52 protein-coding genes (2 of these 52 cut by a window edge) are annotated in these 57,148 nt (G+C 73.8%); 27 read left to right on the forward strand and 25 right to left on the reverse strand.

The window, feature by feature from the left end; all coding sequences use genetic code 11:
- Positions 1-670 carry the 5' portion of an aldo/keto reductase family protein gene (locus tag O7607_RS20575; protein WP_269704809.1) on the reverse strand. It extends 329 nt beyond the left edge of the window, so only the first 670 of its 999 coding nucleotides appear in the window; the start codon lies at positions 668-670; the stop codon falls past the left edge of the window.
- A gap of 70 nt (positions 671-740) precedes the next feature.
- Positions 741-6,371 carry a WG repeat-containing protein gene (locus O7607_RS20580; protein WP_269704810.1) on the reverse strand — a complete coding sequence of 1,877 codons (5,631 nt, stop codon included), beginning with the start codon at positions 6,369-6,371 and terminating at the stop codon, positions 741-743.
- A gap of 162 nt (positions 6,372-6,533) precedes the next feature.
- On the opposite strand from O7607_RS20580, the gene O7607_RS20585 reads away from it, so the two are divergent.
- Genes O7607_RS20585 through O7607_RS20595 form a run of 3 tightly spaced genes read left to right on the forward strand, consistent with a single transcriptional unit; the run spans position 6,534 to position 9,224 of the window.
- On the forward strand, positions 6,534-7,385 hold the full coding sequence (locus O7607_RS20585) for an ABC transporter permease (protein ID WP_269704811.1): 852 nt from the start codon (positions 6,534-6,536) through the stop codon (positions 7,383-7,385).
- Positions 7,386-7,440: 55 nt separating this feature from the next.
- Positions 7,441-8,241 (forward strand): ABC transporter permease, encoded by an 801-nt coding sequence (locus O7607_RS20590; protein WP_269707041.1) that lies wholly within the window; start codon positions 7,441-7,443, stop codon positions 8,239-8,241.
- A complete protein-coding gene (locus O7607_RS20595) occupies positions 8,238-9,224 on the forward strand; it encodes an ABC transporter ATP-binding protein (protein ID WP_269704812.1) in 987 nt (328 codons plus the stop codon). The genes O7607_RS20590 and O7607_RS20595 overlap by 4 nt, the downstream gene beginning before the upstream one ends.
- Here O7607_RS20595 and O7607_RS20600 read toward each other — a convergent pair.
- On the reverse strand, positions 9,208-9,768 hold the full coding sequence (locus tag O7607_RS20600) for a helix-turn-helix domain-containing protein (protein ID WP_269704813.1): 561 nt from the start codon (positions 9,766-9,768) through the stop codon (positions 9,208-9,210). The two genes, O7607_RS20595 and O7607_RS20600, sit on opposite strands and share 17 nt — an antisense overlap.
- Positions 9,769-9,835: 67 nt before the next feature.
- On the opposite strand from O7607_RS20600, the gene O7607_RS20605 reads away from it, so the two are divergent.
- A complete protein-coding gene (locus tag O7607_RS20605) occupies positions 9,836-10,681 on the forward strand; it encodes an AzlC family ABC transporter permease (protein WP_269704814.1) in 846 nt (281 codons plus the stop codon).
- Positions 10,675-10,983 carry an AzlD domain-containing protein gene (locus tag O7607_RS20610; protein WP_269704815.1) on the forward strand — a complete coding sequence of 103 codons (309 nt, stop codon included), beginning with the start codon at positions 10,675-10,677 and terminating at the stop codon, positions 10,981-10,983. The genes O7607_RS20605 and O7607_RS20610 overlap by 7 nt, the downstream gene beginning before the upstream one ends.
- Before the next feature lie 68 nt (positions 10,984-11,051).
- On the opposite strand, the gene O7607_RS20615 is transcribed toward O7607_RS20610, so the two are convergent.
- From O7607_RS20615 to nadA, 3 genes are all read right to left on the reverse strand, one after another.
- Complete coding sequence (locus O7607_RS20615) at positions 11,052-11,660, reverse strand: DUF3043 domain-containing protein (RefSeq protein WP_269704816.1); 609 nt, start codon at positions 11,658-11,660, stop codon at positions 11,052-11,054.
- A gap of 79 nt (positions 11,661-11,739) precedes the next feature.
- Positions 11,740-13,095 (reverse strand): UDP-N-acetylglucosamine 1-carboxyvinyltransferase, encoded by a 1,356-nt coding sequence (gene murA / locus O7607_RS20620; RefSeq protein ID WP_332367314.1) that lies wholly within the window; start codon positions 13,093-13,095, stop codon positions 11,740-11,742.
- Positions 13,096-13,309: 214 nt separating this feature from the next.
- Complete coding sequence (nadA, locus tag O7607_RS20625) at positions 13,310-14,485, reverse strand: quinolinate synthase NadA (protein ID WP_269704818.1); 1,176 nt, start codon at positions 14,483-14,485, stop codon at positions 13,310-13,312.
- A 43-nt stretch (positions 14,486-14,528) separates the two neighbouring features.
- On the opposite strand from nadA, the gene O7607_RS20630 reads away from it, so the two are divergent.
- The 4 genes from O7607_RS20630 (at position 14,529) to O7607_RS20645 (ending at position 17,889) form a co-directional block, all read left to right on the forward strand.
- Positions 14,529-15,689, forward strand: coding sequence for a glycerate kinase family protein (locus O7607_RS20630; RefSeq protein WP_269704819.1), 1,161 nt, complete (start codon positions 14,529-14,531; stop codon positions 15,687-15,689).
- Between the two features lie 140 nt (positions 15,690-15,829).
- Positions 15,830-16,198: an iron-sulfur cluster insertion protein ErpA gene (gene erpA / locus O7607_RS20635; RefSeq protein ID WP_269704820.1), complete on the forward strand. Its 369-nt coding sequence runs from the start codon at positions 15,830-15,832 to the stop codon at positions 16,196-16,198.
- Positions 16,199-16,375: 177 nt separating this feature from the next.
- Positions 16,376-17,350 carry a carbohydrate kinase family protein gene (locus O7607_RS20640; protein ID WP_269704821.1) on the forward strand — a complete coding sequence of 325 codons (975 nt, stop codon included), beginning with the start codon at positions 16,376-16,378 and terminating at the stop codon, positions 17,348-17,350.
- Positions 17,347-17,889: an AAA family ATPase gene (locus O7607_RS20645; protein WP_269704822.1), complete on the forward strand. Its 543-nt coding sequence runs from the start codon at positions 17,347-17,349 to the stop codon at positions 17,887-17,889. Before O7607_RS20640 ends, O7607_RS20645 begins: the two co-directional genes overlap by 4 nt.
- A 59-nt stretch (positions 17,890-17,948) precedes the next feature.
- Here O7607_RS20645 and O7607_RS20650 read toward each other — a convergent pair whose 3' ends face one another.
- Together O7607_RS20650 and O7607_RS20655 are read right to left on the reverse strand one after the other, a co-directional pair.
- Positions 17,949-18,176: a sulfurtransferase TusA family protein gene (locus O7607_RS20650; protein ID WP_269704823.1), complete on the reverse strand. Its 228-nt coding sequence runs from the start codon at positions 18,174-18,176 to the stop codon at positions 17,949-17,951.
- Entirely contained in the window at positions 18,173-19,324 is a 1,152-nt protein-coding gene (locus O7607_RS20655; protein WP_269704824.1) for a cysteine desulfurase family protein, read from the reverse strand. The genes O7607_RS20650 and O7607_RS20655 overlap by 4 nt, the downstream gene beginning before the upstream one ends.
- 171 nt (positions 19,325-19,495) lie before the next feature.
- On the opposite strand from O7607_RS20655, the gene ctaC reads away from it, so the two are divergent.
- Positions 19,496-20,467 (forward strand): aa3-type cytochrome oxidase subunit II, encoded by a 972-nt coding sequence (gene ctaC / locus O7607_RS20660; protein WP_269704825.1) that lies wholly within the window; start codon positions 19,496-19,498, stop codon positions 20,465-20,467.
- Positions 20,468-20,477: 10 nt separating this feature from the next.
- On the forward strand, positions 20,478-20,906 hold the full coding sequence (locus tag O7607_RS20665; RefSeq protein WP_091421051.1) for a cytochrome c oxidase subunit 4: 429 nt from the start codon (positions 20,478-20,480) through the stop codon (positions 20,904-20,906).
- A 654-nt stretch (positions 20,907-21,560) separates the two neighbouring features.
- Here O7607_RS20665 and O7607_RS20670 read toward each other — a convergent pair.
- From O7607_RS20670 to O7607_RS20685, 4 genes are all read right to left on the reverse strand, one after another.
- Entirely contained in the window at positions 21,561-21,770 is a 210-nt protein-coding gene (locus O7607_RS20670; protein ID WP_269704826.1) for a hypothetical protein, read from the reverse strand.
- Positions 21,771-21,909: 139 nt separating this feature from the next.
- On the reverse strand, positions 21,910-22,956 hold the full coding sequence (trpD, locus tag O7607_RS20675; RefSeq protein WP_269704827.1) for an anthranilate phosphoribosyltransferase: 1,047 nt from the start codon (positions 22,954-22,956) through the stop codon (positions 21,910-21,912).
- An 80-nt stretch (positions 22,957-23,036) separates the two neighbouring features.
- Positions 23,037-23,435 (reverse strand): hypothetical protein, encoded by a 399-nt coding sequence (locus O7607_RS20680; protein WP_091421042.1) that lies wholly within the window; start codon positions 23,433-23,435, stop codon positions 23,037-23,039.
- 104 nt (positions 23,436-23,539) lie between these two features.
- Entirely contained in the window at positions 23,540-24,493 is a 954-nt protein-coding gene (locus tag O7607_RS20685; RefSeq protein ID WP_433493883.1) for a cytochrome c oxidase assembly protein, read from the reverse strand.
- A gap of 108 nt (positions 24,494-24,601) precedes the next feature.
- Here O7607_RS20685 and ctaE point away from each other — a divergent pair, with 108 nt between their 5' ends.
- The 5 genes from ctaE (at position 24,602) to O7607_RS20710 (ending at position 29,770) form a co-directional block, all read left to right on the forward strand.
- Entirely contained in the window at positions 24,602-25,201 is a 600-nt protein-coding gene (ctaE, locus tag O7607_RS20690; RefSeq protein ID WP_269704828.1) for an aa3-type cytochrome oxidase subunit III, read from the forward strand.
- 72 nt (positions 25,202-25,273) lie between these two features.
- On the forward strand, positions 25,274-26,107 hold the full coding sequence (qcrC, locus tag O7607_RS20695; protein ID WP_269704829.1) for a cytochrome bc1 complex diheme cytochrome c subunit: 834 nt from the start codon (positions 25,274-25,276) through the stop codon (positions 26,105-26,107).
- 67 nt (positions 26,108-26,174) lie between these two features.
- Positions 26,175-27,263 (forward strand): cytochrome bc1 complex Rieske iron-sulfur subunit, encoded by a 1,089-nt coding sequence (gene qcrA / locus O7607_RS20700; protein ID WP_269704830.1) that lies wholly within the window; start codon positions 26,175-26,177, stop codon positions 27,261-27,263.
- Entirely contained in the window at positions 27,260-28,891 is a 1,632-nt protein-coding gene (gene qcrB, locus O7607_RS20705) for a cytochrome bc1 complex cytochrome b subunit (protein WP_269704831.1), read from the forward strand. The genes qcrA and qcrB overlap by 4 nt, the downstream gene beginning before the upstream one ends.
- Positions 28,892-29,101: 210 nt before the next feature.
- Positions 29,102-29,770, forward strand: a complete 669-nt coding sequence (locus O7607_RS20710; protein ID WP_013287690.1) for a DUF4142 domain-containing protein — start codon at positions 29,102-29,104, stop codon at positions 29,768-29,770.
- Between the two features lie 61 nt (positions 29,771-29,831).
- Here the strand turns inward: O7607_RS20710 and O7607_RS20715 are convergent, their stop codons facing one another.
- The 5 genes from O7607_RS20715 to O7607_RS20735 form a co-directional block, all read right to left on the reverse strand.
- Positions 29,832-30,119, reverse strand: coding sequence for an Lrp/AsnC family transcriptional regulator (locus O7607_RS20715; protein ID WP_269704832.1), 288 nt, complete (start codon positions 30,117-30,119; stop codon positions 29,832-29,834).
- 52 nt (positions 30,120-30,171) lie between these two features.
- Positions 30,172-31,047: a nucleotidyltransferase family protein gene (locus O7607_RS20720; protein ID WP_269704833.1), complete on the reverse strand. Its 876-nt coding sequence runs from the start codon at positions 31,045-31,047 to the stop codon at positions 30,172-30,174.
- Positions 31,044-31,571 (reverse strand): NUDIX hydrolase, encoded by a 528-nt coding sequence (locus tag O7607_RS20725; RefSeq protein WP_269704834.1) that lies wholly within the window; start codon positions 31,569-31,571, stop codon positions 31,044-31,046. The genes O7607_RS20720 and O7607_RS20725 overlap by 4 nt, the downstream gene beginning before the upstream one ends.
- 39 nt (positions 31,572-31,610) lie before the next feature.
- A complete protein-coding gene (locus O7607_RS20730) occupies positions 31,611-33,398 on the reverse strand; it encodes a RelA/SpoT family protein (protein WP_269707043.1) in 1,788 nt (595 codons plus the stop codon).
- A gap of 128 nt (positions 33,399-33,526) precedes the next feature.
- Positions 33,527-35,281 carry a DEDD exonuclease domain-containing protein gene (locus tag O7607_RS20735; protein WP_269704835.1) on the reverse strand — a complete coding sequence of 585 codons (1,755 nt, stop codon included), beginning with the start codon at positions 35,279-35,281 and terminating at the stop codon, positions 33,527-33,529.
- 127 nt (positions 35,282-35,408) lie between these two features.
- Between O7607_RS20735 and O7607_RS20740 the strand changes: the two genes are divergently transcribed.
- From O7607_RS20740 to O7607_RS20755, 4 genes are all read left to right on the forward strand, one after another.
- Entirely contained in the window at positions 35,409-36,806 is a 1,398-nt protein-coding gene (locus O7607_RS20740) for an NYN domain-containing protein (protein WP_269704836.1), read from the forward strand.
- A gap of 205 nt (positions 36,807-37,011) precedes the next feature.
- On the forward strand, positions 37,012-37,242 hold the full coding sequence (locus O7607_RS20745; protein WP_269704837.1) for a hypothetical protein: 231 nt from the start codon (positions 37,012-37,014) through the stop codon (positions 37,240-37,242).
- Positions 37,243-37,506: 264 nt separating this feature from the next.
- Positions 37,507-38,766, forward strand: a complete 1,260-nt coding sequence (locus tag O7607_RS20750; RefSeq protein ID WP_269704838.1) for a M48 family metallopeptidase — start codon at positions 37,507-37,509, stop codon at positions 38,764-38,766.
- Positions 38,763-39,887, forward strand: a complete 1,125-nt coding sequence (locus O7607_RS20755) for a glycosyltransferase family 4 protein (protein WP_269704839.1) — start codon at positions 38,763-38,765, stop codon at positions 39,885-39,887. Before O7607_RS20750 ends, O7607_RS20755 begins: the two co-directional genes overlap by 4 nt.
- A gap of 65 nt (positions 39,888-39,952) precedes the next feature.
- On the opposite strand, the gene O7607_RS20760 is transcribed toward O7607_RS20755, so the two are convergent.
- The 5 genes from O7607_RS20760 to O7607_RS20780 all read right to left on the reverse strand — a co-directional run bounded on the left by O7607_RS20760 (position 39,953) and on the right by O7607_RS20780 (position 46,903).
- Positions 39,953-41,629 carry a putative bifunctional diguanylate cyclase/phosphodiesterase gene (locus O7607_RS20760; RefSeq protein WP_269707044.1) on the reverse strand — a complete coding sequence of 559 codons (1,677 nt, stop codon included), beginning with the start codon at positions 41,627-41,629 and terminating at the stop codon, positions 39,953-39,955.
- A 76-nt stretch (positions 41,630-41,705) separates the two neighbouring features.
- Positions 41,706-42,518, reverse strand: a complete 813-nt coding sequence (locus O7607_RS20765) for an SAM-dependent methyltransferase (protein WP_269707045.1) — start codon at positions 42,516-42,518, stop codon at positions 41,706-41,708.
- Between the two features lie 197 nt (positions 42,519-42,715).
- Positions 42,716-43,384, reverse strand: a complete 669-nt coding sequence (locus O7607_RS20770; protein ID WP_013287678.1) for a response regulator transcription factor — start codon at positions 43,382-43,384, stop codon at positions 42,716-42,718.
- A gap of 7 nt (positions 43,385-43,391) precedes the next feature.
- Positions 43,392-45,086: a sensor histidine kinase gene (locus O7607_RS20775; protein WP_269704840.1), complete on the reverse strand. Its 1,695-nt coding sequence runs from the start codon at positions 45,084-45,086 to the stop codon at positions 43,392-43,394.
- Positions 45,087-45,100: 14 nt separating this feature from the next.
- Positions 45,101-46,903 (reverse strand): AMP-dependent synthetase/ligase, encoded by a 1,803-nt coding sequence (locus tag O7607_RS20780; RefSeq protein ID WP_269704841.1) that lies wholly within the window; start codon positions 46,901-46,903, stop codon positions 45,101-45,103.
- A gap of 166 nt (positions 46,904-47,069) precedes the next feature.
- Here O7607_RS20780 and O7607_RS20785 point away from each other — a divergent pair, with 166 nt between their 5' ends.
- From O7607_RS20785 to O7607_RS20810, 6 genes are all read left to right on the forward strand, one after another.
- Entirely contained in the window at positions 47,070-47,546 is a 477-nt protein-coding gene (locus O7607_RS20785; protein ID WP_269704842.1) for an SRPBCC family protein, read from the forward strand.
- A gap of 21 nt (positions 47,547-47,567) precedes the next feature.
- Positions 47,568-48,203, forward strand: coding sequence for a hypothetical protein (locus O7607_RS20790; protein WP_269704843.1), 636 nt, complete (start codon positions 47,568-47,570; stop codon positions 48,201-48,203).
- 73 nt (positions 48,204-48,276) lie between these two features.
- Positions 48,277-49,224, forward strand: a complete 948-nt coding sequence (locus O7607_RS20795) for an ROK family glucokinase (RefSeq protein ID WP_026267860.1) — start codon at positions 48,277-48,279, stop codon at positions 49,222-49,224.
- Position 49,225: 1 nt separating this feature from the next.
- Positions 49,226-49,924, forward strand: coding sequence for an endonuclease/exonuclease/phosphatase family protein (locus tag O7607_RS20800; RefSeq protein WP_269704844.1), 699 nt, complete (start codon positions 49,226-49,228; stop codon positions 49,922-49,924).
- Between the two features lie 379 nt (positions 49,925-50,303).
- A complete protein-coding gene (locus O7607_RS20805) occupies positions 50,304-51,710 on the forward strand; it encodes a flavin-containing monooxygenase (protein WP_269704845.1) in 1,407 nt (468 codons plus the stop codon).
- Positions 51,707-52,534, forward strand: coding sequence for an alpha/beta hydrolase (locus O7607_RS20810; protein ID WP_269704846.1), 828 nt, complete (start codon positions 51,707-51,709; stop codon positions 52,532-52,534). Before O7607_RS20805 ends, O7607_RS20810 begins: the two co-directional genes overlap by 4 nt.
- A gap of 15 nt (positions 52,535-52,549) precedes the next feature.
- Here O7607_RS20810 and O7607_RS20815 read toward each other — a convergent pair whose 3' ends face one another.
- Both O7607_RS20815 and O7607_RS20820 read right to left on the reverse strand, forming a co-directional pair.
- Complete coding sequence (locus tag O7607_RS20815; RefSeq protein WP_269704847.1) at positions 52,550-53,968, reverse strand: alpha,alpha-trehalose-phosphate synthase (UDP-forming); 1,419 nt, start codon at positions 53,966-53,968, stop codon at positions 52,550-52,552.
- 174 nt (positions 53,969-54,142) lie between these two features.
- On the reverse strand, positions 54,143-54,982 hold the full coding sequence (locus tag O7607_RS20820; protein WP_269704848.1) for a DUF308 domain-containing protein: 840 nt from the start codon (positions 54,980-54,982) through the stop codon (positions 54,143-54,145).
- A gap of 185 nt (positions 54,983-55,167) precedes the next feature.
- Between O7607_RS20820 and O7607_RS20825 the strand changes: the two genes are divergently transcribed.
- Entirely contained in the window at positions 55,168-55,863 is a 696-nt protein-coding gene (locus tag O7607_RS20825; RefSeq protein ID WP_269704849.1) for a lysophospholipid acyltransferase family protein, read from the forward strand.
- 3 nt (positions 55,864-55,866) lie between these two features.
- On the opposite strand, the gene O7607_RS20830 is transcribed toward O7607_RS20825, so the two are convergent.
- Positions 55,867-57,148, reverse strand: the 3' end of a protein-coding gene (locus tag O7607_RS20830) for an ATP-binding protein (protein WP_269707046.1). Its footprint extends 2,186 nt past the window's final position; only the last 1,282 of its 3,468 coding nucleotides appear in the window; its start codon lies beyond the right edge, outside the window; its stop codon occupies positions 55,867-55,869.

Consider the following 57,148-nt stretch of genomic DNA (forward strand, 5'->3'; position numbering starts at 1 on the left):
CGGGCGGCGGCTGGCCCGGCAGGTACTTGCCGGACAGCACGCCCTGGGCCATCGGCGACCAGACGATCTGGCCGATGCCCAGCTCCTCGCTGGTGGGGACCACCTCGGTCTCGATGACGCGCCACAGCATCGAGTACTGCGGCTGGTTCGAGATCAGCGGGATGCGCAGCTCGCGGGCCAGCGCGTGCGCCTCACGCAGCTGGGACGCCTTCCACTCGGAGACGCCGATGTAGTGCGCCTTGCCGGAGCGTACGACGTCGGCGAAGGCCTCCATCGTCTCCTCCAGCGGGGTGCTGTAGTCGTAGCGGTGAGCCTGGTAGAGGTCCACGTGGTCGGTCTGCAGGCGGCGCAGCGAGCCGTCGATCGACTCCATGATGTGCTTGCGGGACAGACCCCTGTCGTTGCGGCCGGGACCGGTCGGCCAGTAGACCTTGGTGAAGATCTCCAGCCCTTCGCGACGCTCGCCCTTGAGCGCGCGGCCGAGCACCGACTCGGCGCGGGTGCCCGCGTACACGTCGGCGGTGTCGAAGGTGGTGATGCCGTTGTCGAGGGCGGCGCGGACGCACGCGACCGCCGCGTCCTCCTCGACCTGCGAGCCGTGGGTGATCCAGTTGCCGTACGAGATCTCGCTGACCATCAGGCCGGAGCGGCCCAGGTGACGGAATTCCATGCTCCCGACCCTAGACCTGCCCGCTCCCGGACGCCGTCCGGCGCTCCCCGGCGCCGGCGTGAGCCGCAGGTCAGAGCACCGGGCTGGCGTCGGCGAGCAGCCTGTCGATCTCGGCGACCACGGCCGCGCGGCCCGGGTGCACCGGGTCGATCAGCGGCTCGCCGCGCCGGTCCAGCGCGCCCCAGCGGCCCGACTCGGTGGCGACCAGGAACGCCACCGGGTGCACCACCACCGTCGGGTACGCCGGCGCCACCACCACCCGGCCGCCCCGGTCCACGACACCCCGGCGGCCGGCCAGCTCGACCACGGCGAGCCCGTCGGCGGTGAACCCGTCGACCTCGCGCCCGTCCGCGAGCGGTGTGCCGAGACGGTGGTAGCGGGTCGGCACCACCACCTCGCCGGTGAGGTCCACCGCACCCCAGCCGCCGTTCTGCCGTACCGCCGCCAGGCCGTTGCGGAACGGCCGCGCCTCCTCGTACCCGGGCGGGATCTTCACGATGTTCATCCGGTCGACGGCCATCCACCGGCCCTTGCCGTCCATCGACACCCAGGACAGCCCGTCCGAGAAGGGCACCACCGAGCGGTAGCCGTTGTTCGCCTCGATCAGCGCCGCGCCGGACGTGTCGATCAGCGCCCACCGGGACGCCTCCGGCCGCCGTACCCAGGCCAGGCCCTCGCGGAACGGCTGCGCCTCGGCGTACCGGTGCGCGATGACCATGTCGCCGTCGGCGTCCGCGTACCCCCAGAGCTGTTGCTCCTCGTCGAACGTCGCCACCGGCGGACGAGGCGTGCCGAGCACCTCCTCCGGTCGGCGCGGCGGGGGACCGAAACCGTCGGCGGCGGCCCGCTGCGCGACCGCGTCCAGCGCGACCTCGACCCGGGCGTTCAGCTGCGCGTCCTCGCCGTGACGCAGGTCCAGCGCGCGCTCGAAGTGCAGGCACGCCTCGGTCAGCCGGCCCTGGTCGTAGCAGCACCGTCCGGCGTGCTCGTGCAGCAGCGCGCGCAGCCGGTCCGGCAGTTCCGGCGAGTTCGCCTCGGCGAACATCCGGTCGGCCTCCGCGTGGTCGCCCCGCCACCGCAGCGCCTCCGCGAGGCGCGCGCGGGCCAGCGCGGTCCGCCGGAACTCGCCGGTGGCCTCGGCGTACGTGACCGCCAGCCGCGCGTCCCCGAGCGCGTCGTCCAGGTCACCGAGGATCCGGGACGCCACCGCGCGCAGGCTCAGCAGCCGGGCCCGGCTGCGGTTGTCGAGTGTGGTGTCCAGTTTGCCGGTCAGCCCGTCCCGGATCACCCGCAGCTGCGCCGGGTCGGGCGCCTGCTCGCGCAGCGTACGCGGATCCAGTTCCCAGCCGACCGCGGCGAGCGCCTGCTCGGGGTCGACCGGAGGCGGCGGCTCGGCGTCCGCCGCCGGATCCGCGTCGTCGTCGGTTGCGGCTTCGGGGGTACGCCGATCCTGCGCCTCGTCAGCTTGCTCGGTGCCGGCCGGGGCGCCGTCGCCGGTGTGGGCCTGCGCCTCTTGGGCGGGCGTGGCGTCGGCCACGGTGCCGGTCTGCTCCTCGGTGGATGGGGAGAGCCCGGCGTGGTCGGCGCCGTCGATCGTCGTCGGTTCCCCGGCCGTGTCCTCGGCGCCGGTTTCCGGTGCCGTCTCGTCTGCGGTGTCCGGTGTGGTGTGCGGTGCCGTCGCGTCGACGGTGGTTCCTGGTGTCGCGCCGGTGGTGGTTCCTGGTGTCGCGCCGCTGTGCTGCCGGGCTTCGGTGGTGGTTTCCGGCGTCGCGCCGCTGTCCTGGCGGGCTTCGAGGCAGGCTTCCGATGCCGCGCTGCTGTCCTGGCGGGCTTCGACGGCGACTTCCGGTGTCGTGTCGTCGTCCTGGCGGGCTGCGGCGGCGGTGACATCGTTCGGAGCGCGCTCCGGGCCGGGACCGGGCCGGTCGGGTGCCGTCGCCACCGCGACCTGCGGCTCGGGATCGGCGGCCGGACTGTCGGGTGCGGTCACGGGGGCGCCGGCCTCCGCCGTGGTCCGCTCGACCGTCGGGGTGATCTGCGCGTCCACGGATGCGGCCGACGAGCCGGTGGCCGCTGCGGCAACGGCGGATGCGTCCACGGTCGATGCGTCCACGGTGGACGGGGAGGCGATCGGCGCCGGCACGATCGGCGCCGGCACGATCGGTGCCGGCGCGGGCGGGGACGGCGCCGGTGCGGGCGATACGTCGACGGGGCTCGCGGGCCTGCCGAAGCTGCCGGGCGAGGCCGTGTTCGGGTCGGTGGCCGGGGCGGTACCGGCCTTCGGCGCGGTCGGCGTGCCGTTCGTGATGCCGTCGTCGTCGGCTTGCCGGACGGCGCCGGTTGACGGGGTGGAGTCGATTGACGGTGTGGAGCCGGTTGGCGGGACCGTGCTGGTTGACGGGGTGGAGTCGACTGGCAGGGCGGCGTCGGGGGACGGAGCTGCGGGGAGCGACGAGCTGGCGTCACGCGGCGCGATGGCGGGAGGTGTCGTGCTCTCCGCGGACGGTGCGGTGGCGGAGGCGCTCCCGTCCGCCGGACGTGATGCGGCGGCGGGGAAGGGCGTGGCGGGGTCGGCAGTGGACGCCGGCGCCGGACCGGGCACGGCCAGCACGGAGGCGCCGTCCCCCGGCACCGTGGCATCGATTCCCGGCGCCGTCGTCACGGCGTCCGGCGTCTGCGTTGCCGCTTCCGGCTCGCCGTCGTGGCCCGGCTGAGATCTTGGTACGAAATGGCCCTCAGGGGGGCCGAAATCGTCCAAGATCTCCGGCGGTTCCGGGTCTCCTGCGGGCCGGGAGGGCTGGAACCATGCCTCGGCGCCGGGGGAGGGCGGAGGTGTCGTCCTCGACGGGCCGCCGTTCTCCGACGGCTCGTCGGCCGGGCCGGGGGATGTGTCGGCTCCGAGGCGGTCCGCGCCCGGTGTGGGCTGCGGGTTGCGGTCGACGCCGGGACGGGCGATGGCCGTGTCGGACGTGGTTCGGGAGCCCTCGGTATCGGGCCGGCTGCCGTCCGAGCGGGACTCGGGCCGGATGCCCGCGTCAACTCTGAGGCTGCCGATTCCCGTGGCGGGAACGTCGACACCGGCCTCGGGCCGACCGGTGTCCGCGTGCGGCGTGACCGGAGCACCCGTGCGGGGCGTCGTCTCGATGCGCGCGTCAGCACCGTGGACGTCCGTGTCCGGCGCAGGCGGGGTGCTCGTCCGGGACGCCGCCTCAGCATCGGCCCGGGGACGGTCGGCGTCCGCGCCGGGGACGGGCCGGGTGTCCGTGCCCGCCGTGGGCCGGGCGTCCGCGTCGGCTGCTGGGCGGCCGGGCGTACCCGGCTGCGGCGCGACGACGGGCCGCTGCGCGGGCTGTGCTTCCGACGTGGCGGCGTGGCTCGACGGGCCGACCGGTGGTGGCGCGGCCGGCCGGACCGGGGCGGGACCGGGATAGGTGGGCGGTGCCGGACGTGCCGGCGCGGCCCGTGGCGGCTGGAACGGCGGCGGACCCTGGCGTTCCTCGACCCGGCCCTGCGCCGGAGCCGGGCGAGCGGGCTCCTCGCTGCGCTGCACCGGTCCGCCGGCGACCGGAGCCTGCACACCGCCGCTGGATGTGCCGACCACCGGCGCGTCCGACGACGTCCAGGGCTCGCTGGGCCGCGTCGCCCTGGACTCGTTCGGCGGCGTCGTCCTGGGTTCCGCCGGCGGCACCACCCTGGGCTCGGCCGGTCGCGTCGCCCTGGGCTCGGCCGGCGGCGTCACCCTGGGTTCGGCCGGCCGCGCTGTCCGGTGCTCGTCCGGGTGGGCAACCGCCTGATCCGGGGCCGCCGGCCGGCGCTCGTCGGGCCGTACCGGCCAGTGCTGCGGCCGGGACTCGGAACGCGCGGCGGCACCGTCGGGCCGGCGACGGTCCTGCTCCGGTTGCTCCTGGCCGGCCTCCGGGCGGGACGGGGCGGTGGGCGGCCTGATGGCGTGGGCACGTGGGCCGGCGGCATCGGGCTGGGCGCCCGGACCGGCCGGCCTGACGTCGCGGGCGTCCGGGCGTGCGGAGCCGTCCTGCTCGGGGCGGCGTGCCTCGGGGCGCGGGCCGTCGGCGGGCGCGGCCGGGTGCCGGGGCGGCATCGGCCGGTCCGCCGGAGGGCGGTACCGCTCGTCGGGCCGGTGCGCGTCGGGCTCGGGCCGGGGGCGGGGCTCGATGATCGGCCATTCGCCCTGGTGCGGACGGGCCCGGTCGGCAGGCGGACGCTGCCGGCGCGGGTCGGCGCCGGGACGCGGCGGGGCGACGGTGTGTGGGTCGGACGGGCGGGGTCCCTGCGCGCCGTACCGGTCGGGTTCGCTCTGCTGCGCGGGTCGCGCGTTCTCGGGCGCCCGGCGCTGGGTCTCGGAGTACGCGGCGGCCTCGCGGCCCGGCGCACGGTCGTCCCACCGCCCACCGGCCGGCTCGCGCCGGTCCGCCGGGGGACGTGGGCCGGGCTCGCGGCGGCTGTCCCGCCCGGGCTCACGCTGCCCGTCGCGGCCCGGCTCGCCCCAGCCGGGTTCACGCCGGCCGTCGCGGCCCGGCCCGCCCCAGCCGGTTTCACGTCGGCCGTCGTGGCTCGGCTCGTCCCAGCGGGGTTCACGCCGATCCGGCTCGCCCCACCCCGCTGCGGTCCGCTCCGCCGGTGGCACGGCGTCGTCGCGCCGGCCGGTGCCGGGACCGCGCCGGTCCCGGCCGGGATCAATCGGTGACGGCTCCGGGAACGCACCGCGGCGGCCGTCGGGCAGGGGCTCGCGACGCCCGGCGGGGGAGTGCTGGTCCCGCCGGGCGTCGGGTGGCGTGCCCCATCGCTCGCCTGCGGCCGTCGGACGGCCGTCGACCGGGGCGCGCCTGCCGTCCTGGCGGTCGGTCCGGTGCGGGGCGGGGTGCGGGGACTCGTTCGGCTCCGGCATCCAGCCCGGCTGCGCGGTCCGGCGCGGTGCGCCGTCGGGGCGTACCCAGCGCTGGTCGAGCCGCTCCGGCGGCGGGCCCGGCCGGCGGCCGTCCGCGCCGGGGCCGTCGGAATGCCCACGCCGGTCGTCCGGCACGGCGGGGCGCTGTCCGCCGGGCCCGGCGGGACCCATCGGGTACGCCCCGCGTGGGATTGCCGGGCTGGTCGGGTACGTGCCGTGCGGCCCGGCCGGGCTGACCGGGTACGCGTCCGGGCGACCGGGAGGCGCGGCCCGGTGCGCCTCGTGCGGACCCGCCGGGCTGACCGGGTCCGACCAGCGTGAACCGGCCGGGCTCGTCGGATGCGCGCTCCGTGGACCGGCCGGGCTGACCGGGTATGTGCCGTGCGGCCCGGCGGGGCTGACGGGCTCGCCGCCACGCGGCCCGGCGGGGCTGACCGGGTACGTGCCGTGGGGACCGGCCGGGCTGACCGGTTCGCCGCCACGTGGGGCGGCGGGGCTGACCGGGTACGCGTCGCGTGGGGACGCCGGGCTGACCGGGTAGGCGTCACGCGGGCCCGCCGGACTCACCGGGGGCCGGGAACCCGCGGGGCTCACCGGGTACGTGTCCACGTCGGGCGCGGGGCTGACCGGGCGCACCTCGGCGCGGCCGACCACGGCACGCGGGCGCGGCGTCAGGTTCTCGATGCCGATGTCACCCGGGTAGCGCTGCCCGGGGAACTGCGGCTGCCACTCGTGGGTGGGCTCGGCGGCCCAGGCCGGTTCGGCCGGCTCACGCCAGCTGCCCCAGCCGCTCATCGGCAACCCCTCCCGCCGCTCGCGCGGGACGGCCCCGGGGCCGGCTCGCGTCGCTCGCTCACGGCGGTGTCACCTCATTGGAAATTCTCGCGCTGGGGCGCCGGACGTGCCGGTAGAGTCGCCCGGTCCAGCACGTCGTGGCTGCGGAAGGAGGGTAACGGCGTGGGCTCGGTCACCGCCACTGTGGCACCACCCACCGGCGCACACGTTACCCCATGGTTTCGGACATTCGGCGCGATCGCGGCGGCCGGGTTCCGGCGGCACGCGACCTACCGGCAGGCCGCCGTGGCGGGGTTGTGCACCAACACCGTGTTCGGCTTCCTACGCTGCTACATCTTCCTCGCGGCGGCGGGCGCGACGGGCGTCGTGGCCGGCTACGACCGGGCACAGCTCGCCACCTTCGTCTGGGCCGGCCAGGGGCTGCTGGCGGTGATCGCCGTCTGGGGCTGGACCGATCTGGCGGACCGGATCCGTACCGGCGAGGTGGCCGCCGACCTGCTGCGGCCGGTGCATCCGGTGACCAGCTACCTCGCCACCGACCTGGGCCGGGCCGGGTTCGCGTCGCTGGTCCGGCTGGTGCCGCCGCTGGTGATCGGCCCGTTCTTCTTCGCGGTGTACGTGCCCCGGCACTGGGCCACGGTGCCGCTGTTCCTGCTCTCCGCGCTGCTCGCGGTGGTGGTCTGCTTCGGCTGCCGCTACCTGGTCAACGCGACCGCGTACTGGCTGCAGGACGTCCGGGGCCCGATGATCCTGTGGACGCTTGGCTCCGGCGTGCTGGCCGGCCTCTACTTCCCGCTGGGCTTCCTGCCCGGCCCGCTGGAGGCGGTCCTGCGGTACGCCACCCCGTTCCCCAGCATCCTCCAGGTGCCGCTGGACGTGCTCGTCGAGCGGGAGCCGATGGCCACCGGCCTCACCCTGGTCGGCGTGCAGGCCGTCTGGGCGGTGCTGCTGCTGGCGCTGTGCCGGCTGGTGCAGAGTCGCGCCGAGCGCCGTCTGGTGGTCCAGGGTGGCTGAGCGCGGCAGCGCCCCCAGGGTGGCTGAGCGCGGCAGCGCGCCCAGGGTGGCTGATCTGGCTGAACTGCGCGCGTACCGGGCGTTGCTCGGTGCGCAGGCGCGCTCGCAGGCCGCGTACCGCACCTCGTTCGTGGTGGACCTGGTCGGCAACGTGGGCGCCACCGTGTTCGACGTGGTCACCGTCCTGGTGATCTTCGGCGTGACGCGGGAGCTGGGCGGGTTCACGCTGCGCGAGACGCTCGTCGTGGTCGGCCTGTCGTCGTGCGGCTTCGCCACCGCCGACCTGCTGGTCGGCAACATCGAACGGCTTCCCCGGTACGTGCGCACCGGCCTCTTCGACGCCGTGCTGGTACGCCCGCTCGGGGCGCTGCCGCAGCTGCTGCTGATGGACCTGCCGCTGCGCAAGCTGTCCCGGGCCGTGTTCGGGCTGGCGGTGCTGCTGTTCGCGCTGGCCTCGGCGGGGATCGACTGGACACCGGCCCGGGTGGCGCTGGCAGTCGTCGCGCCGCCGGCGGCAGTGGTCTTCTTCGGCTCGGTCTTCGTGCTGACCGCCACCGTGTCGTTCTACTGGGTCGACTCGGGCGAGCTGGCGAACGCGGTCACCTACGGCGGGCGGGACTTCACCTCGTACCCCGTCACCGTGTACGGCGGGTGGTTCCGCGCGCTGTTCGCGTACGGGATGGGGTTCGCCTTTGTCAGCTACCACCCGGCGCTGGCGTTGCTGGGCCGCGCCGACCCGCTCGGCCTGCCGCAGTGGGCGGGCTGGGCCGCGCCGGGCGTCGCGGTGGTCGCCGCCGCGCTGGCCGCCCTGGCCTGGCGCGTCGGGGTCCGTCACTACCGGAGTACGGGGTCATGAGCGTCATCGAGATGGACGGTCTGCGCAAGGAGTTCACGGTCCGGGTGAAGGCCGGGCCGCTGCGGCGGGAGAAGCGGACGGTGACCGCCGTCGACGGGGTGGACCTGCGGGTGGAGCGCGGCGAGATGCTCGGCTACATCGGCCCGAACGGCGCCGGGAAGTCGACCACGCTGAAGATGCTGACCGGCGTGCTGACGCCGTCGGCGGGGCGGGCCCGGGTGTGCGGGCTGCGCCCGGTGGCCGACCGGACCCGGCTGGCGCTGCGCATCGGGGTGGTGTTCGGGCAGCGCTCGCAGCTCTGGTGGGACCTGCCGCTGCGGGACTCGTTCGACCTGCTGCGCCACGTCTACCGGGTGCCGGCCGGCGAGCACGCGGCCCGGCTGGCCCGCTGCCGGGACCTGCTCGACCTGGACGGGTTCCTGGACACCCCGGTCCGGCAGCTCTCGCTGGGTCAGCGGATGCGCGGCGAGCTGACCGCGGCGCTGCTGCACGGCCCGGAGGTGCTGTTCCTGGACGAGCCGACGATCGGCCTGGACGTGGTCAGCAAGCAGGCGGTACGCGGCTTCCTGGCCGAGCTGGGCCGGGCCGGGGACACCACGCTCGTGCTCACCACGCACGACCTGGCCGACATCGAGCGGTTGTGCCGGCGGCTCGCGGTGATCGACCACGGGCGGGTGGTGCACGACGGGTCGATCGCGGAGCTGCACCGCCGGTACGGCTCGCGCCGGATGGTGGTCGCCGAGCTGGACGCGGCGCTGCCCGAGCCGCCGGTGCTGCCCGGCGCGCCGGTGCAGCGGGTGGAGGCGGACGGGCGGCGGCTGGTCTTCGCGCTGGAACGGGCGAGCGTCGCCGAGGTGGTGGCCGGGCTGGCCGGCCTGACCACGCTGCGGGACATCTCGATCGTGGAGCCGGACATCGAGGAGGTGGTGACGCGGCTCTACCGCGCCCCGGCCGGGCCGTCCGCCGTCACGGGTGCTCCATGACGAGTACGGCGAACGTGCCCGGGGCCAGCGCCTCGTAGCGGTGCGGGGTGTCGCCCGGGAAGGTGGCGTAGTCGCCCGGTTCCAGCTCGACCAGGTCGGTCTCGGGGCCGACGCGCATCCGGCCGGCGGCGACGACGACGTGCTCGACGCTGCGCGGGGTGTGCGCCTCGGCGGTCCGTACCGCGCCGGGTTCCAGCTCCATCACGTAGACGTCCCGCCGGGCGTGCGGCGCTCCGGCGGCGAGCAGGGTGGCGGAGAAGTCGGCGTGCTCGGACCGGATCCTCGGCCCCTGCCCGGCCCGTACCACCCGGACGGCGGCGGTGGGCGGTTCGACCAGGCGGCTGAACGGTACGTCGAGCGCCACGCCGAGCGCCCAGAGCGTCTCGACGCTGGGGTTGCCGGACCCGGACTCCAGCTGGGACAGGGTGGACTTGGCGATCCCGGCGCGGCGGGCCAGCTCGGTGAGCGACAGGCCCGCCCGTTCGCGCTCGCGGCGCAGCGCGGCTGCGATGGTGGCGAGTGGGGGAGCGGGGTCGATCGCCATGTGTTCGCTCCATCGGTCGTTTTGTTCGGTTTGACGAACCAGCGGGCTCCCGTTCAGGATAATGGACATGCGTACGGCATACCGAACGGGCGACGCCCGGGTGCTCCGCGACGTCGCCGCCATCGGCGCGGCGATGCTCGCCGTGGGCGCGTCGTTCGGTGCCGTGGCGGTGGCCGCCGGCCTGCCCGTCTGGGCCACGCTCGCCATGTCCGCCGTCGTCTACGCCGGTGGCGCCCAGTTCATGGCCGTGGGCCTCGTCGCGGTCGGCAGCCCGCTCGCGGCGGTCTTCGCCGGCCTGCTCCTCAACGCCCGGCACCTGCCGTTCGGCTTGGCCCTCGGTGGCGCGCTCGGCACCCGCCGCTGGCAGCGGCTGCTCGGCAGCCACCTGATGACCGACGAGGCGACCGCGTTCGCGCTGGCCCGCCCGGCCGGCCCGCAGCGGCGGCGGGCGTTCTGGCTGGCCGGGGTGCTGCTGTTCCTGGCCTGGAACGCCGGTACCGCGCTCGGCGTGCTGGCCGGCGGCGCGGCCGGCGACCCGGCGGCGTTAGGACTCGACGCCGCCTTCCCGGCCGGGCTGGCCGCCCTGCTGCTGCCCAGCCTGCGCGACCGGGAGACGCGCCGGGTGGCGCTCCTCGGCGCCGGCCTCGCCGTGCTGGCGACACCGCTGCTGCCGGCCGGGCTGCCGGTGCTGCTCGCGCTCGCCGCGCTGGCCCTGCCGCTGCTGGCCCGCCGCCGCTCACCCATCCCGCCGGGCGACCCGGACGCCGCGCCGGATGGTGACCCCGGCCGCGTGCGCGACGGCGGCCCGGTCGCCGTGCCGGCCGGTTCCGGCGCTGCGCCGGACGGCATCGGCGGACCGATGGACGCCGGTGGGGCGAGGCGCCAGGTGAGCGCCGGGGAGGGCTCGTGCTGATCGCCGTGATCCTCGCCCTGGCCGCCGGCACCTACGGCTTCCGGGTCGCCGGGGTGCTGCTGCGGGACCGGCTGGACCTGCCCGAGTGGGCCCGGCACCTGTTGCCGGTCGGCGCCGCCACGCTGCTGGCCGCGCTCGCCGCCACCGCAGCGCTCACCGAGGCCGGTGGCTTCGCCGGTTACGCCCGGCCCGCCGGGGTGCTGGTCGGCCTGGTGCTCGCCTGGCGGCGGGCGCCGTTCGTGCTGGTCGTGGTCGCGGCGGCGGCCACCACCGCGGTGCTGCGCCTGCTCGGCGTGGCCTGACGCCGGCCCGGCACGAGAACGGCCCCGCACCGCCGGGGCGGGGAGGGGCCGATTCGGAGCCGGTCCGGTCAGACCTTGTCGCCGATGTTCACGCGGGGCGCGGGCGCGCGCATCCGGCGGAACGTGATCGACCGCATGATCGCGTAGAAGTAGAGCGAGCCGAGCTTCTCGGTGCTCTTCGGGAAGCGCTCGCGGACCAGCCGCTTGATCTTCCGGGAGATCAGGATCGAGTCGATCAGCACGCCGAGGGCCAGCGCGCCCCAGAGCACGTTCGACAGCAGCCGCACGATCGGCGGCATGGCCTGGTTGGAGCCGAACAGCACGATCAGCGCGCCACCGAAGAACCAGGTGCCGATCGTCCGCCGGGAGTCGACCACGTTGCGGGCCAGCAGCCGCTCGGGGCCCCGGTCACGCGGGCCGCCCTCGCGGCGGAACTCGGCGGCGGCCTCGGCGCGCGCGGCGCGGCGCTGCGCGCGGGCCTCCTCCTTGGTCAGCGGCTTGGCCGGCGCGGTCGGCCGGCGACCCGCGACCGGGCGCTTCGGCGTGACCTGCCCGAGTTCCTTCTTGCTGGGCGTGTAGCCCCGCGGACGGGCGGCGGCGGACTCCTCGTCGGTCGTCACCGTGGTGACGGACTCCTCGACGAGGTCGGCGGACTTGCGGCGAAACAGCGACGGCACGCGGCAAGGGTAGCCAACCGGCCGCGCCCGGTGCACATCACGGGTGCACCGGGCGCGGACGGTCGAGTGAACGGGACGGTCAGGGACGCTCGACGTGCGCGCCGAGGTCGGCCAGCTTGGCCTCGAAGTCCTCGTAGCCGCGGTTGATCAGGTCCACGCCGTACACCCGGGAGGTGCCCTCGGCGGCGAGCGCCGCGATCAGGTGGCTGAACCCGGCCCGCAGGTCCGGGATGACCAGGTCGGCCGCGTGCAGCTTGCTCGGCCCGGCGATGACCGCGGAGTGCTTGAAGTTGCGCCGGCCGAAGCGGCACGGGGTGCCGCCGAGGCAGTCCCGGTAGACCTGGATGTTGGCACCCATCGTGTTCAGCGCCTCGGTGTAGCCCAGCCGCTGCTCGTAGACCGTCTCGTGGACGATCGACAGGCCCCGCGCCTGGGTGAGCGCGACCACCAGCGGCTGCTGCCAGTCGGTCATGAAACCGGGGTGCACGTCGGTCTCCAGCGCGACCGCGTTCAGCTCGCCGCCCGGGTGCCAGAACCGGATGCCGCCCTCCTGGCCCGGGCTGCCGCCGCGCGGCGGACGCAGGTCGGTGACCTCGTACTCGCCGCCGACCGACCGGAAGATGTTCAGGAAGGTCATCATGTCGGCCTGCTGGGCGCCAAGCACCTCGACGTGCCCGCGGGTGGCCAGCGCCGCCGCCGCCCAGCTGGCCGCCTCGATCCGGTCCGGGATCGGCCGGTGGGTGTAGCCGTGCAGCTTCTTGACGCCCTGGATCTCGATCACCCGGTCGGTGTGGACCTTGATGATCGCGCCCATCTTCTGCAGCACGCAGATGAGGTCGATGATCTCCGGCTCGACGGCCGCGTTGCGCAGCTCGGTGACGCCCTCGGCCATCACCGCGGTGAGCAGCACCTGCTCGGTGGCGCCCACGCTCGGGTACGGCAGCGCGAACTTCGTGCCGTGCAGCCCGTTCGGCGCGGACAGGTGCAGACCCTCCGGGGTCTTCTCGACGGTGGCGCCGAACTCGCGCAGCGCCTGGAGGTGGAAGTCGATCGGGCGCGGGCCGATGTGGCAGCCGCCCAGGTCGGGGATGAAGGCGTGGCCGAGCCGGTGCAGCAGCGGGCCGCAGAACAGGATCGGAATCCGGCTGGACCCGGCGTGCACGTTGATCTGGTCGGTGCTGGCGCTCTCGACGTTCGACGGGTCGAAGACGAGCTCGCCCTCCTCGTCGCCGTCGCTGACCTTGACGCCGTGCAGGCCGAGCAGACCGCGGACCACCTCGACGTCACGGATACGCGGCACGTCGAACAACCGGCTGGGTGTGTCGCCCAGCAGGGCGGCCACCATCGCCTTGGACACCAGGTTCTTCGCGCCGCGCACGCGGATCCGCCCTTCAAGCGGAGTGCCTCCGTGTACGACCAGGACGTCGTCGGTCAACGCAACCTCCAGCGCGTTGGGTGCTGCCGTGTCTAGTGATGGGTGCACGAAGTTCATCGCTACCCGGAACGCGGTCATGGGAAAACGGGCCGCGTGTGTCGTCGCCCCGGCAGCATAGCCCTCCGTGACGGGAATGGAATCGGTCACATCGCCAGCGAGGGCACGAACCGGGGTGCCAGGCGCGTTTCCGTGCCAGCGGCGTCACCGACGGTGATCAAGCTCCCGGAAGGGCGAGCATCTGGTCCAGCGCCGACCGGGCGTGTCGGGCGGTCTCCGGATCGACGGTGATCTGGTTGACCACGCGGCCCGCGACCAGCTCCTCCAGCGCCCAGACCAGGTGCGGCAGGTCGATCCGGTTCATCGTCGAGCAGTAGCAGACCGCCCGGTCGAGGAACATGATCTGCTTGTCCGGGTGGGCCAGGGCGAGCCGGCGTACCAGGTTCAGCTCGGTGCCCACCGCCCACGCCGAGCCGGCCGGTGCCGCCTCGATGGTCCTGATGATGAACTCGGTCGAGCCGACCAGGTCGGCGGCGTTCACCACCTCGTGGCGGCACTCCGGGTGCACCAGCACGTTCACGCCCGGCACCCGCTCGCGGACGTCGTTGACGCTCTCGAGCGTGAAGCGGCCGTGCACCGAGCAGTGGCCGCGCCACAGGATCATCTTCGCGTCCCGCAGCTGCTCCGCGGTCAGCCCGCCGTTCGGCTTGTGCGGGTCGTAGAGCACGCAGTCGTCGAGCGAGAAGCCCATCTCCAGCACCGCGGTGTTGCGGCCGAGGTGCTGGTCGGGCAGGAACAGCACCTTGCGGCCCTGCTCGAAGGCCCAGTCCAGGGCCCGCTTGGCGTTCGACGAGGTGCAGACCACGCCGCCGTTGCGGCCGACGAAGCCCTTGATGTCGGCCGAGGAGTTCATGTACGTCACCGGCACGGTCTCGGCCGCGATGCCCAGGTCGGTGAGCGTGTCCCACGCGGCCTCGACCTGCGACAGCACCGCCATGTCGGCCATCGAGCAGCCGGCGGCGAGGTCGGGCAGGATCACCTTCTGCGCGTCCGAGGTGAGGATGTCCGCGCTCTCGGCCATGAAGTGCACGCCGCAGAAGACGATGTACTCCGCGTCCGGGCGGGCCGCCGCCTCCCGGGCCAGCTTGAACGAGTCGCCCGTCACGTCGGCGAACTGGATCACCTCGTCGCGCTGGTAGTGGTGGCCCAGGACGAACACCTTCGTGCCGAGCGCGGCCTTCGCGGCGGCGGCGCGGGCCACCAGGTCGGGGTCGCTCGGCGCGGGGAGATCACCCGGACACTCCACGCCACGTTCGGTGGCGGGGTCGCTGCCGCGGCCGAGGAGCAGCAGCGCCGTGGCGGTGTTGGACGGCTCAACCCAGGTCGAAGTCACGACCCCATGGTCCCACAGCGCGACCACCGCGCAGCCGTCCCCGATGTGGCCTGCCACACTGCTGCGCATGCGCGTGCTGCTCTGCCCGGACAAGTTCGCCGGCACGCTGTCGGCCCCCGACGTGGCCGCCGCCGTGGCCGACGGCTGGCGTGACGTCGCCCCCGACGACGACCTGCTGGTCCGGCCACTCGCCGACGGCGGACCGGGGTTCGTCGAGGTGCTCGCCGGGGCACTCGGCGGGCGCCGGGTGCCGGTACCCACAGTCGACCCGCTGGGCCGCCCGGCCGCCGGTGAGATCCTGCTCACCGACGACGGCACGGCGTACCTGGAGAGCGCCCAGGCGTGCGGCCTGCACCTGCTCACCGCCGCCGAACGCGACCCGAAGGCCACCACCTCGTACGGGCTGGGGCTGCTCGTCGCCGCCGCGGTCGAGGCGGGCGCGCGCACGGTGGTGGTGGGGCTGGGCGGCTCGGCCACCAACGACGGCGGCGCCGGGATGCTCGTCCCGCTCGGCGTCACGCCGCTGGACGGCGCCGGCCGGGCCCTGCCGTACGGCGGCGCGGCGCTGGCCGAGGTGGCCGCGCTCGACGGCGAGCCCCGGCTGCGCGGCGCCACACTCGTCGCCGCCACCGACGTGGACAACCCGCTGCTCGGCCTGCACGGCGCGAGCAGCGTCTTCGGCCCGCAGAAGGGCGCCGACCGGGCCGACGTGCTGCTGCTGGACGCCGCGCTGACCCGCTGGGCGGAGGTGCTGGCCGACCGGCTGCCGGGGTGCCCACCCGGCCTGGGCGCGCTTCCCGGCGGCGGCGCGGCCGGTGGCCTCGGCGCCGCGGTGCTGGCGCTCGGCGGCCGGTGCGAGTCCGGCATCGGCCTGGTCACCCGCGCGGTCCGGCTGGACGCCGCGCTCGACGACGCCGACCTGGTGATCACCGGTGAGGGCTCGTTCGACCACCAGTCCCTGCGCGGCAAGGTGGTCGCCGGCGTGGCCGGGGCCGCCCGGGACCGGGGCGTGCCCTGCGTGGTGCTGGCGGGACGGGTGAGCACCGGACGGCGGGAGGCCGCCGCGGCCGGCGTGACCGAGGCGCACAGCCTGGTCGAGCACTTCGGCGGCGAGGAGCACGGGGGAGTGGACGCGGCGATGACCCGCCCGGGCGAGGGGCTGCGCGCGCTCGGCGCCCGCCTGGCGCGGCAGTGGAGCCGCTGACCGGTTCCGCTGGTCACGCCGCCGGGTGGTGACGCCGGAGGCGGCGTACGATCGAAAGACGGACCACACCGGGAATCACTGGCGGACGTGCGGCGTTGGCCAGGACGTCCGGACCTCATACCGCGCAGGGAGACTTCCACGTGACCACGCCAGCGCAGACCGAGTCGACCGAGGCCAAGGCCCCCAGCACCGTCGTCCTCACCGACGTCGCGGCGCAGAAGGTCAAGGCCCTGATCGAGCAGGAGGGCCGCGACGACCTGCGGCTCCGGGTCGCCGTGCAGCCGGGTGGCTGCTCCGGCCTGCGGTACCAGCTGTTCTTCGACGAGCGCTCGCTCGACGGTGACGTCGTCACCGACTACGACGGTGTCGAGGTCGTCGTCGACCGGATGAGCGCCCCCTACCTGACCGGCGCCACCATCGACTTCGCCGACCGGATCGACGCCCAGGGCTTCACCATCGACAACCCGAACGCGGGCAACTCCTGCGCCTGCGGCGACTCCTTCAGCTGAGTCGACGGACGACCGAAAGCGGCGGGCCGCCCCGATTGGGGCGGCCCGCCGCTTGTCGTACCCCGTGGGTGTGACGCCCGGTTGTGCGCTGATCGACCGGTTGGCCACCGACCGTCGTCCGTACGGCCCGGCGGCCGGTAGGCTGACCGCGCCGTGCTCCCGACCCCGAGGGCTGACATGAAGATCGCCGTGACCGGCTCGATCGCGACCGACCATCTGATGAGCTTCCCCGGCCGGTTCGCCGACCAACTCATCGCCGACCAGCTCGACAAGGTCTCGTTGTCCTTCCTCGTCGACGAGCTGGTGCTCCGGCGCGGCGGCACCGCGGCGAACATCGCCTTCGGCATGGCCCAGCTCGGGCTGCGCCCGGTGCTGCTGGGCGCGGTCGGCGCCGACTTCGCCGACTACCGCTCCTGGCTGGAGCGTCACGGCGTCGACTGCGACTCGGTACACGTCAGCGAGGTCGCGCACACGGCCCGCTTCGTCTGCACCACCGACACCGACATGTGCCAGATCGCCTCCTTCTACGCCGGGGCGATGAGCGAGGCCCGCAACATCGAGCTGGCCCCGGTGGCGCAGCGCCTCGGCGGGCTGGACCTGGTCCTGGTCAGCGCCAACGACCCGGCCGCGATGATCAGGCACTCCGGCGAGTGCCGGGACCGCGGCTACTCCTTCGTCGCCGACCCGTCGCAGCAGCTCGCCCGGATGGACGGCGCGGACGTGCTCGGCCTGGTCGAGGGCGCCGACTACCTGATGACGAACGAGTACGAGAAGTCGCTGCTGCAGAGCAAGGCCGGCCTGACCGACGAGCAGCTGCTGGACCAGGTCAAGGTGCGGGTCACCACCCTGGGCAAGGACGGTGTGGAGATCGCGGGCCGGGACGTCGGCACGATCCGGGTGCCGATCGCGCGGGAGATCGAGGCGGTCGACCCGACAGGCGTCGGCGACGGCTTCCGGGCCGGTTTCTTCGCCGCGCTCGACTGGGGCGTCGGCCTGGAACGCGCGGCCCAGGTCGGCTGCCTGCTGGCCACGCTGGTGCTGGAGAACTTCGGCGGCCAGGAGTACGAGGTCCGCCGGGACCTGTTCGTGAAGCGACTCGCCGAGTCGTACGGTGACGCGGCCGCCGAGGACGTCCGGCCGCACCTGCTGTGACCGCCCCGGCCGGCGGGGTGGACCCGGAGGTCCGCCCCGGCTCCGGCGGGCCCGTGCTGGTCGCGTTCGCCGGGCTGCCGGGCGTGGGCAAGACCACGCTCGCCGCCCGGGTCGGCGCCGCGCTACGCGCCCCGGTGCTGCCGGTCGATCCGGTCGAGCGGGCCCTGCACCGCTACGGCCTGACCGGCGACGTGCCCGGGATGGCCGCGTACGGCGCGGTCGCCGGGCTGGCCGAGGTGCAGCTCGGGCTCGGGCTCAGCGTGGTGGTCGACGCGGTGAACCCGGTCGCCAGCGCCCGGGGCCTCTGGCACGACGTGGCCGAACGGGCCGGCGTGCCGCTGCGGGTGATCGAGGTGCACTGCGGTGACGAGGAAGAGCACCGCCGCCGGGTCGAGGCACGCCCGCCCGAGGAGCACGGCACCTGGGAGCAGACGCTGCGCCGCCGCGCCGAGTACGAGCCGCTGATCGGCCCGCGCCTGGTGGTCGACACCGCCGTGTCGGCCGACCCGCTGCCCGGCATCCTCGCGTACCTGCGCTGAGCGCTGGGTGTTAAGAAGGGCCCCTTCCTCTACCTCAGGCGTTAACAAGGGGCCCTTCCTTACACCCGGACGTCGTAGGCGGGGCCGTCGTGCGCGGCGAGGAACTCGTGGCCGCGCATCCGGCACCACGCCGGGATGTCGACAGCCGCCGCCGGGTCGTCGGCCAGCACCCGCACCACCGCACCGGCCGGCAGACCGGGCACCAGCCGGGCGAGATTGATCACTGGTAGCGGGCAGCGCTGCCCCCGGCAGTCCAGCACCTCGTCCGGCTCGCTCCTCGCGCTCACAGGTCCGTCACCCCCGCCTCCGCCCGCAGGTCCGCCACGATCCCGGGCAACTCGTCCAGGAACCGCTCCACGTCCGCCTCGGTGGTCTCCCGGTGCAGCGACACCCGCACGTTGCCGTGCGACAGCACCCCCATCGCCTCCAGCACGTGTGACGGGCGCAACGTCGACGACGTGCACGACGAGCCGGAGGACACCGCGAACCCGCGCCGGTCCAGCGCGTGCAGCAGCGCCTCGCCGTCGACGTACAGGCAGGAGAACGTCACCAGGTGCGGCAACCGGTCCACCGGGTCGCCGACCACCTCCACGTCCGGCACCTCGGCCGCGACCCGGGCCCGGATCCGGTCCACCAGCGGCCCCAGCCGGGCCGCCTCCGCCGCCGCGTCGGCCGCCGCCGCGCGCAGGCTCGCCGCCGCCGCGACCACCGCCGGCAGGTTCACCACCCCCGGGGTACGCCCCGACTCCCGCTCGTCGGCCGGGTACGGCGACTCCCACCGGGTGCCCTTGCGCACCACGAGCAGCCCGACGCCGGGCGGCCCGCCCCACTTGTGCGCGCTGGCGGTCAGCACCGACCAGCCCGACGGCAGCGGCACCCGGCCGGCCAGTTGCGCCGCGTCCACGTACAGCGGCACGCCCGCCTCGGCGCACAGCTGGGCCGCCGCGGGCACCGGCTGCACCGTGCCCACCTCGTGACTGGCCCCGATCAGTGCGGCGAGAGCCACGCCGGGCGCGGTCACCGCCGCCGCCCAGGCGTCCAGGTCCAGCCGGCCGAACCGGTCCACGGGTACGGACACCGCCGCGCCGCCTGAGGCCGTGTGCCGCTGCGCGGCGTGCAGCACCGCCGAGTGTTCGATCGCCGAGTGCACCAGCGTCGCCCCGGCCCGCCGCCGCCCGGCCAGGCCACCGAGCACGGCGGCGTGCGCTGCCGCCGTACCGCTGGGGGTGAAGGACAACTCGTCGGCGCGGACGCCGAGCGTCTGCGCGGCGGCCTCCCGCGCGGCGTCGAGGAGCTGACGGGCCCGGCGGGCCGGCGCGTACAGCCGGGCCGGGTCGGCCCAGCCGTCGTCCAGGGCGGCCAGCATCGCCTGCCGCGCGACCGGATGCAGCGGCGCCGCGCTGGCGGCGTCCAGGTAGACCGGGGAGACGCTCATGACGCTCCACGCTATCGCCCGGTTACGCCCAAGATCCCCCCGATGGGGGTGGACAGCGACCCCAAGACGGCCTGGCCGGTCATGGTCGAGTAATCTGCGACCGTCGGTGACGCCTTTGCCGTCGGTGTCAAAAGGAACAACCGCCGCGGCGCGCTAGGGAGGCAGGACCAGGTGGTCGCAAGGAGTTCGGAGGTACGGCGCTCGGCCGTACGGCACAGCGCTTCCCCGGGGGCCGGTGGACGCCGGCGGCGTGGTGCTGGTCGAATCGCCGGGCTCGGTCTCGGCGCGGCGGCGCTGCTTGTCTCGCTCACCGGCTGTGACGTCGGCAAGACGTTCGGCGGGTTCGGCTGGCCGCAGGGCGGCATCACGCCCGAGTCGCACCGCATGTATGACCTGTGGATCGCGTCCTGCATCGCGGCGCTCGCGGTCGGCGTGTTCGTGTGGGGGCTGATCTTCTGGTGCGTGGTCCGCTACCGCAAGCGCGGCAACGAGCTGCCGGTGCAGACCCGCTACAACCTGCCGATGGAGTTCCTCTACACCATCGCGCCGATCCTCGTGGTCTCCGTGCTCTTCTACTACACGGCGGTCGTGCAGACCGACGTGAACAAGGAGTCGAAGAACCCGGACGTCACCGTCGAGGTCGTCGCGTTCAAGTGGAACTGGCAGTTCAACTACCGCGACGGTCAGGGCCCGGAGGCCAACACCGTCGCCTCGGTGCTCGGCACCAGCGAGGTCATCCCGGTGCTGGTGCTGCCCAGCGGCCGCTCGATCCGCTTCGAGGAGACCAGCCGCGACGTCATCCACTCGTTCTGGGTGCCGGAGTTGCTGTTCAAGCGGGACGTCATGCCGGGCAACGTGCGGAACACGTTCGAGGTCTCCAGCATCGACCAGGAGGGCGCGTTCGTCGGCCGCTGCGCCGAGCTGTGCGGCAGCTACCACGCCTTCATGAACTTCGAGCTGCGGGTCGTGTCGCCGGAGAAGTACGACCAGTTCCTGGCGGCCAAGAAGGCCGGCAAGTCGACCCAGGAGGCGCTCGGCGCGATCGGTGAGGAAGAGTACGCCACCGAGACGAAGCCGTTCGACACCCGGCGCGACGTGAACAACTTCAACCCGTCCGACGCGTCGGCCGGCGCGGGAAGCTGAGGGGTTCGGCATGAAGACCGAGTGGAAGATCTTCCTGACCATCGCCACGTTCCTCCTCGGCGCGACGATCCTCTACGGCGCCTGGACGTACGCCGACAGCGGCGGTCACGTGGAGTGGATCGGCACTGTGGCGCTGCTGCTGTCCTTCCTGCTCTGCGCGATGTGCGGCGGCTTCTTCTGGTTCGTCTCCCGCCGTATCGACCTGCGCCCCGAGGACCGGCCGGACGGCGAGATCGCCGACGGCGCCGGTGAGGTCGGCTTCTTCAGCCCGGGCAGCTACTGGCCGTTCGGTCTGGCGCTGGCCGCCGCGATCGCCGGTCTCGGCCTGGTGTTCTGGCAGTTCTGGCTGCTGGGACTGGGCCTGGTGGCGGTCGTCTTCGCCACCTGCGGGCTGCTGTTCGAGTACTACTCGGGCACCCGCCGTACCGCCGAGCACTGACCCGAAGCACCGTCGCAGGCCCGCACCCCTCCCGGGGTAGCGGGCCTGCCGCTTTCCCCGCGCCTGCCTGCGGCACCCCCCGCGCCGTCCCCTGCGCCTGCCTGCGTCGATCATGAAGTTGACGGCACCGACGGTCCCTTTTGTCCCCGCCAACCTCATGATCACCGCCCGTCAGGTCGGCTTTTCGCTCTCCCGCTCCCCGTCGACGCGCACTACCCGGCTCACGCGCTCTCAGCTGTTCCATTCACTGAGAGCGCCGTTCCACCTGCCAGGACCACGAGAGATCTTGGTAGGAAAGTGCCCCTAAGGGGGCCATTTCCTACCAAGATCTCGCGCACCGCCTGGCTCGTCCCCGTAGCGCTCGCCCTCCACGCCCGACTCCTGAGGCCTCGCGCCCACCGCCCAGCGCGCCGGCCACTGCGCGCTCCCGCGCCCGGCCGGCCCCGTTGATCAAGGAGTTCGAGGCACTTTCGTGTATCGCCGGTGACCCAAACCCCTTGATCACTGCCTTGGACGGGGAGCACGCACCACCTGACGACCCCAGGCGGTGATCAAGGAGTTTGTGTCCCCTTGGACGACCGTGGGGGACACAAACTCCTTGATCACGAGCGGCGAGCGGGTGGGCTGTCGGGTGGGGAGGGGAGGGAGGGGAGGTCAGGCGGCCTGGGGGTGGGAGGGTCGGCGGGGTGCGCGGCGGCCGGACAGGCGCGTCGGGCGGAACGCGAACGTGGCGATCACCACTGCCGCGCCGCAACCGGTGCAGATCAGCTCCGGGCAGTCGGCGCCGTGCCCGTCACCGCACGGCGGCGCCTCGAACAGCACGACGCCCTCGCAGGTGTCACAGTGCAGCTCGCGGTCAGACACGGGTGGCTCCTCTCGCTCCGGGCACCGGTCGGGGCGGGGAGGCGCCGGCCGGTGGACCGAAAACGGATAGACCGAAGACGGAAAACAACTCCCGTGTAGTTTGGCACCCGGGTACGACAACACCCGCGCCAGGCTGCGGTCAGGCGGCCCGCGCCACCTCGAGCCAGCGCTCCAGCGCTGCCGCTGCGGCGCCCGAGTCGACCGCCTCGGCGGCCCGGTCCAGGTTGGTCCGCAACACCGCGTACAGGTCGCCGTCGAGCGGGCCCTGGGTGGCCAGCGCGACCGCCGCGTTCACCAGCACCGCGTCGCGCACCGGGCCGGTCTCACCGGCGAGCAGGCGGCGTACCACGTCGGCGTTGTAGACCGCGTCCCCGCCGCGCAGGTCGGCCAGGGTGGCCCGGGGCACCCCGAGCTCCGTCGCGTCCAGCACGGACTCGGTCACGGTGCCCTGCTGCGCCACCCAGACCCGGGTGGGCGCGCCGGTGCTGAACTCGTCCAGGCCGTCCTCGCCGCGTACCACGATCGCCGAGTCGCCCCGGGCCGCGAAGACGGCGGCCATGACCGGGGCCATCCGCCTGTCGAAGCAGCCGACGGCGCCCGCGCGGGGTCGCGCCGGGTTGGTCAGCGGGCCGAGGAAGTTGAACGCGGTGGGTACGCCGATCTCGCGCCGGACCGGGCCGGTGTGGCGCATGCCGGGGTGGAAGCGGGCGGCGAAGCAGAAGCCGATGCCGGCCTCGGTGACGCAGCGCGCCACCTGCTCGGGCTCCAGATCCAGCGGTACGCCGAGTTGCTCCAGCACGTCGGCGGTGCCGCAGGAGGAGGAGGCGGCCCGATTGCCGTGCTTGACCACGCGGACCCCGGCCCCGGCGACCACCAGCGCCGCCATGGTGGAGATGTTCACCGTGTGGGCGAGGTCGCCGCCGGTGCCGACCACGTCCAGCGCGCTCGCGCGGACGTCGTCGGGCAGGTGCACCGGCACCGCGCGGGTCAGCATGGTCTCGACCAGGCCGCCCAGCTCGGCGGGGGTCTCGCCCTTGGTGCGCAGCGCGACGGCGAAGCCGGCGATCTGGGCCGGGGTGGCCGAGCCGGCCATGATCTCGCCCATCGCCCACGCCGTGTCGGCGGTGGAGAGCTCCTCGCCGCGCAGCAGCGCGTTGAGCAGAAGCGGCCAGGTCCGTTCGCCCATGGCGGGCCTCCCGAGCGGCGTGAGGAAAGCGGTTGGGGCGCGCCACGGCCGCGTCGCCGTGGCGCGCGAAGGCCGGGGGATCAGGCCGCGGCGTGGGTGCGGCGCAGCAGCTCCGCCACGGTGCTGCCGGCCACGACCGGGTCCAGCGGGTGGGTCAGCGTGGCGTCCACCTCGGCGTACGCGGCCAGCCAGCGGTCGGCGGCGCGGGCCAGCACCACGCAGGTCGGCGGTGCGTCGTCCCGGTCGTCCTTGATCTGGCGGGCGATGCCGATGCCGCCGCCGGGGCTCGCCTCGCCGTCGAGCAGCATCAGGTCGATCTCGTAGTCGTCGACCAGCCGGATGCAGGCGTTGTACTCGTCGGCCTCGACGAACTCGATCTCGATCCCCGGTGCCGGCCGGGTGCCCACGGCGAGCCGCATCCGGTCGCGGACCTTCGGGTCGTCGCTGTAGAGCAGGACGGTGCAAAGACGATCGCTCATCGTGACGTGGCTCCCACCTCGTAGCTGCCCGCTGATCGTAGCGGTCGTCACATCCGGGCTGTCGCCCCGCCCGGTGGGGTCGGGGCGTACCCCGGAACGGGCCGTCAGGCGCTCGCCTCCGCGGCGCGCTGGCGGGCCTCCTGGCGGTCCAGTTCGCGGTCGAGCCGGCGGGCCTCGCGCTCGGACTGCTTCACCCACTGCACGACCAGGACGGCGAGCATGGTGACGCTGACGAACTCGCCGCCGGCCCACAGGATGCCGCCCGCGACCACCTGGTCGTTCCAGGGGTCGGACCAGGACAGGTTGAGCGACGGGTACCAGTCGCCGCCGAACAGCGTGGTGCTCTGCATGATGGTCAGGCCGAGGACCGTGTGGAACGGCACCGAGAGCAGCATGAGCAGCGCGCGGCCCGGGTACGGCCAGCGGCCGGGCAGCGGGTCCAGGCCGAGCAGCGGCCAGAAGAAGACGCAGCCGGTGGCGATGAAGTGCGCGTGGACCAGTTCGTGCGCCCACTCGTGGCGCAGGGTGAACTCGTAGAGGTCGGTGAAGTACAGCGCGAACGGGTTCACCACGAAGATGGCGAACGCCACAAGCGGGAAGCTGTAGATCCGGATCACCTTGCTGTGCACGATCGCGAGCAGCCGCTTGCGGGGCCGTGCCGGCAGCGTGCGCAGCGCCAGCGTCATCGGCGCGCCGAGCGCCAGGAAGATCGGCGCGATCATCGACAGCACCATGTGCTGCACCATGTGCACCGAGAGCAGGGCGGTGTCGTACGCGCCGAGGCCGGTGAGCGTGACCAGGGCGATGCCGCCGAGGCCGGGGCCGAGGAACGACACGGTACGGATGACCGGCCAGCGGTCGCCGCGCAGCCGCAGCCGGTGCACCCCGTAGAGGTAGAGGCCGGCGGCCAGGACGATGCCCAGCGTGAGCCAGCTGTCCAGCCGGGTCTCGGTGAACACCCGGGTCACGGTGAACGGCGGCGGGGCGCCCTCGCCTCCCGCCGCCAGCGTCGCCGGAACAGCCGAGGTGACGGCGAGGATCTGATCGACGTGCAGCACGCTTTTCAGGGTAGGTCAGGCGAAGCGGACCACCACGATCGGGCCACGGAAGGGCCAGGTTTGGCACCCCGCTGATCGTCGGTCCCGGTCAGGGGCAATAATGACCGCGTGACTGCGGCCCCAGCCATTGACAAGAGCCGGATCCACTCCCTGACCCGACCCAACATGGTCAGCGTCGGGACGATCGTGTGGCTCTCCAGCGAACTCATGTTCTTCGCGGCGCTGTTCGCGATGTACTTCTCCATCCGCGCGGCGGCGCCGGAGCAGTGGGAGAAGCACACCGAGGTGCTGAACATCCCGTACGCGACCACGTTCACGGTGATCCTGGTGCTCTCCTCGATCACCTGCCAGATCGGCGTGTTCGCGGCCGAGCGCGGTGACGTCCACGCTCTGCGCCGGTGGTTCACGATCACCTTCGTGATGGGTCTGATCTTCGTGCTCGGTCAGCTGAACGAGTACCGGACCCTGGTGCACGAGGGCGTGAAGATCAACGAAGACGGTTACGGGTCGATGTTCTACCTCACCACCGGCTTCCACGGTCTGCACGTGACCGGCGGTCTCATCGCCTTCGTGATCTTCATGGTCCGTACCACGATGGGCCGGTTCACCCCCGCCCAGGCGACCTCGGCGATCGTCGTGTCCTACTACTGGCACTTCGTGGACGTCGTGTGGATCGGGCTCTACGCCATGATCTACTGGCTCCAGTGATCTTGGCGCGTCACGAACCGCGCCGCTGCTCCGTCCCCTGAGACAAGGTCCAACCGGTTAAGGACACAGGTCATGACTTCTGACAACGACCGCCGACGCGGTCTGCTCGCGCGGCTGCGCGGGCGGCCCGTAGCGCGCAGCAGGGGCCGCCGCCGGCTGGGTGCCGCGGTCCGGCTGTTCGCCGCGCTGATGCTGGCCGGCGGTGCCTACACCGTCTTCGCCCCCGGCGTGCAGGCGCAGGACAACCCTCCGTTGACCGCCGCAGGCAACGAGGGTAAGGCGCTGTTCGACGTGAGCTGTGTGACCTGTCACGGTCGCAACGCCCAGGGCGTCGAGGGCCGCGGTCCGAGCCTGATCGGCGTCGGATCGGCCTCGGTGGAGTTCCAGGTCAGCAGCGGTCGCATGCCGATGGCCCGGCAGGAGGCCCAGGCCATGCGCAAGCCGCCGCAGTTCACCGACGAGCAGGTGCGCCAGCTCGGGCAGTACATCCAGGAGCTCGGCGGCGGCCCGGAGGTCCCCAACGGCGACCTGCGTGAGGGCGCCAACCTGTCCACCGGTGGTGAGCTGTTCCGGATCAACTGCTCGCAGTGCCACGCCTTCGGCGGTGGCGGCGGCGCGCTGTCCTCCGGCAAGTACGCGCCGAGCCTCGCGCCGGCCAGTGACCGGCAGATCTACGCCGCGATGCTGAGCGGCCCGCAGAACATGCCGGTGTTCGGCGACAACCAGATCACGCCCGAGGAGAAGGCGGACATCATCGCCTACATCCAGGAGACGCTGAAGCACGACGGTGACCCGGGCGGCTTCAACCTGGGCCGCTACGGCCCGTCGACCGAGGGTCTCGCGATCTTCCTGGTCGGCATCGTCGCGCTGGTCTTCGCGAGCCTGTGGATCGCGGGCAAGTCGTGACCGGACGGATCAATGCTTCCAGTGCTGTGGCGCCGACCCCCGGCGTCACCCGTAGCGAGGTGACGGCATGAGCACCCACACCGAGCACCAGGCCCCGCAGGGCCCGGAGCCGCTCGACGTGAACGACCCCCGGCTCTCCCGGTTCGACATCGTCCAGGAGGGTGCGCGGCGGGACGACATCGAGATCGTCCACTACGAGCCGCAGGTGGTCCCGGGCAGCAAGGCCGAGCGCCGGCTGACCCGTACGGTCGCCCTGATGTTCCTGCTGACCGGCGTCTTCGCCACCGCCTTCCTGGTGGTCTACATCTGGTGGCCGTGGCAGTGGGAGCCGGGTCGCGGTGGCGACAAGCTCTACACGCCGCTGCTCGGCGTGACGCTCGGCCTGGCCCTGCTGGGCATCGGTTTCGGCATCCTGACCTGGGGCAAGAAGCTGCTGCCCAAGGAGGTCTCGATCCAGGACCGGCACGACCAGGCCGACGATCCGGAGGGTCGCAAGATCACCGGTGAGACCATGCTCTACCTGGCCGACGAGATGGGCGTCCGTCGCCGGCCGCTGCTCGGCATCTCCCTGCTCGCCGGCCTGGCGCCGGTGGGCGCGGTGGCCGCGGCTCCACTGATCGGTGGCCTGATCGAGCAGCCGCACAAGAACAACCAGATGTTCACCACCGGCTTCCAGCCGGGCGAGGGCGGCAAGAAGATCCGGCTGATCCGTGAGGACGGCCGCCCGATCCGCCCGGCCGACGTCAGCGTCGGCGGCCAGCTCACCGTGTTCCCGGGCATCGACGGCGGCGTGAGCAACCTGCACGCCGACTCGCCCACCCTGCTCATCCACCTGCGGGAGGACGACGCGCAGAAGTCGCGCGCCGCGAACGAGCGCAAGGGCCACGGCGACTACATGTGGGGCAACTACGTCGCGTACTCCAAGATCTGTACGCACGCCGGCTGCCCGGCCAGCCTCTACGAGCAGCAGACCAACCGCCTGCTCTGCCCCTGCCACCAGTCCCAGTTCCTCATCACCGACAACGCCAAGCCGATCTTCGGCCCGGCGAACCGGCCGCTGCCGCAGCTGCCGATCGAGGTGGACGAGGAGGGCTTCTTCGTGGCGAAGTCCGACTACACCGAGACCATCGGTCCCGACTTCTGGGAGCGGCCATGAAGCGCCGAAAGTTTGATGCAGCAGCGCTGCCGGCCAAGAGCGCGCGGGCGGTGGACGACCGCTTCCAGGTGGCCACGCCCCTGCGCAGGCTGCTGAACAAGGTCTTCCCCGACCACTGGTCGTTCCTGCTCGGCGAGATCGCGCTGTTCTCGTTCATCGTCCTGCTGCTCACCGGCGTCTTCCTGACGTTCTTCTTCGAGCCGGCGATGACCGAGGTCATCTACAACGGCAGCTACGCCCCGCTGCGGGGCACGCCGATGTCGGCCGCCTACGCCTCCAGCTTGGACATCTCGTTCGATGTCCGCGGTGGTCTGATCATGCGGCAGATGCACCACTGGTCGGCCCTGCTGTTCATGGCCGCGATCGTGGTCCACATGCTGCGGGTCTTCTTCACCGGCGCGTTCCGCAAGCCGCGTGAGACCAACTGGATCATCGGCTCGCTGCTCTTCTGGGTCGGCTTCCTGGCCGGCTTCACCGGCTACTCGCTGCCGGACGACGGCCTGTCCGGCACCGGTCTGCGGATCGCCTCCGCGATCATCCTGTCGATCCCGGTGATCGGTTCCTGGGTCAGCTCGTCGATCTTCGGCGGTGAGTTCCCCGGCACCATCATCATCAGCCGCTTCTTCATCGCCCACGTGCTGCTCGTCCCGGGCCTGCTGGTGGCGCTGATCAGCGTCCACCTCGGCCTGGTGTTCAAGCAGAAGCACACCCAGTGGCCCGGCCCCGGCCGGACCAACTCCAACGTGGTCGGCGAGCGGATGTTCCCGCGCTACGCGCTCAAGCAGGGCGGCTTCTTCATGGTCGTCTTCGGCGTGATCGCGCTGCTGGGCGGCCTGTTCCAGATCAACCCGATCTGGCTGTTCGGCCCGTACGAGGCGTGGGTGGTCTCGGCCGCCAGCCAGCCCGACTGGTACGTCATGTTCCTCGACGGCTCGACCCGGCTCATGCCGGGCTGGGAGATCCACATCCCGATCGGCAACGGGTACGTCATTCCACCGTTGTTCTGGCCCACTGTGGTGCTACCCGGCATCCTGGTCGGTCTCTCGACGATGTACCCGTTCCTGGAGGCGCGCCGCCTCAAGGACTACAAGCACCACAACCTGCTCCAGCGGCCCCGGGACGTTCCGGCCCGGACCGCCGTGGGCGCCATGGCGCTCGCCTTCTACATCGTGCTGACCCTCTCCGGCGCCAACGACGTCATCGCGGACAAGTTCCACATCAGCCTGAACGCGATGACCTGGGCCGGCCGGATCGGCCTGCTGATCCTCCCGCCGATCGCGTACTACATCACGTACCGGATCTGCCTGGGGCTGCAGCAGCACGACCGCGAGGTGCTGGCCCACGGCGTGGAGACCGGCATCATCAAGCGGCTGCCCGACGGCCGGTTCGTCGAGGTCCACCAGCCGCTCACCTCGGCCGAGGGCCACGACGGTCACCCGCCGGCGCTGGACTACGTCGGCTGGGTGGTGCCGAAGAAGATGAACCGGCTCGGTGCCCTCGGCCCGGCGATCCGGGGCTTCTTCTACCCGATCGAGAAGCCGGCCGAGGCGCCGGTCTCGCCGGGACACCCGCCGGTCGAGGCCCGGCCGGAGCGGGAGGAGATCGGCAGCGGCGAGAGCCGTCGCTGACCCTCCCCGGTACGACTGACAGTGGCGCCCGCCGGATCATCCGGCGGGCGCCACTGCCGTTTCCGGCCCGGTCGTCCGGTTCCCTCCGGCGCACGCCGGAAGGCCGGTGCGCCGACCGCCGTCGCCCCCGACACGGACGGGTGGAATCGCAGGAATAACCCCGGTCAGCCGGGTATCCGTGCGGTCCGACGTCTCATGGGGGAGGAACGAATGTTGGGAATCAAACGCCTGGGTCTGCTGGCCGCGCTGGTGGTCGTGGGGCTGGCGCCCGCCGCCGCGGCGCAGGCGGCGGCGCAGCCGTCGACGCAGGACACGCAGTATCTGCAGGCGGTGCACCAGGTCAACCTGTTCGAGATCACCGCCGGTAACCTGGCCCAGCAGAAGGGTCAGAACCAGCAGGTCAAGGACCTGGGCAAGATGTTCGTGACGGACCACACCCAGCTGGACCAGACGGTGCAGTCGACCGCGCAGCAGCTCAACGTGCAGTTGCCGGCCGACCCGACCGCCGACCAGCAGAAGGTCCTGGACAAGCTGAACAACCTCAGCGGGGCCGAGTTCGACAAGGCGTGGGTGACCGCGCAGCTCGCCGGCCACGTCCAGGCGATCCAGGCCACCCAGACCGAGATCTCGCAGGGCTCGGAGCAGTCGGTGGTGCAGATCGCCCAGGACGCGCTGCCGGTCCTCCAGGCGCACTACGACGCGCTTGTGGCCCTGGCACAGACCCTGGGCGTCCCGGTGCCGCAGACCAGCGCCAGCGGCACGCCCAGCCCGGGCGGCACCACGTCCCCGGGTGGCACCGAGTCGCCGGCTCCGGGCGGCACCGAGACCGAGGAGCCCGCTCCGGGCACCACGGAGACCCCGGTGCCCAGCCAGAGCTGACGTACCGCACGGCCGACGGTGGCCGGTCCGCCCGCGAGGGTGGGCCGGCCACCGGCTCGTGTCAGTCGGCGCCGGCGAGCCCGATGGCGAACGCCGACTCCAGGTCGTGCTGCGAGTAGGCGCGGAACGCGATGTGCGACTCGGTGTTGAGCACACCCGGCACCTTCGAGATGCTGCCAGCGATGACCTGGGCGATCTGCTCGAACTCCCGGACCCGGACCACGGCGATCAGGTCGACGTGCCCGGCCACCGAGTAGACCTCGCTGACGCCGGGCAGGTTGGCCAGAGTCTCGGCCACCTCGGGAATGGAGTCGGTGGCGCAGTCGATCAGCACGATCGCGGTGATCACGGGACGTTTCTCCGTTCGTCGGCGACGAGGCCCATGCTAGAGCCCACGGCCCTCAGCGCGCCGCCGGGACGGTCAGGTCGTCACCGGCCCGGATCACCTCACGCAGGCGTTCCCCCGCCGCCACGCTCGCGCCCGGCCACACCACCGACCGGTCCACGTCGCCGTGTACCCGCGCGCCGGCGCCGACCACCGAGGCGGTGACCCGGCCGTCCACCGTCGCGGCCGGGTCCACCAGCCCGTGGGGGCCGGCCGCGTGCAGGTTGGCGGCCAGGTAGTCGGCCGGGGTGCCGGTGTCGTAGAACGTGCCCCGGTAGGGCACTACCGTCAGCGCGCCGTCCGCCTCCGCCGGCCGCCACACCGCCCGGACCAGGTCGCCGAAAGTGGCGGGCAGGTCGCGGACCAGCCGCCAGGGCAGCAGTGAGAAACCCACGAACTCGTGGCCGTCGAAGGTCCCGGGGGCGTCCGGGTCGTCGGCGGGCCGGCCGAGCAGGCGTACGCCGTGCCCGTCCCACCCGTCCAGCAGCGCGGCGATGTCCGGCCCGGGCGGGGCCTGCGGATCGGACAGGTACGCGTCGGCGTTGCCGACCAGCACGCCCCGGCCGGCGATCCAGTCCCGCAGCCGGCCCACGCCCCCGGCGGTGCCCAGCGGGGCGTCCGGCTCGACCGACAGGTGTGCCCGGTCGCCGACCCGCGCGACCACCTGGTCACCCAGGTAGCAGGCGTTCACCGCGACCCGATCCGGACCGGTCAGGCCGAGCCCGGCCAGCCGGGCCAGCGCCCGGTCCAGCAGCGGGACGTTGCCGACCGGGCAGAGCGCCTTCGGCACCCGCTCGGTGAGCGGGCGCAACCGGGTGCCCTCGCCCGCGGCCAGCACCACCGCGCACACCTCGACCCCGGACGCCGGGGTGCCCACGTACGGGGTGCTCACGCGGCCGGTGGGTGCTCGCCGGCGCGCGGGCCGATGCCGTAGTACCCGAGCAGGTTGGCGGTGGCGCGGCTGAGCCGGGGCAGGTCGTCGAGCGGGTGGAAGGCGGCCTCGAAGACCTCGGCGCCGTCCACCTTCAGCTCGGTAGTCGACGCCGGCACCTCCGCCTCGAACACCACGTCGACCCAGCCCTTGGCGTGCACCACCGCGTTCGGCACCGCCGGGCGCAGCGCGTCGGGGGAGAGGCGGACGCCGGATTCCTCGTACAGCTCGCGGGCGGCGCCGACCACCGGGGCCTCGCCGCGCTGCAGCAGCCCGGCGGGCAGCGTCCAGCTGTACCCGGGCGGCTGGCGCAGCAGCAGGATCCGGCCCGCGCCGCCGGCCTCCGTGTCCTTGACCAGCGTGACCGCGCCGACGACGTACTTCGGTACGGCCAGCCGGACCAGCCGCCGCCGCAGCGGGACCGGAAGCCGGTAGAAGATCTGGTAGCCGAGGGCCCGACCGGTGGCACGCGCGCGGGGGATCATGCGGTCCAGGCTAGTGGTCCCGGCGCGAACCGGCTCCGTCTACTGCCTGTGGTCGACCAGATCGATCAACTGTTCGACCACCGTGTCCGGCTCGACGGTGCGGTCGAAGACCGCCACCAGCAGCGTCTCCAGGTCGGGGTAGCCCAGTTCCTCGGACAGCCGCAGCAGCGGCAGGTCGCTGGCCAGGCCCCGGTTGTGCTTGCGCAACGCCAGGCCGATCGAGGCCCGGCCGAGCCGGACCTTGTCGGCGATCGAGATGCCCGGCTCGGTGTGCTCGGCGAACCAGCGGTTGATCTGCATCTGGGCGTGCGGGGACTTCACGAAGCCCAGCCACTCCCGGCGCGGGCCACGCGGGGCCACGTCCGCCTCGAAGCCGCTCTCCGCGTCGTTCTCGGTGAAGATCTCCACCACGTCGCCCTCCTCCAGTTCGGAGGACAGCGGCGCGAGCCGGCCGTTGATCCGGGCGGCCAGGCAGTGGTCGCCGCGCTCGGTGCCCAGCTCGTACGCGAGGTCGACAGGGGTCGCGCCGGCCGGCAGCACCACCTGCCGCCCGTCGGCCACCACCTGGATCTGCGCCTCGGACAGGTCGCAGCGCAGCGACTCCATGAACTGGGTCGGGTCGACCGTCTCCTGCTCCCAGTCGAGCACCCGGCGCAGCCAGGCCAGCTCGTCCGCGCGGTCGGCGGCCCGGCCCGCGGCCCGGGGGAAGCGGTAGTGGGCGGCCACGCCGTACTCCGCGGAGCGGTGCATCTCGGTGGTGCGGATCAGCACCTCGACGGTGCGGTCCTGCGGGCCGCAGACACTCGTGTGCAGGGACCGGTAGAGGTTGTTCTTCGGGGAGGCGATGAAGTCCTTGAACCGGCCCGGCACCGGCCGCCACAGCCCGTGCACGGCGCCCAAGGCGGCGTAACAGTCGGTCGCCGGGCCGTCCACCACGATCGCGATGCGGGGCAGGTCGAACGGGGCGGCGTGGTCGCCGGCGACCGTGTCCTTCCAGATCGAGTAGAGGTGCCGCGGGCGGGGGGACACGTCGGCGTCGACCCGGTTGCGGCGCAGCGCCACCCGGGTGCGGGCCACCACGTCGGCGAGGTAGGCGTCCCAGCCGGGCCGGTCGTGCACGAACCGCGCGATCCGCGCGTGCTCCTCCGGTCGCAGGTGCAGCAGCACCACGTCGTCCAGCTCGCGTTTGAGGGTCTGGATGCCCAGCCGGTCGCAGAGCGGGACCAGCACCTCCTGGGTCTTGCGGGCGATCCGCTCCCGGGAGGCGGCCGAGCGGACGCCGAGCGTCCGCATGTTGTGCAGCCGGTCGGCCAGCTTGATCACCAGCACCCGGACGTCCTTGCCGGCCGCCACGATCATCTTGCGGACGGTCTCCGCCTCGGCGGCCTTGCCGTAGAACGCCTTGTCGAACTTGGTCACCCCGTCGACCAGGTGGGCGACCTCGCGGCCGAAGTCCTCCTGGAGCGCCTGCAGCGTGTAGCGGGTGTCCTCCACCGTGTCGTGCAGCAGCGCGGCGACCAGCGTGATGGTGTCCATGCCGAGGTCGGCGCAGATCTGCGCCACCGCCAGCGGGTGGGTGATGTACGGCTCGCCGCTCTTGCGGAACTGGCCGCGGTGCATGTTCTCGGCGATCGTGTAGGCCCGGCGCAGCACCGAGGCGTCGGCGCTCGGGTGGATGCCCCGATGGGCCCGGACCAGTGTGGTCACCGGATCCCCGTCGGCGGTGGGCCAGGTGAGCAGGGAACGCAGGCGGCGGGTGAGCGGCAGTTCGCCCTGGGTCGGGAGCGCGCCACCCAGGGCGGCGCCGTGTCCGGCGTCGACGTCCACCTGGGACACCTCCTCACCCCGGCCCTCGGCCACCGAAACCGGCGGCCGGGAGCAGAGCCCGCGAAACGGGCAGGTCTGCACTCCTTTAACAGACTAAGGGAGCCGAGGTAGTCCGATCGGTCAGTTGGTCATGAGCGTTCGGTCGAGAGTTTGTGGGATCCGCCGTTCTCCGCCTTCGTCAGCAGATCGCGGAAACGCCCCGCGCCGGCCACCGGAGACGCCCATCCGGCGGTCGCCTCGACCAGCCGGGTCTCCGGTCGTTCCAACCAGGACAGGATCCGCTCGGTCTCCTCGGCGGTCGCGGCCGGCACCGGACCGTGCCCGGGCAGCACGGTCTCGGCGGTGGCCCGGATCGCGGCGATGGTGGGTCGCGGGTGGACACCCGGCGGGGACACCCCGGCCCCGGCGAGCCGGCCGTGCCGCACCAGAGCCAGCTCCCAGCCGCCCCGGGCGGCCGGACGGGCGGCGGCCAGCTCGGCGATGCCGGTCAACGCGGCCAGCCGCTGCATCCGGACCGCCGCGCGCAGCACCGCCACCAGCCGGGTGCGGGCCACCGCCGCCTCCTCGTACCGCTGGGCGGCCGACAGCGCCTCGATGCGGGCGAGCAACGCGTCCACCACCACGCCGGGGTCGTCACTGGTGGCGGTGCGGAACGGCGTCGCCGCCGCGTCGTCGTACTCCTCGGGGGTGATCCGGTGCTCGCAGGGCGCCGGGCAGCGACCCAGCTCGGCCAGCGCGCAGGCCGGCATGGTGGTGCGCCGGGAGAGCCGGTGCGTGCACTGCCGCAGCGGCACCGCGTCGTGGAAACCGGCGGCGGCCAGCTCCGCCGCCTGCCGGGACCGGAACGGCCCCAGGTAGGCCGTGTCGGTGGGCGTGATGCCGCGCACGATCGACAACCGGGGGTACGCCTCGTCGGTGAGCTTCAGCCACACCTGGCGCTCCGGATACTTCGACCGGCGGTTGTACGGCGGCGCGTGCGCCGCGATCAGCCGCAGCTCCCGGACCTCGGCCTCCAGCGAGTGGGCGCACTCGACCGCCTCCACCCGCTCGGCGGCGGCGAGCATCTCGGAGATCCGGGCCCGCTTCTCCGCGGCGGTGAAGTAGCTGCGGACCCGGGTGGCGATGTCGCCGGACGTGCCGACGTAGAGCGGCCGGTCGTCGGCGGCCCGGAAGATGTAGACGCCCGGCACCTTTGGCAGCCCGTCGGCGAGGTGCCGCTTGCGGCGCTGGGTGGGGGTGACCGCGCGGGCGAACTCGATCGCCTCGCCGACCGTGCCGACCCGGTGCCCGCCGAGGCGGCCGATCAGCCCGTGCAGCACGTCGACGGTGGCCTTGGCGTCGTCCAGCGCCCGGTGGGTGGGCTGGGTCGCGGTGCGGAAGTAGGCGGCGAGCGTGCCCAGCTTGCGGTTGGGCACCTCGTCGCGGGTGAGCACCCGCCGGGCCAGCGCGGCCGTGTCCAGCACCCGGGGGTTGGGCCAGCGGTAGCCGTGCTTCGCGCAGGCCGCCTTGAGGAAACCCACGTCGTACGGCGCGTTGTGGGCGACCAGCACGGCGTCGCTGACGAACTCGAGAAAACTCGGCAGCACCTGCTCGATCGGCGGGGCGGGCAGCAGCATGGCCTGGGTGATGCCGGTGAGCACGGTGATGAACGGCGGGATCGGCACGCCCGGGTTGACCAGCGTGGCGAGCACGCCCAGCTCCTCACCGCCGCGCACCTTCACCGCGCCGATCTCGGTGATCCCGCCGCCGTCGGGCGCGCCGCCGGTGGTCTCCAGGTCGACCACCACGAAGGTGGTCGCGTAGAGCGGCAGCGCCGGGTCGACACCGCTGCCCGCCGGGTCCAGGCCGGCCAGCGACTCCTGGACGTACTCCGCTCGTGTCACCCGCGGGACGCTAGCGGCACGGTCCGACACTCCTGTCACTGCGGCCCCAGGAGATACCACGGGGGTACGATGAGAGATCAGCTCACTCACCGGGCGGTGGGCCCGTTCGGGGTGGGAGACTTGCCTCATGCCCCTCATCGAGCCGCACGACGACCACTCCTCCGTGGAGGAGCCGGTGGTCGGCGTGCCCGCCGAGGAGGACGCGCCGCCCGCCGTCGAGCCCGAGCCCGTGCTGCCCGAGCCGGTCCGGCAGCGGATCGTCACGCTGACCGCCGCCGTGCTGCCCGGCCTGCCCGCCGACGAGGTGCCGGTGCCGCTGCGGCGGGTCGCCAAGTTCGCCCCCAACCGCCGGGCCCGCCTCGGCGCGCCCGCCATCGCCGCCCAGCTCACCGCCGACCCGCTGTTCCGGCAGCGGATCACCGCCCGGGTGCTCGCCGACGCCGGTGACCTCGGCGCGGCGGTGGTCGAGGGCACCGCGCCCGCCGCCGCCGACCCGGTCGAGGTGGCCGCCCTGGCCTACCTGGCCCGGCCCCGGGGCTGGCGGGAACTGATCGACGCCAGCGGCGAGGCGGTACGCGCCGAGGCGGACAGCGCGGTCGTGGCCGAGCTGGTCCGCGAGGCCGAACAGCGGGCCGCCCGCGCCGAGCACGACCGTGCGGTGGCCCGGGTCGAGGCGGAGAAGCTGCGCGACGAGCTGGCCCGGGTCCGGGAGGAACTGGGTCAGCTGCGCGAGGAGGCCCGCCAGTTGACCCGTACCCTGCGGGAGACCCAGGCCCGGGAGCGCAAGGCCACCGAGATGCTCGCCACCGAGCGGGGACGGGCGGCGCGTGCCGCCGCCGACGCGGACGCCGAGCTGCGCCGCGCCCGGGCCCGGCTGGCCGAGGCGGAGGCCGCCGCCGGGGTGGCCCGGGCCAGCGCCAAGGAGGCCCGCTCGGTCGACGACGCGCGGCTGTGGCTGCTGCTGGAGACGATCGGCCAGGCCGCCGTGGGGCTGCGCCGCGAGCTGGCGCTCGACCCGGTGGACAAGCTCCCCGCCGACTTCGTCGCCGACGCGTTCGCCGAGCAGCCGGGCGCCGCCCCGGCGGGCCCGTCGACGCGGGCCCGCGACACCGACGACCCGGCCCGCCTCGACCAGTTGCTCGCGCTCCCGCGGGCGCACCTGGTGGTGGACGGCTACAACGTGACCAAGCGCGGCTTCGGCGAGATGTCGCTGGAGCAGCAGCGCAAGCGGCTGATCACCGGGCTGGGCGGGATCGCCGCGCAGACCGGGGACGAGGTCACCGTCGTGTTCGACGGCGCCGAGCGGATCCACGGACTGCCCCCGGCGCCGCGCGGCGTGCGGGTGCTGTTCTCCCGCAAGGGGGAGACCGCCGACGAGCTGATCCGCCGGCTGGTCCGCGCCGAGCCGGCCGGGCGGCCGGTGGTGGTGGTCTCCTCCGACCGCGAGGTCGCCGACGGGGTACGCCGGCACGGCGCGTACCCGCTGGGCGCCGACTCGCTGCTGCGGCGCCTGGCCCGTTCCTGACCGCCGCCCCCGCTTGATCGACTCCAGATCGGGGGAGTGGTGGGGTCGGGCGCGTGCTGATCGCGCCACTTCGGCGTACTGGTTCTGGTTCGCGGCGGGTGCTGCCTCGTTGTCCGGTTCTGTCGTACCCCGGCGTTAGCGTTCCGGTGACCGACGGTGGTGGTTCCTTCCCCGAGCGCCACCGGCGACCCGTCAGGAGGCGTTGATGCTCATCGACTGCGACACCTGCGGCAACCGCGGCGCCGGCTGCTCCGGCTGCCTGGTGACCGCGCTGCTCGACTCGGACCCGGCCGCGGCCGACCTCGGACCGGCAGAGCAGCGGGCGATCGAGGTGTTCGCGCGGGCCGGGTTCGAGGTCGAGGTGCTGCGGCCGGCGCCTGCCGAGGCGCCGGCGCCGATGCCCCGCCGCCCCGGCCGTCGCCGCCGGGTCGCCTGACGCCGCCCGCCGCCCGCCGCCCGCCGCTCGTCCTCGACCCGACAAGGGCCATCGATCTTGGAGTTGTGGCGCCCAGAATGCCGCTTTGGTGAGCCTTGTGAGGCGCCACAACTCCAAGATCGGCGCGCGCGGGGCGAGGGCGGGGCGGTGGGGACCGCGTGGCGGGCACGGCGGTCCCGCTTGCGCGGCCGGGCAATAGGATGGGCGGTCACGGTGGGAGGGGAGCGGCATGACGCGGACGGGGCACGACGGCGGGGTGGGTCGGTGACCCCGCGCGCCTGGGCGCTGCTGACCCTGGGCGGCCTGGTGGTCGCACTGCTCGTGACGGTCGCCGTGCTGGTGCCGTGGAGCCGGCCGCCGGCGCCCCGCGCCGACCAGCTCGCGGCCCTGCGTGACCTTCCGGCCGAGCAGGTGACCCGGGGCCGGGCGTTCCACGGCGCGCTGCGCCCGGCGGCCTGGTCGGCGCTGGCGGTCGGGCTGGTGGTGGCGGTGCTGCTCGGGCTGACCCCGCTGGGCGGGCGCCTGGTCGAACTGGTCGGCCGGCCCTTCGGCGGGCACTGGATCGCGCAGGCGGTGCTCGGCGGGCTCGCCGTCATGTTCCTCGCCGACCTGCTCACGCTGCCGTTCGCGGCCTGGCGGCGCACCGTGCTGGTCCGCTACGAGCTCAGCACCCAGAGCTGGGGTGGCTGGGCGGTCGACCTGCTCAAGTCGTACGCGGTCAGCGCCGTGATCGGCGCGCTGGTCCTGCTCGGCTTCTACACCGTGGTGCGGCTCGCCCCGCGCTGGTGGTGGGCGTTCGGCGCGGCCGGCGCGGCGGCCCTGGTGGTGGTGCTGTCGTTCGTGCTGCCGGTGCTCGTCGAGCCGGTGTTCAACCGGTTCACCCCGATGGAGCCGGGCCCGCTGCGCAGCGAGCTGACCGCGATGGCCGCCCGGGACGGCGTACCGGTGCGTGACGTGCTCGTCGCCGACGCGTCCCGGCGTACCAGTGCGGTGAACGCGTACGTCTCCGGGCTCGGCCCGACGCGGCGGGTGGTCGTCTACGACACGTTGCTGCGCGAGGCGGAACCGGCGGAGGTGACGAGCGTGGTCGCCCACGAGCTGGGCCACGCCAAGGACCGCGACGTGTGGACCGGTACGCTGCTCGGCGCGCTCGGCGCCGCCGCCGCCGTGGTGGCGCTCTACCTGGTCGGGTCCTGGACGCCGTTGCTGCGGCTCGCCGGTGTCGACTCGATCGCCCAGCCGCGGGCGTTCCCGCTGCTGATCGCGCTGGTCACGGTCGCCGGGCTGCTCGCCACCCCGGCGCAGGCGCTGGTCTCGCGCCGGATCGAGGCCCGCGCCGACGCCCACGCGCTGGCGCTCACCGGCGACCCGGCGACGTTCGAGGCGATGCAGCGCCGGCTCGCCGGGGTCAACCTGGCCGACCCCGACCCGCCGCGCTGGGAGCGCCTCTGGTCGGCGACCCACCCGTCCACAGTCGAGCGGATGGCAGCCGCCCGCGCCTACGCCAGGGAGCCGGGCCGATGAGCCGCACCTTGCTGATCACCAACGACTTCCCGCCGCGCCCCGGCGGCATCCAGTCGTTCGTGCACAACCTCGCGGTACGCCAGCCGCCCGGCTCGGTGGTGGTCTACGCGTCGAGCTGGCGCGGGGCGGAGAAGTTCGACGCCGACCAGCCGTTCGAGGTGGTCCGGGAACGGACCCGGGTGCTGCTGCCCACCCCGCTGATCGCCCGGCGGGCGGCGCGGCTGGCCCGCGCGTACGACTGCGACACCGTCTGGTTCGGCGCGGCGGCCCCGCTGGGGCTGCTCGCCGCGGGCCTGCGGCGCCGGGCCGGGATCCGCCGGGCGGTGGCGCTGACCCACGGGCACGAGGTCGGCTGGGCGGCGCTGCCCGGGGCCCGCTCGGCGCTGCGCCGGATCGGCCGGGGCGTCGACGTGACCACCTACCTCGGCGAGTACACCCGGGCGCGGCTGGCCCGCGTGCTGGACGGGCTGACCGAGTTGCGGCGCCTCGCCCCCGGTGTGGACGTGGACACCTACCACCCGGAGGTCGACGGCGGGCCGGTCCGGTCGCGGCTCGGGCTGGCCGACCGGCCGGTGGTGGTGTGCGTGTCGCGGCTGGTGCCCCGCAAGGGCCAGGACATGCTGATCCGCGCGCTGCCGGAGATCCGCCGCCGGGTGCCCGACGCCGCGCTGCTCGTGGTCGGCGGTGGCCCGTACCGCTCGACGCTGGAGAAGCTGGCCCGGCAGACCGGGCTGGAACGCGACGTGGTCTTCACCGGTTCGGTGCCCTCGGCCGAGCTGCCCGCCCACTACGCGGCCGGCGACGTGTACGCGATGCCGTGCCGCACCCGCAACCGGGGCCTGGACGTGGAGGGCCTCGGGATCGTCTACCTGGAGGCGAGCGCGACCGGGCTGCCGGTGGTGGCCGGTGACTCCGGCGGCGCCCCGGACGCGGTCCGCGAGGGGGAGACCGGGTACGTGGTCGGCGGCCGGGACGTGGCCCAGCTCGCCGACCGGGTGGCCACGCTGCTCGCCGACCGGGACCTGGCCCGGCAGTTCGGCGCCGCCGGCCGCGCCTGGGTGGAGCGGGAGTGGCGCTGGGAGACGCAGGCGCAGCGGATGGCCGCCCTGCTGGCCGGCTGACCGCGAGCCGGACGGGCCGGACGGGCCGGAAACCGCGGCCGGGCCGGGAGGCGCGCCGGCCCGGCTCAGGAGACCGCGTCGACGTGGGCGGGCACCCGGCCCAGGTGCGGCGCGGCCGGCCCGGGGCGGCCGAAGTGCCAGCCCTGCCCGGCGTCGCAGCCGATCGCGCGCAGCCGGTCGGCCTGGTCGGCCGTCTCCACGCCCTCGGCGGTGACGGTGAGGTCCAGCGCGTGCGCCAGCGAGACGAGCGAGGCGAGGATCCGCTCGTCGGTACGACTGCCCGGGGCGCGCAGGCCGGTCACGAACTCGCCCGCCACCTTCAGCTCGTCGACCGGCAGGTCCCGCAGGTACGCGAGGTTGCAGTAACCGGTGCCGAAGTCGTCGATGGCGACCCGGACCCCGAGGTCACCGAGCACCCGTAGCGCTCGTACCGGCTCGACCACGGTGCTCATCATGGTGCTCTCGGTGATCTCCAGTTGCAGCCGGTGCGGCGGCAGGCCGGTGCGCCCCAGCACACCGCGTACCTCGGTCACCAGGTCGGTGCGGTGCAGCTGCCGTACCGCGAGGTTGACGCTGACGAACGGCGCGTCGGCGTCCCCGCCCGGCCAGGTGCCCGCCTCGCGGCACGCCTCGGCCAGCACCCAGCTGCCGAGCCGGACGATCAACCCGGTCTCCTCGGCCAGCGGGATGAAGCTGTCCGGCCGCAGCACACCCAGCTCCGGGTGACGCCACCGCACCAGCGCCTCCATGCCGAGCACCCGCCCGTCGCGCAGCGACGTCAGCGGCTGGTAGTCGAGGTAGAACTCGCCCCGGTCCAGCGCGGCGGGGATCGCCGCGGACAGCGCGTACCGGGCCAGCTCGCGGCGGTTGCGGTCGGCGTCGAACAGCGACCAGCGGGCCCCGCCGGCGGCCTTGGCCCAGTGCAGGGTGCTGTCGGCAGCGCGCATCAGGTCCATCGGCGAGGTGCCCGCGACCGGGCGCTCCACGATGCCGATGCTCGCGGACACGGTCAGCTCGTGGCCGTCGACGAGCGCCGGCTCGCGTACCGCGGCGAGCGCCGTCTCGGCGACCTTCACCGCGTCGTCGGTGCCGGCGCTGCGCTCGACCAGGATCACGAACTCGTCGCCGCCGAGCCGGGCGACCAGGTGTTCACCGAGCGCCCCGTGCAGGCGCTGGGCCACCGTCACCAGCAGCGAGTCGCCGACCTGGTGGCCGAGGGAGTCGTTGACGACCTTGAACCGGTCCAGGTCGAGGAAGCACACGCCGATCCGGTCGGCGCCCCGCCCCGGCGCGGTGATCGCGGCGGTCAGCCGTTCGGTGAACAGGGTGCGGTTCGGCAGGCCGGTGAGCGGGTCGTGGGTGGCCTGGTGCCGGAACCGGGCCTCGCTGTCGCGCAGCGCCCGTTCCGCCTGCGCACGGGCCATCATGGCGGCCCGGCGGATGGACTCCTGCTCGTCCAGCGTGCGGTCGCGCAGGGCCCGGGCGTAGCCGGTGGCGACGGTGGCGAGCAGCCGGGCCATCCGGTCCTCGACGTCGTCGACGACCAGGTCGAGGTCGCGGACCAGGCGCAGCTGGATCACCTCGACGGTGCGACCCAGGCCCTCCGCGGAGGCGATGTGCGCCTGGACCAGCTCCGCGCCGACGTGCTGGCCGATCCGCAGGTCGAACGGTTCGGCGCGCATCGCCTGGGCCAGCCGGTCGGTGAGCCGTTGCAGGATCTCCTCCAGCTGCGACTGCGTCATCGGCAGGTAGCTGGTGCCGGACACCGCCTTGGCCCAGGCCCGGGCGAACACGCCGGGCCGGCAGCGGGTCGCGTCGTCACCCACCGAGCCGCCCGACCCCGCCCATGAAGACGGCCCGCTCGGCGTTCTCCGCCTGGTCGGGGGAGTCCGGCCGCCACTGCGGCACCCACACCACGCCCGGGTCGACCAGCTCGAAGCCGTCGAACAGCGCGGTCATCTCGGCCCGGCTGCGGATCCAGAGCTGGCTGTCGGTGCGCCGGTAGACCCGCTCCGCCTCGGCCCGCTCGCCGGTGCCGGCGCGGCCGTCCTCGCTGGCCTGGGAGAGCACCAGGTGGCTGCCGGGCGCCAGCGCCGCGCGCAGCGTCCGCAGGATCTCCTCCGGGCGGTCGGCGTCCGGGACGAAGTGCAGCACCGCCACGATCATCACGGCGACCGGCCGGCTGAAGTCGAGCAGCCGGGTGACCTCCGGGTGGGTCAGGATCGCCTCCGGGTTACGCAGGTCCTCCTGGAGAACCGTGGCGTGCTCGTTGCCGGCCAGGATCTCCTGGCTGTGCGCCACGGCCACTGGGTCGACGTCGACGTAGACCACCCGCGACTCCCTGTCGATCCGCTGGGCGATCTCGTGCACGTTGCCGACGGTCGGGATGCCGGAGCCGATGTCGAGGAACTGACGGATGCCGGCCTGAGCGAGGTACTGCACCGCCCGGCGCAGGAACGCGCGGTTGGCCTGTGCCATCAGCGGCGCCTCCGGCACCGCCTCCACCATCGCGCGGGCGGCCGCCCGGTCGGCGGCGAAGTTGTGCGAGCCGCCGAGATAGTAGTCGTACATGCGGGCGACGCTGGGGCGCTCGATGTCGATCGTCTCCGGTGCCCAGTCCGGCCGCTGCATGTCCTGCCCCTCGGGTGTCGGCGACACGCGGTCGTCACCGCCGCGCGGATCACCCGCGTATTCTGCCCCTCCGCCGTCGCGCTGCAAAGACCGCCGTCACTGTGCGTCCGGCCGTTCACAGTGCGCGACCATGCCGCGACCGGGTACGCCGAGAGGCCCGCGTCCGTGGTGGACGGGGCCTCTTCCGGCGGTACGCCTCAGAACTTGGGTGCGTCCGGGGCCTCGAGCAGCCCCAGCCGCAGCGCGGTCATCAGGGCCTGCGCCCGGTTGGCGGCGCCCAGCTTCTCGTAGAGCTTGGAGATGTGGGTCTTGGCCGTCGACTCGCTGACGAACAGCTGCTTGGCGATGCCGGCCACGCTCATGCCGTCGGCGAGCAGCCGCAGCACCTGGCCCTCGCGGGGGGACAGCTGCGGGCCGGACGGCGCCAGCCGGCGCTTCATCGCCTCGGCCAGGTCGGCCGCGGTGAACGCGCTGGGGGAGGAGGCGGCGTGCCGGGCGGCGGCCACCACCTCGTCGGCCGGGGCGGTCTTCGGCACGAACGCGCTCGCCCCCGCCTCCAGGGCGCCGAAGAGCTGGTCGTCGCCGGCGTACATGGTGAGCACGACGATGCCCATGGACGCGCTGGACTTGCGCAGGGCGCGGGTGGCCTCCAGGCCGCTGCCGTCGGGCAGGCGGAGGTCCATGATCACCACGTCGGGCTGGAGCGCGCCGGCCTGGCGCACGCCCTCCGCCGCGGTGGCCGCCTCGCCCACGACCTCGAACTGGCGGTCGCGCTCGAACGCGTGACGCAGCCCCTTGCGGATGAGGTCGTGGTCGTCGACAAGGAGAACCTTGGTACGGGTGGCCGGTGTCGGACTGCTGGTCATCCTCGGGTTACTCCCCTTCTGCTGCTGCGGCGCTGCCGCGCACCTTATCGCGCCGGGGCGACGAACCGAGCACCACCGCCACAGTCGTCCCACTCGGCTGCCGCGGCCTGATCTCCAACCGGCCCCGGATACGTTCCGCCCTCTCGGCCATGATCGCAAGGCCATAGTGCCCGTCCGGGCGCTGGTCACCGATGCCGTGACCGTCATCCGACACTTCGATTCGGGTGTACGGGGGATCCACCTCGCACGTGACCCACAGGTTCGACGCGCCGGCGTGCTTGCGCGCGTTGGTCACCGCCTCCTGCGCGATGCGCAGCAACTCGGCCTCGGTGGCGGCGGGCAGCCGGGCGGTGGACTCGTCCAGCGACAGGTGCACCCGCAGGCCGCCGGACGCGCCGACGGTGCGGGCGTACTCGGCGATGGCGGCGGCCAGGCCACCGTGCCGGTCCACCTCGCTGCGCAGCTCGAACAGGCTCAGCCGCAGCTCGGTGATCACCCGGGTGACCTCATGGCGCAGCGTCCGCAGCGAGTCGGCGGTCTCCTCGGCGTCCTCGTGCACGGTGGCCAGCGCGTTGTCGATGCCGTACCCGACCATGACCAGCTCCTGGGCGACTCCGTCGTGGATCTCCCGGGCCAGCCGCTGCCGCTCCTCGTTCGTCGCCAGCGAGCGCACCTCGTCGAAGAGCAGCGCCGCCTCCAGCCGCAGCGCCGCCGGGCCGGTCAGCGCCGTGACCCGGGACACCACCGGCGGCGGGTACGCGGCGGCGGTGTCCGCCTCGATCACCACCAGGCCGACCGTGCGTACGCCCGCCACCAGCGGGACGATCAGCGCGGAGACCTCACCGGAGTGCCGGGACCGGGCCTGCGAGCGGGCCGAGACGGTCGGCTGCTGGCTGGCCCAGGCGTCGGCGATGGCCGAGTCGGCGTCGAGCGTGGTCTCCCAGTCGACCCGGTCCGCGCCGATCTGCGCGAGCACCACCAGCCGGCCGCCGCCGCTGGCGGACAGCACCGCGCCCCGGTCGGTCTTGGCGACCACCCGCAGCTCCTCCAGCAGGTGCTCGGAGATGCCGCCCGGGTCCAGCGTGGCGCCGGGCAGCTGGCGGGCGACCGTCCGCAGCTGGGTGAGCAGGCGGGTCGCCTCGGCGTACGGCTGGGGTTTGCCCTCGCCGCGCACCCGCATGACGCGCTGCAGCGTGCCGGCGGTGTAGAGGCCGAGCCCGGCCAGGATCAGCCACTGGGCGCAGACCGCGAGGTAGCCGACCTGGCCGAGCTGCGGCCCGCCGTCGACCTGGGTGAACGCGGCGCTGGCCAGCAGCGTCGCCGCCGCCACCGCGAGCAGCGCGGCGCCCTCGCGGAAGCGGCGGCTCAGCGCGGTCACGGTGACCGGCACGGCGAGGTACGGCAGCACCGCCGAGGCGCCCAGCCCGCCGGTCACGCCGGACAGGTGGGTGTCGGCGGCGACCTGGCTGGCGGCCAGCCCGAGCACCACTACCTCGGCGAAGCGGCTGATCGGGGCGAGCAGCCGGTGTTGGGGGGCGAGCACGGCGGGCAGGCCGGCGACGCCCAGCAGCGCGATCCACCAGAGCTGGGTGGCGTCGCGGGTGGCGAACAGGGTCAGGGCGGCGACCAGCGCGAGGAGGACCGCGCGAGCCGCCGCCGCGAGGGGCTGCGTCGACGGCTGGCGGGATGTGGAGGCGGGCACGTGACGGATGGTAGTCAGCCCCGGTAGATCTCGGCGATCTCCGAGGCGTACGTCTTGTGCACGACCTGACGCTTCACCTTCAGCGACGGGGTCAGCTCGCCGGTGGTCTCGGTGAAGTCCTGCGGCAGGATCCGGAACACCTTGATCGCCTCGGCCTTGGAGACCGCCTGGTTGGCCTGGTCGATCGCGGACTGCACCTCGGCGCGCAGCGCCGCGTCCTCGCGCAGCTCGGCGATGCTCGTGGTCTCCGGGCGCCCCTGCCCGGCCAGCCACTTCGGCAGCGCCTCCTCGTCGATGGTGACCAGGGCGGCGATGAACGGCTGCCGGTCGCCGACCACCACGCACTGGCTGATCAGCGGGTGCGCCCGTACCTGGTCCTCGAGCACCGCCGGGGCGACGTTCTTGCCGCCGGCGGTCACGATGATCTCCTTCTTGCGGCCGGTGATGCTCAGGTAGCCGTCGTCGTCGAGGTGCCCGAGGTCGCCGGTGCGGAACCAGCCGTCGGCGCTGATCGCCTCGGCGGTGGCCGCGTCGTTGTGCCAGTAGCCCTGGAAGACGATGTCGCCGGCGATCAGCACCTCGCCGTCGTCGTCGATCCGGATGGTGACGCCGGGCAGCGGGCGGCCGACGGTGCCGATCCGGGTGCCGGTGGGCAGGTTGGCGGCGGCGGCCGGCGAGGTCTCGGTGAGGCCGTACCCCTCGCAGATGGTCACCCCGACGCCGCGGAAGAAGTGCCCGAGCCGCGCGCCGAGCGGCGCGCCCCCGGAGATGGCGTCGCGGCACCGGCCGCCCATCGCCGCCCGCAGCTTGCGGTAGACCAGCTTGTCGAAGAGGGCGTGCTGCGCGCGCAGGCCCAGGCCGGGACCGCCCGGCAGCTCCTGCGCCTCGCTCCACGCGATGGCGACCTTCTCCGCGCGGTCGAAGATCTTGCCCTTGCCCTCGGCCTCGGCCTTCTGCCGCGCGCCGTTGTAGACCTTCTCGAAGACCCGGGGTACGGAGAGCACGAACGTCGGCTTGAAGTCCTGCAGCTCGGCGACCAGGTTCTTGGTGTCCGCGCAGTGCGCCATGGTGGCCCGGGCGTGCACCACGCCGACCTGGATGAGCCGGGCGAACGCGTGCGCGAGCGGCAGGAACAGCAGCGTCGAGGCGCCCTGGCGGAACAGGTTCGGCAGCACCGGCACGGCGTTGGCGATGTCGGTGTAGATGTTGCGGTGGGTCAGCACGCAGCCCTTGGGCCGGCCGGTGGTGCCGCTGGTGTAGATGATCGTGGCGACGTCGTCGGCCTTGAGCAGCGAGCGGCGGGTCGCCACCTCGGCCGGGTCCACCGACGCGCCGGCGGCGACCAGGTCGTCGACCGCGCCGAGGTCGATCTGCCAGACCTCGCGCAGCTCGGGCAGCCGGTCCCGGACGCCCGCGACCAGGGTGGCGTGCGCGGTGCTCTCCACCACCACGGCGACGGCGCCGGAGTCGCCGAGGATCCAGGCGGCCTGCTCGGCGCTGGAGGTCTCGTAGATCGGCACGGTGACCGCGCCGGCCGCCCAGATCGCGTAGTCGAACAGCGTCCACTCGTAGCGGGTGCGGCTCATCAGGCCGACCCGGTCGCCGGGGGAGACGCCGGCCGCGATCAGGCCCTGCGCCACCGCCACCACCTCGTCGCGGAACTGGCGGCAGGTCACCTCCTCGCGCGCGCCCGTCCCGGCGGCGGGGCGGACGAACTGCACGGTGTCCGGGGCGACCTCGGCGTTTTCCCAGACCGGGTCGGTCAGGTTGGCCGCGTCGCCGACGGTGACGATCGGCGGGACGGAGAACTCGCGCACCTGCACTCCCTCGTGCTCTACCGGCGGGGGCCGGCCTGGTCGGCTCTGTCGAAACCTACCCGCACACCCCGGGGGGTCTGCCAGGGAGGTTGCCCGCCCGGCTGGTGGGACGCCGTCCGGCGGGTGGAGCGGCACCGGCCGGGAGGCGGCCGGGTAGCCTCCCCCCATGGCGGACTCCTCCACCCAGTCGATCATCATCGGCGCGTCACCGGACCAGGTGGCGGCCGTCATCTGCGACTTCCCGAGCTATCCCGAGTGGGCCGAGGCGGTACGCGCGGCCGAGGTGATCGAGGAGTACGAGGACGGCTACGCCAGCCAGGTCCGGTTCACCCTCGACGCGGGCGTGATGGCCGACGAGTACGTGCTGGCCTACGAGTACGCGGAGGACATCTCCCGGATCGAGTGGCACCTGGTCGCCCCGTCGAAGATGCAGCGCTCCCAGCGCGGCTCGTACGACCTGGCGGGCAACCCGGACAGCACGACCACGGTGACGTACACGCTCGAGGTGGAGCTGTCCGTGGCGATGCTCGGCATGTTCCGCCGCAAGGCCGAGAAAATGATCATGGATGCGGCGTTGAAGCAGCTCAAGCGCCGGGTAGAAGCACCCGGTGCGGCGCAGGAGACCCGACCCTCGTCCCGGTAGTCACGCTGAAGGAGCCGAACCATGGGCACCACTGATCCGGGTTCGGCCCGGGAAGAGGCCGAGCGCCTCGTCGCCACCCTGCTCGCCGGCGCGAAGATGGCCGCCGCCGCGCCCGGCTCCGGCGCCTGGGGTCCGCTCGGTGGGATCCTCTCCGGTGTCCTCGGTCACACCCCACCCGGTGCCGCTTCCGCCCCGGAGACCGTCGCGCCCGCCGGTTTCGCCACCGGCTCGCCGGAATGCTGTGTCTGCCCCGTCTGTCGCGGTATCGCCGCGTTGCGCGACCCGAGTCCGGAATTCGCCGAGCGGCTCGCCACCGGCGCCGGGGACCTGGCGGCCGGGGTGGCCAGTCTGCTGCGTGCCTTCACCCCGGCCGAGGCGGAGCGGACCGCCGACGACGGAACCGCCGCGCCGGCCGGATCCGGCGACCACGTGTGGCGCGAGGCGACCCGTACCGGGCATGATTCTCAGCCGGCACCCGAGCAGGACGTGTGGTCCGCCGCCACCCGGGGGGAGGGCGCGGCCGATTCGGGTGCCACCGCCGACGCCGCCGGGCCGCCGGAGCCGGGCACGGGCCGGCCACCGGCCGGCCGTCCCGTGGTGCCCGCCTCGCGGGCGTCCGGAGAGGTGGGCGCGGACGCACCAGGCGACGGGGCCTGACCACCGGACATCCCGGGACCGTACGGCCGGTTCGGCCGGTCCCCGGGCAGCACAGCAGAGGGGAGTGGCAGCGGTGACGCTGACCATCGGAGTCGACGTCGGTGGCACGAAGGTGGCCGGCGGTGTCGTGGACGACGCCGGCACGGTACTCGTGCAGACGCGACGGGACACCCCCGCCGACGATGTGGCCAAGACCCGCGACGTCATCATCGAGGTGGTCACCGAGCTGGCCGCCGGGCACGCCGTCGAGGCGGTCGGCATCGGCGCCGCCGGCTGGATCGATGCCTCCCGGTCCACCGTGCTGTTCGCCCCGAACCTGGCCTGGCGGGACGAGCCGCTGCGCACGTACGTCGGCGACGCCACCGGCCTGCCGGTGATCGTGGAGAACGACGGGAACGTGGCCGCGTGGGCGGAGTTCCGCTACGGCGCGGCCCGCGACGCCGACGACTCGATGGTCATGTTCACCATCGGCACCGGCGTCGGCGGCGGCATCGTGCTCGGCGGTGGCCTGGTCCGCGGCGCCAACGGCATCGCCGCCGAACTGGGGCACATGCTCACCGTGCCGGACGGCCACCAGTGCGGCTGCGGCCGGCTGGGCTGCATCGAGCAGTACGCCAGCGGCAGCGCCCTGGTCCGCTTCGCCCGCGCCGCCGCCCGGCAGGAGCCGCACCGCGCGACCGCGTTGCTGGAGCTGGCCGGCGGCGAGGCCGAGACGATCACCGGCCCGATGGTGACCGCCGCCGCGAAGGGCGGCGACCCGGTCTCCACCGAGGCGTTCGCCCAGGTCGGCCGCTGGCTCGGCACCAGCCTCGCCGACATGGCGCAGATCCTCGACCCGCAGGTGCTGGTGGTGGGCGGCGGCGTGATCGACGCCGGTGACCTGTTGCTCGGCCCGACCCGGCGGTCGTTCGCCGACGCGCTGGCCCAGCGCAGCCGCCTGCCCGTCGCCGAGGTGCGCCCGGCCGAGCTGGGCAACACCGCCGGTGTGATCGGCGCCGCCGACCTGGCCCGGCGGATCTGACATGACGGATTCGGGTGTGCCGCTGCGCGTCGTGTCGTACAACATCCACAGCCAGCGCGACGACACCGCCGCGCTGGCCGAGGTGGTCCGCGCGGTGGCACCGGACGTGGTGATCGTCCAAGAGGGACCGCGCCGGTTCCGGTGGCGGCAGAAGTGCGCCGCGCTGGCCGAGTCGTTCGGCATGGTGGTGGCCGCCGGTGGCCTGCCGTCGCTCGGAAACGTGCTGCTGACCAGCCTGCGGGTGCGGGTCACCGACACCAGTTGCCAGCGGTACCCGCTGACGCCGGGCCGGCACATGCGCGGCGCCGCGTACGCGCGGTGCCGGGTCGGCGGCGTCGAGGTGCTGCTGGCCGGTTCGCACCTGTCCACCGACCCGGCCGAGCGGCCGGCGCAGGCGGCGGCGTTCAAGCGGGAACTGGCCGCGTCCACGCTGCCTGTGGTGGCCGGCGCGGACCTCAACGAGGGCCCGGACGGCCCGGCCTGGCAGACGCTCGCCGAGGGGCTGACCGACACGGCGCTCGCCGCCGACCGGGCCGACCGGCACACGTACTCCTGCGCCGACCCGCGCCGCCGGATCGACGCGCTGTTCGTCGACCCCCGGATCACTGTGGTCGACTACGACGTGGTGGACACCCCGGCGGCCCGGCGGGCCAGCGACCACTTCCCGGTCCTGGTCGACCTGATGCTGCCCACCGCCTGACCGGCGCGGACCGCCGGGGCGTGACGCACGGTCAGGTGCCCGGCGGCCGGCCGACAACCGGGTCGCCGCCTTTGCTCTGCCGCCATATCCGCACCAGCTACCCGCCGTGACCGGCAGGCCGCGTCCCGGCCGGACGGCCGCGAGACATCAGCGCAGCTCGCGGCGGTGCTGCGTCCGTGGCGGCAGAGCAAAGGGCGAACGAGGGTACGCCTCCGGCGCGGCCGGCCCACTCACGCTCGGTGACCGGCGGGTCGGTGACGCTGTGTCAGGGCAGCCGGGTGGGTGGGCGGCGCCGGATCCGGTGGCTGGACAACGGCGGGCATTCTCGGCAGGATTTCGCTCCGACCCGGCACGCGTGCCGCACAAAGGAGAATTCCCGGTGTCCTCCTCCACCGACCCCGGCCGCCCCGATCCGGACCGGACGGACGTCCCGATCCGCGACGACCGCCCGGTCTCCGACCGGGGTGACACGGTCTGCGTCATCGGCGCCGGCGCCAGCGGCCTCACCGCCGTGAAGAACCTGCGCGAAGCCGGCTTCGGCGTCGACTGCTACGAGCGGGAGACGGGCGTCGGCGGCGCCTGGAACTGGCGGCACGACCGCAGCCCCGTGTACGGCAGCACGCACCTGATCTCGTCCCGGCCGTTCACCCAGTTCCCCGACTTCCCGATGCCGGACGACTGGCCGGACTACCCGCACCACAGCCAGCTGCTGTCCTACTTCGAGCGGTACGCCGACCACTTCGACCTGCGCCAGCACATCTGGTTCGGCACCGAGGTGGTCCGCGTCGAGCCGGTCGAGGGGGACCGCTGGGACGTGACCACGCGCAGCACCGGCGGCTACGGCCCCGAACGCACCTCGAGGTACGCCGCCGTGGTGCTCGCCAACGGCCACAACTGGTCGCCCAAGCTGCCCCGCTACGAAGGGCTGGAGGAGTTCCGGGGCGAGGTCATGCACGCCTCGTCCTACAAGGACCCGGCTCAGCTGCGGGGCAAGCGGGTGCTCGTGGTCGGCGCCGGCAACACCGGTTGCGACATCGCGGTCGAGGCGGCGCAGCAGGCGTCGCACTGCTGGCACTCGACCCGCCGCGGCTACTGGTACGCCCCGAAGTACGTCCTCGGCCGTCCCGCCGACCAGGTCAACGACACGCTGCTGGCGCTGCGGGTGCCGCTGCGGGTGCGGCAGTGGCTCTACCACTGGACGCTGCGGCTGACCGTCGGCGACCTGACCCGGTTCGGCATGCCCAAGCCGGACCACCGCGTCTACGAGACGCATCCGATCGCCAACAGCCAGCTCGTCTACTACGTCGGCCACGGCGAGATCACCCCGGTGCCGGACGTGGCCCGGTTCGACGACCGCGCGGTGGAGCTGACCGACGGCCGCCGGGTCGACCCGGAGCTTGTCGTCTTCGCCACCGGCTACCTGCCGCGCTTCGAGTTCCTCAAGGGCCAGGTGCTCGGCGACGAGGACGGCTCCGGACGCCCCCGGCTGTGGCTCAACGCGTTCACCGCCGGTCACCCCACGCTCGCCGTGGTCGGCCTGGTGCAGCCGGACTCCGGCATCTTCCCGATCTCGCACTGGCAGAGCGTGCTGTTCGCCCGGCTGCTCACGCTGCGCGCCACCCGGCCGGAGCGGGCCGCCGCGTTCGACCGCAAGGTCCGGGCCGGCCTCGGGGAGCGGTACTCGGCGAAGGTCAAGGACAGCACCCGGCACTGGTTCGAGGTCGGCCACGCCGACTACCTGCGCGCGCTCCAGCGGGCGCTGCACGAGCTGGAGGAGGGTAAATGACGGCGGCCCAGCGGGTGCGGGTGGTCCGGTCCTGGGAGTGGGCCCGGCCCGAGCGGCCAGCCCGCCGCGAGGTGCTCGCCGCCGTACCGGAGCGGGAGGAGGCGAAGCCGCCGCTGCTGTTCGTGCCCGGCTTCGGGCACGGGGCGTGGGCGTTCGCCGAGCACTGGCTGGGGCACGCCGCCGGTCGCGGCTTCCCGGCGTACGCGCTGAGCCTGCGCGGGCACGGCGGCAGCGAGCCGGCGCCCGAGGCGACGCTGCGGTCGTACACCCATGACGTGACGCAGGTGGCGGCGAGCCTGCCGCGGCAGGCGGTGCTGGTGGGGCACGGCGCCGGCGCCCGGGTCGTGGCGCACGCGCTGGCCCGCTACCCGGCGCGGGCCGCGGTGCTGGTGGCGCCGGTGCTCGGCGGCTGGGCGACGTTCGGCACGGCGTTGCGGCGCAACCCGGTCGGTACGGTGCCGGCGGTCTTCGGCGCCGGGCTGCGGCTCAACCGGCGGCAGTTGTTCAGCGCGGAGCTGCCGGACGCCGACGCGCGGCGGCACCTGGCCCGGCTGGGCCGGGCCGGGCGGCGGGCGCAGTGGCAGCTGCTGACCGGCCGGTCCCCGGAGCCGGCGGTGGGCCGCCCGCCGGTGCTGGTGCTCGGCAGCCCGGACGACCGGGTGCTACCGGCGACGGCGCTGACCAGGGCCGCCCGGCGGTACGCCTCGGCGCCGCTGCTGTTCCCCGGCATGGGGCACGACCTGATGCTCGACGCGCGCTGGCGCGAGCCGATCGACGCGATCCTGGACTGGCTGGACAAGGACCCGGCGCCCGCCCTCGGGTGAGCGCCGGGGCCCGGCTCACCGGGCGGCGGGGCGGCGGCCGACGAGTGTTCCGCTCTCCTCCAGGGCGCTGAGATAGGACGCCGCCCAGGCGTGGATGTCGTTGTGGGCCAGGTGTTCGCGCATCGCACGCATCCGGGCCTCGACGTCCTCCGGGCCGGCGCGCAGCGCGGCCAGCAACCCCTGCTTGAGGCCGTCCAGGTCGTGCGGGTTGACCAGGTACGCCTGCTCCAGCTCGGAGGCGGCGCCGGCGAACTCGCTCAGCAGCAGCGCGCCGGTGCCGTCGACCCGGGCCGCCACGTACTCCTTCGCGACCAGGTTCATGCCGTCGCGCAGCGGCGTCACCGCCATCACGTCCGCGACGCGGTAGAGCGCCACCAGTTCGGCGCGGTCGAACGGCTGGGTGAGGTAGTGGATCGCGGGCTCGCCGACCCGGCCGAACTCGCCGTTGATCCGGCCGACCTGGTGCTCCACCCGGTCGCGCAGGATCTGGTACTGCGCCACCCGGTCGCGGCTGGGCACCGCCACCTGGACCAGCACGGTGTCGCGGACCTTGATGTCGCCGTTCGCGAGCAGCTCGCGGTACGCCTTGAGGCGCTGCTCGATGCCCTTCGTGTAGTCCATCCGGTCGACGCTGAGGATCACGTGCTCCGGCCGGCCGAGATCCTGCCGCAGCCGGCGGGCCCGTTCGGCGACCTCGGGGCGGGCGGCGAGCGCGGACACCTCGGCGGTGTCGATGGCGACCGGGAAGGCGCCGATGCGGACCACCCGGCCGTCCACGCCGATCCGCCGGTCGGTGGCGGGCAGGCCGAGCACCTTGGTGGCGAGCTGGGCGAAGTTGTGCGCGGCCTGGGCCCGCTGGAAACCCACCAGGTCGGCGCCGAGCATGCCGCGCAGCAGTTCGGCGCGGCGGGGCAACTGCATGAACAGTTCCGGCGGCGGGAACGGCACGTGCAGGAAGAACCCGATCCGCAGGTCGGGGCGCAACTCGCGGAGCAGGCCGGGCACCAGCTGCAGGTGGTAGTCCTGCACCCAGACCAGGCCGCCCGGCTCGGCCACCTGGGCCGCGGCCTCGGCGAACCGCTGGTTGACCCGCTGGTACGCCTCCCACCAGCGGCGGTGGTACTCCGGCTGCTCGACGGCGTCGTGGTAGAGCGGCCAGAGGGTGGCGTTGGCGAAGCCCTCGTAGTGGTCGCGGAAGTCCTCGGCGCTCAGCGGCACGGTGTGCATGCGCACGCCGTCCACGTCCGGCAGCTCGGGCGCGGGGCCGGTGCCGCCGGCCCAGCCCACCCAGGTCGCGGGTGTCTGCCGCAGCAGTGGGTGCAGGGCGCTCACCAGGCCGCCGGGGCTGCGGCGCCACTCGAAGGCGCCGTCGGGCGCCACGCTGTCGTCGATGGGGAGGCGGTTGGCCACCACCACGAGGGGGCTCTGTCGCATCTCGGGCAATCCGCTCAGCAGGGGACCGGCGACCCGGAAGGAGACGCAAGCCGGACAGCCGGTGCGGGACGTGACGTTCAGCCTATTCCTACTGACTGTAAGTTACACGCTTGTTACGCCCCGGCCCAGGGCGGGCGGTGTCCCGGCATCCGGGCAGGGCCCGGCGGCGCGAGGTCAGACGACCGCGCCGTCGTCCGGGTCGTGGTCGTCCCGGTCACCCGGACGCAGCCGCCAGATCAGCATCACGAAGCCGGCCAGGATGCCGGTGAAGCCGAGCAGGGTGACCACCGACGGGTCGACGAGCGACACCACGGTGGGGGAGAGGAACAGCAGGAAGCCGAGCACGATGCAGGCCACGCCGAGCACCGCGTACTTGGAGAAGCGGGGCAGCGGGGGCGGCGGAGGCGGGGTGTAGTGCTCCTCGTCCGAGGCCTCGTCGGGCAGGTTCGCGCCGAACGTGTCCAGGCCGTCGAGCAGCGAGGGCTCGTCGTGCCGGTCGCGGCTGAGCGAGACACCGGAGACGTCGGCGGCGTACGGCAGCCGGCGCACGTCGGTGGCGGTCGGCCCGGCGGGCTCCTCGGCCCGGCTGCCGGCGGCGGTGCCCGGAGCGGGCGGGTCGTCCACGTCCTCGGCGGCGGGCCAGGGGTGGCTGCCGGCGCTCGGCGCGGTGTGGAAGCCGGCGACGATCTTCGCCCACTCCGCTTCGATGTCCGGCTCGTCGGCGCGCGGCGAGTCGCCCGCGCCCTCGTCGGCGAGCTGGGTGAGGTAGTCCCGCGCGGTGGTCAGGTGCGACCTGTCGACGTAGAGCCGGTCGACCGGGCGGGCCGGGACGGTGGTGGTGCGGGTCACCGGGTTCAGGTCGGCCGAGGGCTGCAGGTAGGCCGCGATGCCACCGGCGGCGAGCACGTCGAGCAGGTGCTCGCCGACGCGTGGATCGACGTCGCCCGCGACCGCGTACTCGGCCGCGTCGAGCCCGTTGTCCCGTCGTCCCCGACGGGGCCCGCCCCCTGACAACGGACACCCCCTTCGCCGTTCCCTGCCCGTGCCCTGAATCGTGACACGTCGGCACCCGGTTCCGGGAGTGCGTTGTGGCGTGCCGCTCGTCGTTCGTACCCTCATCCCGGACTCCGCGGCCGCCGCCGGCGCCCGCGGGGCCACGCGGCGACCCGTCCGCCGCCACCGACACGGGAAGGACGCCGGTGCTGTACTGGCTGCTGAAGTACGTCGTTCTCGGCCCGCTGCTGCGGTTGATCTTCCGCCCGCAGGTCGAAGGGCTGGAGCACGTTCCGTCCACCGGCCCGGTGATCCTGGCCAGCAACCACCTCTCCTTCTCGGATTCGATCTTCACGCCGCTGATCGTCAAGCGAAAAGTCACCTTCATCGCGAAAGCCGAATACTTCACCGGTAAGGGACTCAAGGGCCGCCTCACCAAGATGTTCTTCGTCGGCTCCGGCACCATCCCGGTCGACCGCTCCGGCGGCCGGGCCGCCCGCGCCGCCCTCGACACCCAGCTCTCGGTGCTGCGCGCCGGTGGCATCGCCGGCATCTACCCGGAGGGCACCCGCTCGCCGGACGGCCGCCTCTACCGGGGCAAGACCGGCGTGGCGCGGCTGGCCCTGGAGAGCGGCGCCCCGGTCGTCCCGATGGCGATGCTCAACTCCGACGCCATCCAGCCCACCGGCCAGATCATCCCGAACCTGGGCCGGGTGCGGATCCGCTTCGGGCCGCCGCTGGACTTCTCCCGCTACGCGGGGATGGCCGGCGACCGGTTCGTCGAACGGGCGGTCACCGACGAGATCATGTACGAGCTGATGGAGCTGTCCGGCCGCGAGTACGTCGACACGTACGCCCAGAAGGCCAAGAGCGCCGCGACGCGGCAGCCGGTCCCGGCCTGACCCTCAGCCCGCCCCGGCGATCCGCAGCAGCCCACCGGCGGTGTGCCGGCCGGCGAACTCGCGTACCCGGGCCAGCGTCGCCGCCGCGGCTGGCGGGTCCGCCTCGGTCAGCGGCCCGACCGCCAGCGCGGACGCGATCATCTGGTCGGTGACGTCGGTCATCTCCGCGTACCCCTCGGCGGCCTCGGTGAGCAACCGGCCCGCCCGCGCGGCGTCTCCGTCGCGCCGGGCCAGCGCCGCCTCGGCGGACCGGCCGGCCGCCCGCGCCCAGCGGGTCACCCGTGGCGACCGGGCCAGCAGGTCGCGCACCAGCACCGCGGCGTCGTCACCGAGCAGCGCGGCGACGTGACCCACCGCGGGCACCCACTCGGCGAACGGGATCATCCGGGTCTGGCGCCAGTCCTCGTCCAGCTCGGTCAGCAGCGCGATCGCCTCGTCCCGGCGCCCCTGCACCGCGCGGCAGAGCGCGGCGTGCGCCAGCGTCGAGCGCAGCACCCGCTGGAAGCCGCTGCGCCGGGCCGCGACGAGCGCCTGGTCCACCAGGTCCTCGCCGGTCCCCGGGTCGGCCGGATCGTCGCCGAGCGCCCGGATCCAGCCGGACACGGCCACGACGTGCATGTCCCACTCGTCGGTCGGGCGCCGGGTCGACCCCTCGGCCATCCGCAGCGCCGCCGTCCAGTCCCCGCTGTAGTACGACCGGGTCCACTGGTCGCTGAAGCTCACCGTCAGGGCGTGCTCGCCGGCCAGGTCCAGCGACCGCTGCTCGTCGACCAGCCGGGCCGAGCCGGCCAGGTCGCCCTCCTCCTGAAGCACCCAGGCCAGGTTGTGCACCGCCCGGCGGCGGCCGGTCAGCCGCTCCACCCGGCACTCCTCGGTCACCTCGGCCAGCTCGGCGTACGCCTCCTCGGCGCCGGCCTGGTAGCGGACCACCGCGAGCGTGATGCGCGCGTTCGCCCGGGCCTCGCGCAGCCCCAGCCGCTCGGCCAGCTCGGCGGCGGTGCGGGCGGCCGCGCACGCCGGCTCGGTCTCCGCGTCGAGCATGTGCGCCCGGGCCAGCTCCAGCAGCACCCCCACCTTGTCCTCGCTGTCCGGCAGCGTGGCGTGCAGCCCGATCGCCCGGTCCAGGCAGCGCATCAGCTCCGAGCGGTCGGCCCGGGCGAAGGCCGCCGTGGCCAGCAGCCGCCACGCCTTCGCCGCGCCGGGCCGGTCACCGACGTCGGCCAGCCGGTCGGCGAGCGCGGTGAGCAGCGCCGTGCCGCCGCCGTCCAGGAAACCGTCGCGGTCC

The sequence above is a fragment of the Micromonospora sp. WMMA1949 genome (assembly GCF_027460145.1).
GTDB lineage: Bacteria > Actinomycetota > Actinomycetes > Mycobacteriales > Micromonosporaceae > Micromonospora.

What these genes read in the sequence shown, in the direction of transcription:
- O7607_RS20580 (WP_269704810.1), bottom strand. Translation starts at nt 6,371, where the DNA reads ATGAGCGGCTGGGGCAGCTGGCGTGAGCCGGCCGAACCGGCCTGGGCC.
- O7607_RS20595 (WP_269704812.1), top strand. Translation starts at nt 8,238, where the DNA reads ATGAGCGTCATCGAGATGGACGGTCTGCGCAAGGAGTTCACGGTCCGG.
- O7607_RS20600 (WP_269704813.1), bottom strand. Translation starts at nt 9,768, where the DNA reads ATGGCGATCGACCCCGCTCCCCCACTCGCCACCATCGCAGCCGCGCTG.
- O7607_RS20605 (WP_269704814.1), top strand. Translation starts at nt 9,836, where the DNA reads ATGCGTACGGCATACCGAACGGGCGACGCCCGGGTGCTCCGCGACGTC.
- O7607_RS20630 (WP_269704819.1), top strand. Translation starts at nt 14,529, where the DNA reads ATGTGGCCTGCCACACTGCTGCGCATGCGCGTGCTGCTCTGCCCGGAC.
- O7607_RS20640 (WP_269704821.1), top strand. Translation starts at nt 16,376, where the DNA reads ATGAAGATCGCCGTGACCGGCTCGATCGCGACCGACCATCTGATGAGC.
- O7607_RS20655 (WP_269704824.1), bottom strand. Translation starts at nt 19,324, where the DNA reads ATGAGCGTCTCCCCGGTCTACCTGGACGCCGCCAGCGCGGCGCCGCTG.
- O7607_RS20665 (WP_091421051.1), top strand. Translation starts at nt 20,478, where the DNA reads ATGAAGACCGAGTGGAAGATCTTCCTGACCATCGCCACGTTCCTCCTC.
- trpD (WP_269704827.1), bottom strand. Translation starts at nt 22,956, where the DNA reads ATGGGCGAACGGACCTGGCCGCTTCTGCTCAACGCGCTGCTGCGCGGC.
- O7607_RS20680 (WP_091421042.1), bottom strand. Translation starts at nt 23,435, where the DNA reads ATGAGCGATCGTCTTTGCACCGTCCTGCTCTACAGCGACGACCCGAAG.
- qcrC (WP_269704829.1), top strand. Translation starts at nt 25,274, where the DNA reads ATGACTTCTGACAACGACCGCCGACGCGGTCTGCTCGCGCGGCTGCGC.
- qcrA (WP_269704830.1), top strand. Translation starts at nt 26,175, where the DNA reads ATGAGCACCCACACCGAGCACCAGGCCCCGCAGGGCCCGGAGCCGCTC.
- qcrB (WP_269704831.1), top strand. Translation starts at nt 27,260, where the DNA reads ATGAAGCGCCGAAAGTTTGATGCAGCAGCGCTGCCGGCCAAGAGCGCG.
- O7607_RS20710 (WP_013287690.1), top strand. Translation starts at nt 29,102, where the DNA reads ATGTTGGGAATCAAACGCCTGGGTCTGCTGGCCGCGCTGGTGGTCGTG.
- O7607_RS20725 (WP_269704834.1), bottom strand. Translation starts at nt 31,571, where the DNA reads ATGATCCCCCGCGCGCGTGCCACCGGTCGGGCCCTCGGCTACCAGATC.
- O7607_RS20740 (WP_269704836.1), top strand. Translation starts at nt 35,409, where the DNA reads ATGCCCCTCATCGAGCCGCACGACGACCACTCCTCCGTGGAGGAGCCG.
- O7607_RS20745 (WP_269704837.1), top strand. Translation starts at nt 37,012, where the DNA reads ATGCTCATCGACTGCGACACCTGCGGCAACCGCGGCGCCGGCTGCTCC.
- O7607_RS20755 (WP_269704839.1), top strand. Translation starts at nt 38,763, where the DNA reads ATGAGCCGCACCTTGCTGATCACCAACGACTTCCCGCCGCGCCCCGGC.
- O7607_RS20760 (WP_269707044.1), bottom strand. Translation starts at nt 41,629, where the DNA reads ATGACGCAGTCGCAGCTGGAGGAGATCCTGCAACGGCTCACCGACCGG.
- O7607_RS20765 (WP_269707045.1), bottom strand. Translation starts at nt 42,518, where the DNA reads ATGCAGCGGCCGGACTGGGCACCGGAGACGATCGACATCGAGCGCCCC.
- O7607_RS20770 (WP_013287678.1), bottom strand. Translation starts at nt 43,384, where the DNA reads ATGACCAGCAGTCCGACACCGGCCACCCGTACCAAGGTTCTCCTTGTC.
- O7607_RS20785 (WP_269704842.1), top strand. Translation starts at nt 47,070, where the DNA reads ATGGCGGACTCCTCCACCCAGTCGATCATCATCGGCGCGTCACCGGAC.
- O7607_RS20790 (WP_269704843.1), top strand. Translation starts at nt 47,568, where the DNA reads ATGGGCACCACTGATCCGGGTTCGGCCCGGGAAGAGGCCGAGCGCCTC.
- O7607_RS20800 (WP_269704844.1), top strand. Translation starts at nt 49,226, where the DNA reads ATGACGGATTCGGGTGTGCCGCTGCGCGTCGTGTCGTACAACATCCAC.
- O7607_RS20810 (WP_269704846.1), top strand. Translation starts at nt 51,707, where the DNA reads ATGACGGCGGCCCAGCGGGTGCGGGTGGTCCGGTCCTGGGAGTGGGCC.
- O7607_RS20815 (WP_269704847.1), bottom strand. Translation starts at nt 53,968, where the DNA reads ATGCGACAGAGCCCCCTCGTGGTGGTGGCCAACCGCCTCCCCATCGAC.